Raw genomic sequence first — 56,060 nt, 5'->3', positions numbered from 1 at the left:
GCCTCGGGAAACACCATCAGGGTGTCCCAGCGGTAAGCCGGCTGATACACCGTCTGCGTGCTGGGGATCGCCGCAGCGGTGGTCAGCCCGTCGGCTGCGATCAGGTGCTGGGGCAGCGGGGCGCCCGTGCAATTTTGTTCGATGTAGGCATCGTGCTCGCTGGCGCGCAGCGCCTGTGCGCTGCGTGCGCCCGGCCGCAGCTTGCGGAATTCCAGGTTGATGGTGTCGCGCACGCCGCCATGGATGGTGCGCCAGCGCTCGATCTGCCCGGCCTTCGCGCCCTCGAAGGTGGGCAGCACCTCACCGTTGATGCTGGTGTAGCGCCCGGAGGCCGGCCAAGACCCGGGGCCGAACTGGTCCTTGTCCTCCTTGTCCACGGCCTTGTAGTGCTCGATGCCACCGACGTCGCCTTCGTTGCAGCGGTAGGTTCCGTCCGGGTTGAACTGGATGCGGTTGTTCTTGTCGCGGCAGGCGTACTGGATCTGCTGCAGCACCAGCACCCGTTCCTTGAACGATTGGCGGGCGGTGGGCCGCAGCAGGGTGTCCACATCGCCCGTCTGCGTGGGGGTGGGCGGCCGGTCGCCGCGGATGACGAGGGCACCCGCCATGCCGCTGGCCACCTGCAGCGCGGTGGAGCCATGGCGGTGCGTGTGGTACCAGAACGTGCCGGCGGGATGGTCCGAGGGAATGTTGTACTCGTACTCGAAGCTCACCGTTGGGTTGATGGAGATCAGCACGTTGTCGCCATTGCCTGCCGGGTTCACCCATAGGCCGTGGGTGTGCAGGTTGGTCCCGTTGAAGCAGTGCGGCGTATTGACCCCGTCGGTGAACGTGGTGCAGCTCGGGTCGGGCGGCAACTGGTTGTTCAGGCGGATGCGGATGGTGTCGCCGGGGCGGATCTCCAGCATGGGCGAGACGAAAGGCGCCTTGGGATCGACGCGGGTGCCCTGGTAGCTGCGCAGGCGCACCTTGTCGAAGCGCTGCTCGGCCGGGTTCCAGAGCTTGCCGTCGGTGTAGACGACGTTCAGGTCCAGCGAGGCTTCGTGGGACACCGCGCGCGTGGCCGGGCCCGCTGCGAGTTGGAGCCTGCGAGGCGCCTTGCGCTGCAGTTCCAGCAGGGGTGGGTTGGACACCCGCCGCGGAGTGTCTGACTGCGCCTGTGCGGGCAGTGCGACGGTGCACGCCAACGCCGTGGCAAAGGCGGCTGCAGACGCAGACGCGCACGCATTCCGAAACGCGAGTTCCATGGTTTTCCTCCCCCTCTTGCGGGTATTGCAAAGCCGAGGCGGCTGCTGGCTGCAGCTCTTGCCGTGTGATTGCTTTGTCCCAGTATGGCGGAGGCGCCTGGGGCGGGTCAACGCATTTCGACGGTGCTATTTTTGGCGCGGCACGCGGCCCATCAGGTAGAACTCGGGATTGGGCTGCATGCCCGCGAAGCTGGCCATGCGGTTCGACAGGCCGAAGAACGCGGTGATGGCCGCGATGTCCCAGATGTCCTCGTCGTCGAAGCCGTGGGCGTGCAGGGCGGGGAAATCCGTTTCCTCGATGGCATGCGACTGGTTGCACACCTTCATCGCGAAGTCGAGCATGGCCCGCTGGCGCGCGCTGATGTCGGCCTTGCGGTAATTGACCGCCACCTGGTCGGCCACCAGCGGCTTCTTTTCGTAGATGCGCAGGAGGGCACCGTGCGCGACCACGCAGTAGAGACACTGGTTGGCGGCGCTGGTCGTGGTGACGATCATCTCGCGTTCGCCCTTGGTCAGGCTGCCTTCCTCCTTGAGCATCAAGGCGTCGTGGTAGGCGAAAAACGCACGCCATTCGGCGGGTCGCCGCGCAAGTGCCAGGAACACGTTCGGCACGAAGCCGGCCTTTTCCTGCACTTCGAGAATGCGGGTGCGGATGTCGTCGGGCAGGGCGGCGAGGTCGGGGAAGGGGTAGCGGCTCAAGGGTTGTCTCCGTTGTGTTGTGGCTGGCGCGAATAGCCGCCTGCAACTTATCACGGATGCCACTGGGTCGCGCGCATCCCTGTGGAGGAGGGTGGCGCTGAACTGCCCGCCAGCGCATAGGACAGCCGTGTGGCCGCTGCAGTGACCGTCTTGGCCAGCGCCTGCAGACGGGCTTCGGGCAGGCGTGATTCCGGCCCCGATATGCACACCGAGCCCATCAGCCGCCAATGCATGCCGAACACGGGCGCAGAGACGGTGGCCACACCGTGCTCCCGCTCGCCGATGGACCAGTGGTAGCCACGCTGGCGGATGTCTTCGTAGTCCGCGCCGGGCTCGCCCGAGAACGCCAGGATCACGCGTCCCGGCGAGCCCTTGTCGAGCGGCAGGCCTTCACCCATGCGGGCATGGTGGCGCAGCGCCTGCGGACCCTCCACCCGCACGAGGCAGGTGCGCACATTGCCTTCACGCACATAGAACGCCGCGCTTTCGCCCGTGGCCTGGGTGAGCTCGCGCAAGGCAGGCTCCAGCACGTTCTGCACGTCGAACCCCGCCTGGTAGCGCGCCCCCAGCCAGCCCGCCGCCAGCCCGAGGCGCCAGTCGCCGTCCTCGCGCTGCACCATGAAGCCGGACTGCGCCAGCGTGCGCGCCAGGCGCAGCACCGTGGTCTTGTGCAACCCGCAGCGGCGGCTCAACTCTGCGAGCGGCAGATGCGATTCGCCCAGGGAGAACGCTTCCAGCAACTGGAGGGCGCGTGTCACGGCGATGACCCCGCCGGTTTCTTTGGCGGTGGCCGAAGAGGAGGACATTGGGGCGGCGGATACGGCATCGCCAGGCCCCTGCGGCGCTGCGGAAGAGGCCTTTGGCCTGCCGCTTGTTGCGTTGCTCATGGTGCAATATGTTTCGCTGTATGAAACTGTATTGTATGGGTTGAAACGTTTTCGTAAAGTCTTGGCAACGCCTGAGAACAAGGCGCGACAGGTCCATCACAACGGAGACAAACCATGCCAACTTTCTCGCTGACCCGGCGCGCCCTGGGCGCACCTTTGTCCATCGCCCTGCTGGGCATCGCGGCAGTGGCCTTTTCCGCCGGCACTGCGCAAGCGCAGTCCGGCTACCCGAACAAGCCGATCCGCCTGATCGTGCCGTTCCCGCACGGCGGCGGCACCGACATGATCGCGCGCACCGTGGCGCAGAAGCTGACCGAGCAGCACAAGTGGAACGTGGTGGTGGACAACCGCCCTGGGGCGGGCGGCAACCTGGGTGTGGATGCCGTGGCCAAGTCGGCCCCCGATGGCTACACGCTGGTGATGGGGCAGACCAGCAACCTGGCCATCAACCCCTCGCTGTATGCCAAGCTGCCCTACGACCCCTTGAAGGATCTGGTCCCGGTGGCGCTGGTGTCGTCGGCTCCCATCGTGATGGCCGCGCCCGCCAACTCGCCTTACAAGACGTTCGCCGATGTGGTCGCCGCCGCCAAGGCCAAGCCGGACGGCATCACGCTGGGTTACTCCGGCAACGGCACCGTCGCCCATCTGGCCGGTGAACTGGCAGAGAACGCCGCCGGCATCAAGTTGCGCCACGTGCCTTACAAGGGCGCGGCCCAGGCCATGACCGACCTGGTGGGCGGGCAGATCGACCTGTACATGTCGGCCGTGCCCACGCTGCTGGGGCAGGTGCGCAATGCCAAGCTGCGTGCGGTGGTGATCACGTCGCTCAAGCGATCCGACCAGTTGCCGCAGACGCCCACGCTGGCCGAGTCGGGCTACAAGGATTTCGAGGCTGCTTCCTGGTATGGCGTGCTGGCCCCGGCCGGCACGCCCGCCCCCATCGTGCAGCAGTTGAACAAGGCCATCAACCAGGCGCTGGCGCAGCCCGACGTGGCGGAAAAGCTCCGCTCCGAAGGCGGTGATGTGCTGGGCGGCACCCCCGAAAAGTTCGGCGCTCTGCTGAAGTCCGAAGTGCCCCGCTGGGCCAAGATCGTCAAGGATTCGGGCGCCAGCCTGGATTAATGCGGCGCCCTGCAAAGCCCCGTTTCCCACGCCCATCGAGCCCTCGCCATGCACCGCGAAAGCTTTGCCACGCCTGTGCGTTTCTCGGCCGGTAGCGCCGCGCCGCGCACGGTGCTGCCGAAAGACGCCTGCGACTGCCACGTCCATGTCTATGACGGCTGCTTTCCCGCGGCACCGGACGCCAGGCTGCTGCCGCCGGACGCCTCGGCGCAGGACTACCGCGCGCTCCAGCATCGCATCGGCACCGCGCGCTCCGTGCTGGTCACGCCCTCGACGTATGGCACCGACAACCGCTGCATGCTCGAAGGCCTGGCGGCGCTGGGCCCGCAGGCGCGCGGCGTGGCCGTGATCGACGGCCACGAGAGCGACGCCCAACTGCAGCGCCTGCATGACGCCGGCGTGCGCGGCGCACGCCTGAACCTGTCGCTCGGCGTGTCTGGCACCGTGCAATCGCTGACGCCGCTGGCCTGCCGCATCGCGCCGCTGGGCTGGCACCTGCAATTGCTGATGGCCCCGGATCTGCTGGCGGCGCAGGGCGAGGTGCTGCGCCGGCTGCCCGTTCCATTGGTCTTCGACCACTTCGGCCGCATTTCGCCGGCGCAGGCCGGGCAACACCCCGCACACGCGCTGCTGCAGGACCTGCTGCAGCGCGGACAGGCGTGGATCAAGCTGTCCGGCGGCTACATCGTGAGCGAGCGCCAATCGACCGAAGACCCCGCCCTCGATGCGCTGGCCGCGAGTTACCTGCGCTGCGCGCCCGAGCGCGTGGTCTGGGGCAGCGATTGGCCTCACGCCACCGCATCGTTCGGTGCGCACCCCATGCCGGACGACGCGCGACAGGTGGATCGGCTCGTGGACTGGGCCGGCCAGAGCGGCGATGCGGCCACCCTGCATCGCGTGCTGGTGGACAACCCCGCCGCGCTGTACGGCTTCACGCCGCCTTCCTCCTTTGCCTGACCAAACAAGAGACAAGCACATGACCACCTCGATCCCTTCCTCTCCGAAGACCCGCCTCGCACGCCGCAGCCTGCTGGCCGCTGCAGGCGCCGCGCTGCTCGGCCCGTTGCTCACCCGCCCCGCGCTGGCCCAGGGCGACTGGCCCGCCGGCAAGATCATCACCTGGGTGGTTCCGTACCCGCCGGGCGGCAGCACCGATGTGCTCGGCCGCAACGTGGCGCAGCGCGTCGGCGCGGCACTGGGCACGAACGTGATCGTGGACAACAAGGCCGGTGCCACGGGCACCATCGGCGCGGCGTTCGTCGCCAAGGCGCCGCCGGATGGCTACACCCTGCTGGGCACTTCCATCGGTCCCCAGGCCATTGCGCCGCACCTCATGGGGAGACTGCCCTATGACCCGATCGCCGGTTTCGAACCCGTGATCACCATCGGCACCATTCCGCACATCCTCGTGGTCGGCGCCAACCAGCCGTTCAAGACCGTGGCCGATCTCGTGGCTGCGGCCAAGGCGCAGCCGGGCAAGCTCGCCTTCGCCTCCGGCGGCAACGGCACCATCCTGCAGATGCAGGGGGAGTTGCTGCAGCAGCAGACGGGCGCGCGCTTCATCCACGTGCCGTACAAGGGCGACACCCCGGCGCTGCAGGACACGCTGGCCGAACAGGTGCAATTCATGTTCGCGCCTGCCGCCGCTGCATTGCCGCACGTGCAGGCGGGCAAGCTGCGTGCGCTGGCCGTCACGTCGGCGCAGCGCCTGAAGTCCCTGCCGACCGTGCCCACCATGGGCGAGGTCGGCATGAAGGACTTCGTCGTGGAGCAGTGGCAGGCCGTGTTTGCACCAGCCAAGACCCCCGCCGCCATCGTGCAGCGCCTGAATCAGGAGATCAGCAAGGCGCTGAAGGACCCGGGCGTGGCCGCGCTGGCCGACAAGCTGGGCGTGACGTTGGTCGGCGGCACGCCCCAGCAGCTGGGCGACCTACAGAAGGCCGACTCCGCCAAGTGGGCCAAGGTCATTCAGGACGGAAACATCAAGGCCGAGTGAGCTCGCTGCAGGCCAACGTTTTCTTCCGTTTTTCTTTTTCCTCCCAACTCACTGGAACCACCATGAGCCAACTCCCAGAAGTCATCCGTGACATTGAGCGCGTCAGCGCCGAGGTCGTCGCTAAGGCCGCGACCTTCCAGGCCGCCATCCTGGCCGATGTGGCCGGACGCCGCGGCACCCTGCATGCCCGCGTGGCGCCCGTCCACCAGGACATGAAGGTGGCCGGCCCAGCCTTCACGGTCGAAGTGCGCCCGGGCGACAACCTGATGATCCACGCGGCCATCGCGCTGGCGAAACCGGGCGACGTACTGGTCATCGACGGCAAAGGCGACCAGACCGCCGCGCTCATGGGCACGCTGATGCTCAGCGCCTGCAAGAAGATTGGCCTGGCCGGCGTGATCGTGGACGGTGCGATCCGCGACAAGCTGGAACTGCTGGAACTCGGTTTCCCGGTGTTCAGCGCCGGCTTCAATCCTGCCGGCCCCACCAAGTACGTGCCGGGCCGCATCAACCATCCCATCTCGGCCGGCGGCGCAGTGGTGAACCCGGGCGACCTGGTGGTGGGCGATGCCGATGGCGTGGTGGTCATCGAGCGTGCCAAGGCGCCCGCCATGATGGCGCTGGCCGACAAGAAGGTGGCCGATGAGGCCGCGCGCATCGAGGCGATTGCCCGTGGCGATACGGCCTCCAAATGGCTGCCCGCCGCGCTGCGCGCCGCCGGCGTGCTGAAGGAAGGGGAATCGCTGTGAGCGCCATCCTCGTGACCGGCGCCGATCTGGCGCAGCAGGCACTCGATCTGCTTCAGGATTTCGAGATCGTCTATGCCGGCAAGACACCCACCGAAGACGACCTGGTGGCGCTGTGTCGGCAGCATGACCCGGTGGCCATCATCGTGCGCTACGGCAAGGTGGGCGCCGCCGTGATGGACGCGGCGCCATCGCTCAAGGTGATCTCCAAGCACGGCAGCGGCACCGATACCATCGACAAGGTGGCCGCCAAGGCCCGTGGCGTAGAGGTCGTGGCCGCTGCAGGTGCCAACGCCGCGGCGGTGGCCGAGCAGGCGCTGGCCCTGTTGCTGGCCTGTGCCAAGTCGGTGGTGCAACTCGATGCCCGCATGCACGCCGGCCACTGGGACAAGGCCACGCACAAGAGCCTGGAACTGGGTGGGCGCACGGTGGGCCTCGTGGGCCTGGGCGCCATTGGCCTGCGCTTCGCCAGGATGGCCGATGCGCTGGGCATGCGCGTGATCGGCTTCGATCCCTTCGCCAAGGACCTGCCAGCCTTCGTGCAGAGCGTGGACCTGGCGACGATCTGGCGCGATTCCGACGCGATTTCGCTGCACTGCCCGCTGACCGACGAGAACCGCGGCACGCTGAATGCCGCCACGCTGGCACAGTGCAAGCGCGGCGTGATCGTGGTGAACACCGCGCGTGGCGGACTCGTCGACGAAGCTGCCCTGCTGGCTGCCGTGCGATCGGGCCAGGTGATGGCGGCGGGCCTGGACAGCTTCGCCGTGGAGCCCATGGTGGCCAACCACCCGTTCCAGGGCGAGCCACGCTTCATCCTGAGCCCACACATCGGCGGCGTGACGGGCGATGCCTACGTGAACATGGGCGTGGGGGCTGCCAAGAACCTGCTGGAGGTGTTGGCCCGCGCCCCGGCTGCCGTTGCCGCAGCCTCGTAACCAAGACCCGAGGCTGGGCACGCCAGCGTTGCGTGTCCGCTTTTCCCCGACCAGTGTGGGATGCCGGTTGCGCCAGAACAAGAAGCCGCCGCCAGTGCGGCCCCTGACAGGAGACATTCAATGAGCGAGAGTTTCGAAACCAGAAGGCTGGCAGCGCCGGTGCGCAAGGCGCTGGCGGTTGCGCTGTGCATGGTGTCCGCCACCTGTTTCGCGCAGGCCGGTGGCTATCCTTCCAAGCCCGTGAAGCTGGTGGTGGGATTTGCGGCAGGCGGCCCCACCGACGTGGTGGCCAGGGCGTTTGCTGACCACGCCAGCCGCGCGCTGGGCCAACCATTCATCATCGACAACAAGCCGGGCGCCAACACCATCCTGGCTGCACAGGCGGTGGCCAGCGCGCCGGCCGATGGCTACACGCTGCTGTTCGGTGCGACCAACCACACGATGATTCCCGGGCTGTACAGCAACCGGGTGAAGTTCGATGCGGTGCGCTCCTTCCGTCCGCTGTGCACGGTGGCGACCAGCCCGACGGTGCTGGTGGTCGGCCCGGGCCTGCCGATGAAGTCGCTGGCCGATTACATGGCCAAGGCCCGCAAGGAGCCCGGCCGCATCACTGCAGGAACGGCTGGCATCGGCAGCTCGGGCTACTTCGCGACCGAGATGTTCGCCCGCGCCAACGGCCTGCAGCTCAACCATGTGCCTTACAAAGGCGCCGCACCGGTGGTAACGGACCTGATGGGCGGCCAGCTCGACAGCTCTTTCGCCACGCTGGGCTCGGTCCTGCCGCAGATCCGCAGCGGCAAGCTGACGGCGTTGGCCGTGGCGTCGCCACAGCGTTCCGGCCTGCTGCCCGACGTCGCCACCTTCGCGGAATCGGGGGGCGGCAACTACTCGGCCGACGCGTGGTACGGCGTGCTGGCGCCCGCCGGCATTCCCGAGCCGGTCGCGCAGGCGCTGGAACGCGTGGCCGCTGACTTCGCCAAGAGCGAGGCCGCTGCCGAAAAACTGCGTGGCCTGGGATTGGACGCCGAGTCCACCTGTGGCGCTGCCTTCGTGGCGCGGGTCGGGCGTGAAGTGGCCACCTATACGCAGATTGCCCTCGACCTGAATCTCAAGGCCGACTGACCACCGGCGTGCCTTCCAACGCAACTGTCCAGGGCCCGGGCCGCGTGGCTCGCGGCGGGTTGCGGTTGCTTTTTCTCTGTCGCTTTGCCATTCGAACCAGGAGACCTCATGCGTGCTTTTGTCATCTCCCCCCTGATCGCCGCCTGCGCCCTTGCAGCCACCGTGGCACATGCCGCTTTCCCGGACCGCCCGATCACGATCGTCGTGCCCTACGCCCCGGGCGGTGCTGCCGATGCCGTGGCCCGTGTGCTGGCCACGCGCATGGGCGCCCGGTTGGGTGCCAGCGTGATCGTGGACAACAAGGCCGGCGCCAGCGGCACGATCGGCGCGAGCTATGTGGCCAAGGCCACTGCCGACGGCTACACCATGCTGTACGACGCCACGCCGTATTCCATCAATCCGCACCTGTTTCCCAAAATGCCTTATGCCAGCACGGCGTTGCAGCCGCTGTCCCTGGTGCTGCTGGCTCCGAACGCGCTGATCGTGAAGGCCGACTCGCCCTTCAAAAACGTGAACGACCTGATTGCCAAGGCGAAAGCCGAGCCTGGCAAGCTGAACTTCGCGTCGGGCGGCAGCGGCACCGTGCAGCGGCTGGCGGCGGAGCTGTTCCGCCAGAAGCTGCAACTGGACATGGTGCATGTGCCCTACAAGAGTGGTGGCCCCGCCATCGCCGATGTGATGGGCGGGCAGGTGGACTTCATGTTCGGCACCATCGCGGCCTCGTACCCGCTGGTGTCGGGCGGCAAACTGCGTGCACTGGCGGTATCGGCCCCCGAGCGGTCCAAGCGCCTGCCCGATGTGCCCACGGTGGCCGAGACCGTCATTCCCGGCTATGAGGCCTATGAATGGAACGGCGTGTTCCTGCCCGCGGGCACACCCGAGCCGGTGGCCGCCAAGCTGCAGCAGGCACTGATCGAGGTGCTGAAGGAAGACGAGGTGAAGCAGCGCCTCGCGGACCTGGGTGCCCAGGCGATCGGTTCCACGCCCACGGAGTTCGTCACCTTCCTCAAGAAGGAAGACGCCAAGTGGGGCGAGGTGGTGCGCAAGGGCGACATCAAACTGGACTGACGGCCACCATGCACCTGCCTGCGATTCCCGCACCAGTGCCTCATTCCGTGGGGGTGAGCCGCCCGTCGCGCTTGCTGCCCGCGATGGCATGCGACAGCCACATGCACATTTTCGATCCGCGCTTTGCACCGTCGGTGCACTGGAAGCGCTTGCCGCCCGATGCGCCGGTGGCGGCCTACCGGCGGCTGCAGCGGCGCCTGGGCACGGCGCGTTCGGTGGTGGTGACGCCTTCCACCTATGGCACGGACAACGCCTGCACGCTGGATGCCCTGGAGCAGCTCGGCGACACCGCGCGGGGCGTGGCGGTCGTGGGCGCGGGCGTGAGCAATGCCGAACTGGGACACCTGGCCGCGCGCCGCGTGTGCGGCCTGCGGGTGAACTTCGTATCGCCGCAGTCCTGGGGTGCGACCACGCCCGAGATGCTCACCACGCTGGCGAGCCGGGTCGCGCGCCATCCGCACTGTGGTGGCTGGCACATCCAGGTCTTCGCGGATGCGGAGCAGATCGTCGCACTGCGGCCGGTGCTGCAGGCGTTGCCCGTGCCGTTGGTGATCGACCATCTGGGCCGCATCGACCCGGCCGAAGGTCCGTCCGCCCAGGCCTACGGCGTGCTGCGCCGGCTGCTCGACGGGGGCAATACCTGGGTCAAGCTTTCCGGTGCCTACATGCGTTCCACGGCGCGAGGCCCGACCTATGCCGACACGCTGCCTCTGGGCCGCGCGCTGGTGCAGGCCGCGCCCGAGCGGCTGGTGTGGGGCAGCGACTGGCCCCACACCACCGAGCCGCCCGGCACGGTGAACGATGCCGATCTGGTGGATCTGCTGCACGCCTGGACAGGGTCGCAAGCCGCGGCGATGGACCGCATCCTGGTGGACAACCCTGCGCAGCTGTACGGGTTCGAAGCCGTCTGAAAATCGCATTCCGTTTCCCACCCTGGCCCAGCATTTCGCCGGGACGGGTCCTTCTTCAAAGAAAGCCGATCCCATGTTCTTGCTACAGGCCCCACAGGTCCGTGAACTGGAGCCGTTCACCTCGTTGCCCGATGCGTTCCGGCGCCCGGCGCGCAGCGCATGGGCCGATGCCAACCGCGGCGGCACCATCACCGATTCATTCCTCGAAGGCCCGGTGTTCGATACCGCCGGCCACCTGTACGTGACCGACATTCCATGGGGGCGCATCTTCCGCATCGACCCGCAGGGCGGTTGGAGCCTGGTCGCGGAGTACGACGGCGAGCCCAATGGCATGAAGTTCCTGGACGCCGGCACGTTGCTCATCACCGACTACAAGAACGGCCTGGTGCGACTGGATGTGGCGAGCGGCACCGTCACGCCTTACCTGGAGCGCCGCAACAGCGAGCGCTTCAAGGGCGTGAACGATCTGGTGTTCGATGCCGAAGGCAATCTTTACTTCACCGACCAGGGCCAGAGTGGCCTGCACGACGCGTCGGGCCGCCTGTACCGCCTGCGTCCGAACGGCCAGCTCGATCTGCTGCTGAACAACGTACCCAGTCCCAACGGCGTGGCGCTGTCGCCCGATGGCCGCGTGCTGTACCTGGCCGTGACGCGTGGCAATTGCGTGTGGCGCGTCCCGCTGTTGCCCGATGGGAGCGTGGCCAAGGTGAGCCAGTTCTTCACCTCCTACGGGCCGAGCGGCCCGGACGGCCTGGCGGTGGATGCGCAAGGCCGTTTACTGGTGGCCAATCCCGGCCTTGGCTGGGTCTGGGTGCTCAATGCCCGGGCCGAGCCGGTGCAGGTGCTGCGCGGTGTGGCGGGAAGCTCCACCACCAACGTGGCGTTCGGCGGTGCGGACCTGCGCACGCTGTATGTGACCGACTCCACCCATGGTCGTATTCTGCGTGCGGAAATGGAGGCATCGGGGCTGCCGCTGCACACCGGCGCAGCGCTCGACGGCTGATCCTGCCAGAGCAAGGAGCAGGGCGGGGAGAGCCATGCGACCGCCGCTTGCCGCGCGCTTGTTGGCGAGGGCTCGGGTGCGGCTGATCATTTCGAAAAACTATTCCAGGCATGTGATTAATTGCCTTTTCCGGCGGGAGCCTTTTCTCTAGCATTCACCCATCAATCAGCCGCAAGAGGAATGCCCCATGAGCCAAGAGACCAAGTGCCCGTTCCATGCCGCCGCCGTCAATGGTGGAACCCTCAACAAGGACTGGTGGCCCAACCAGTTGCGCGTGGATCTGCTGCACCAGCATTCGTCCAAGTCCGACCCCCTGGGCGGCAGCTTCAACTACGCCGAAGAGTTCAAGAAGCTCGACTACGAAGCCCTGAAGAAAGACCTGCGCGCGCTCATGACCGACTCGCAGGACTGGTGGCCGGCCGACTTCGGACACTATGGCCCGCAGTTCATCCGCATGGCGTGGCATGCCGCCGGCACCTACCGCACGGGCGACGGCCGTGGCGGTGCGGGCCGTGGGCAGCAGCGCTTCGCGCCGCTCAACAGCTGGCCCGATAACGTCAACATCGACAAGTCGCGCCGCCTGCTCTGGCCCATCAAGCAAAAGTACGGTCAAAAAATTTCCTGGGCCGACCTGCTGGTGCTGACCGGCAACGTCGCGCTGGAAACCATGGGCTTTCGGACCTTCGGTTTCGCCGGCGGCCGCGAAGACACCTGGGAACCCGACCTGGACGTGTATTGGGGCAGCGAGAAGACGTGGCTCGGTGGCGACGCTCGCTACGGCAAGGGGACGCCCGGCGACGGCACCTTGGTGGCCGACCCCGCCATGCACGGCCAGGAAACCGACCGCACGGACAGCCAGGGACGGAACCTGGAAAACCCCCTCGCAGCGGTCCAGATGGGCCTGATCTACGTAAACCCGGAAGGCCCCGAAGGCAATCCGGACCCGATCGCCGCTGCGCACGACATCCGCGAAACCTTCGGCCGCATGGCGATGGACGACGAGGAAACCGTGGCCCTGATCGCCGGCGGCCACACCTTCGGCAAGACCCATGGGGCCGGCGCGGCCGACCATGTGGGCGCCGAGCCCGAAGCCGCGGGCATCGAGCAGCAGGGCCTGGGCTGGGCCAGCAGCTTCGGCTCCGGCAAGGCCGGCGATGCGATCACCAGCGGCCTGGAGGTGACCTGGACCACCACGCCCGCGCAGTGGAGCAACAACTTCTTCGAGAACTTGTTCAAGTACGAATGGGAACTCACCAAGAGCCCGGCCGGGGCGCACCAATGGCAGGCCAAGAACGCCGAAGCCATCATCCCCGACGCGCACGACCCCGCCAAGAAGCGCCTGCCGACCATGCTGACCACCGACCTGTCACTGCGCATGGACCCGGCCTATGAAAAAATCTCGCGCCGGTTCCTGGACAACCCCCAGGCCTTTGCCGAAGCTTTCGCGCGGGCCTGGTTCAAGCTCACGCACCGTGACATGGGGCCGCGCGCGCGCTACCTCGGCCCCGAAGTGCCGAAGGAAGTGCTGATCTGGCAAGACCCCGTTCCCGCGGTGGACCATCCGCTGGTCGAGGCGTCCGATGTGGCGGCCCTCAAGGCGCAGGTGCTGGCCTCTGGCCTGTCGGTGTCCGAACTGGTGGGTACGGCCTGGGCTTCGGCATCCACCTTCCGCGGTTCGGACAAGCGCGGCGGGGCCAATGGCGCCCGCATCCGCCTGGCGCCGCAAAAGGACTGGGACGTCAACCAGCCGGCGCAACTGGCCCGGGTGCTCCAGGTGCTTGAAGGCATCCAGAGCGACTTCCATCGCGGCGCCGCAGGGGGCAAGCGCATCTCGCTGGCCGACCTGATCGTGCTGGCAGGTGCGGCGGGCGTGGAGCAGGCGGCCCAGAGCGCGGGCTTCGAGGTCACGGTGCCGTTTTCCCCCGGCCGTACCGACGCGCGGCAGGACCAGACCGATGTGGAATCGTTCGCCGTGCTCGAACCCGTGGCAGACGGTTTCCGCAACTACCAAAAGCGCCGCTACAGCGTGCCTGCCGAGGTATTGCTGATCGATAAGGCCCAGTTGATGACGTTGACTGCGCCCGAGTTGACGGTGTTGGTCGGCGGGCTGCGTGCGATCAACATCAATGCCAACGGAACCCGCCACGGTGTCCTGACCGCAACGCCCGGCGCGCTCACCAACGACTTCTTCGTCAACTTGCTGGATATGGGCACACAGTGGAAGGCCTCGGCCCAGGACCCAGGGGTGTTCGAAGGCCGCGACCGCAAGACTGGCGAGGTCAAGTGGACCGGCACGCGCGTGGACCTCGTGTTCGGCTCCAATGCGCTGCTGCGGGCGCAGGCCGAGGTGTATGCCGGGGCCGACGCCAAGCGCAAGTTCGTGGACGACTTCGTGGCGGCCTGGACCAAGGTCACTGAACTCGATCGCTTCGATCTGGCCTGACCTGCCGCGCCGGCTCTGCCGAGCCGGCGCGCTTTCTTCGGAAAAAGCCCGCGGCTTCGACCCCGTGGGCTTTTTTGCATCCGCGTGCGGCAAAGGAGTCCTTTTGGAAGCAGGGAACGCCCGCGCCCCCTAAACTTGCTGCATCGCACAAAAAGCGGGAGATGGAATGCATTTCGACATCGTGATCGTTGGCGGCGGCGCGGGCGGCCTGGAATTGGCGGCGCGCCTGGGCCGGGGCCTGGGCCCCCGGGTAGGGCGGGAGAAGGTGCTGCTGGTCGATCGCAGCCCATTCCATATCTGGAAGCCCACGCTGCACGAGGTGGCCGCCGGCACGCTGGATGCCCACCAGGAAGGGCTGTCTTACACCGTGCTGGCCCGGCGCAACCATTTCAGCTTTGCCATGGGCGAGATGGCGGCCCTCGACACCGAGCGCAAGGGCATCACCTTGTCCGAGATTCGCGATGCGCAAGGCGAAGCCGTGGTGCCCCGGCGCACCGTGAGCTACACGCGCCTGGTGCTGGCGATCGGCAGCGGCTCCAATGCCTTCGGCACGCCCGGCGTGGAGCACGCGTACCTGCTGGAGAACGTGCGCGATGCGCAGCGTTTCCATGCCGACTGGCTGGCCGCGTGCGCCCGCGCCTCGTTCTCCGAGAGCCGTGCGCTGGGCGTGGCCATCGTGGGCGGTGGGGCGACCGGGGTCGAGTTGTCGGCCGAACTGCTGGAGGCCCATGCCGAACTGCAGGAAAGCATGGGCGACGGCCAGCGCTTTCGGCTCGACATCACCTTGGTGGAAGGCGGCCCGCGCATCCTGGGCGGCTTGCCCGAAAAGATATCGGCCCAGGCCCGGCTGGCGCTGGAGCGCAAGCAGGTCAACGTGCGCACCGGCACGCGTGTGACCGAGGTGCGCCGTGGCGCGCTGGTCACCTCCGAAGGCAGCATTCCCGCCGAAATGATCGTCTGGGCCGCGGGCATCAAGGCCGCCGATGCCAACGCCCGCATGGGGCTGGCCGTGAACGGCCTGAACCAGTTCGTGGTGGACGACCGCCTGCGCACCTCGGTGCCCGGCGTCTATGCCTTCGGCGACTGCGCCGCCTGCCCGTGGGAGGGCGGCAAGACCGTGCCGGCGCGGGCCCAGGCCGCGCACCAGCAAGCCGACTACCTGGCCAAGGTGCTGGGCGCGATGCTGCGCGAGCGCGAGGTGACCGAGGCGTTCGTGTACCGCGACTTCGGATCGCTGGTGTCGCTGGGCGATAACAAGGGCGTGGGCAACCTCATGGGCGGCCTGATGGGACGCAACTTTTTCGTGGAAGGCCTCATCGCGAAGTGGATGTACATCTCCTTGCACTTGAACCACCACCGGGCCATCCTGGGCCTGGGCAAGACGGCCGTGCTCGCCCTGGCGCGGCTGCTGCAGCAGCGCGTGTCCGGACGGCTGAAACTCCACTGAGCGCGTGGGTTCAGCCGGGCGGGGCAGGCATGCCGGTTCCGAACCGGCCGCCCGCCACCGTTCTGCGGCCCTCCTGCGCGCCTTACTTGGGGGTATAGGTGATCTTCGTCACCTCGTAAGTCGAGGGCCTGCCGTTGGAGCTGGACGTGGCGATCTTAATCGTCCGGCCCTGGTAAGGGCCTTCTGCGACCACCCAGGTCTGGAAGTTGGCCACGGCGCGCCCGGTCGGTCCCACCGTGACGAAGTCGTTGTTGAATTTGCAGACGTTGAAGGTGCCCATGGCGGTCTGCAGCGACTCTCTGCCCACGTACGTGAACTGGTCTTCCACGGTTTCCGAATAGGAGCTGGGCGCCGAGCCCGCCTTGGGCACGATCGTGAACTGGTTCTTGTGGTCTCGCTGAACGGTCTGACCGGGCTGCATGTCCAAGGGCGTGGACACCGGTGGATCGTAGACCTGCGTCAGCACCTGGGTGGAGGTGTCGGAGACGACGCCGTACGCCAGTTCGCTGCTGGCCGTGCGGTCCCGAAACAGCCGGTTGTTGCCGAGGGAACCGGTGGACTGCGGCGTGAACATGACCGGTTTCGCGCCCGCGAAATCCTGCCGGCCTCCCGTCGTCGTCGTGCTGGTGGTGGTGAGGTCGGGTTGCCCGTCCATCTTCGTGAGTCCCTCTTCGACGAGCACGGTTCCCTCGTTGAAGTCCGCTGCGTTGTAGCAGGCGGCGGAGCTGCTGCTCGAAGGTGCGGGGGCTGGAGTGGGGGCCGGTGCCGGAGCGGGTGATGGTGCCGGCGATGGCGATGGCGATGGCGATGGCGATGGCGATGGGGCGGGTGCCGGCGTGGGTGCCGGCGCCGGGGTGCCGCCGGGCGGGGTGGTCACGTCGCCTCCGCCTCCGCCGCCGCCACACGCGGTCAGGGAGGCGGCGGTCAATGCGGCGAGGGCGGCGAAAGCGGCTACCGCGCGGAGCGAATGGGAACTGGTGGGCATGGTCTTGGAATGGGTTGCCCTCTGCGGCGCCGCGCACCATGCGCCGCACCGCTGACGGGCAGGTTGGGATGTGCAGACGGTATCCGCCACCCCTTTGCCGCGGTACCCCACCCAGGGAGCGCAGATGAAAGCAAGTGTTAGTAGGGGTATCCCTGATTGCCGGCCGTCATCCCGCCATCAGCTTCTGCACCAGGTCGGCCGCTGTGGAGGCTGCGTATTTGCGCATGAGGCGCGCGCGGTAGATCTCCACCGTGCGGTGGCTGATGTCGAGCGCGCGGCCGATCTCCTTGGAGGTCAGGCCGTCCAGTAGCCGCGCCGCCACCTCGCGCTCGCGGCCGGTCAGTTCGGCCTTGACGGACCGCTGCGAGCTGAGGTCTTCGAAACTCCAAATGCCCGATTCATGAGGGGCCTCGCGATTGAGCGCCCGGCCCGAGACATGGCACCAGAACACCTCGCCGCTGGCCCGCTTCATGATGCGGTTGTCGGCATAGTGGCCCCGCGCATTCAGGATGGGCTCCATGTGCTTGCCCAGGCGTTCGTATTCGTCCGCGCTGGGATAGAGAATCCGGAAGGACTGGCCGATCAGCACCTCGCGCGAGGCGCCGAACATCTCGCACACCTGGCGATTGCAATCGACCATGGTGCGGTTGCGCGAAATGACCAGACCCACTGGGGCCATTTCGAAAGCGAGGCGGTAATCGGCGACATCCATGGAAGTATTTAGGGAGAACTACGTAGCGGGGTACGTAGTATCGTAGCGGCCATCCAACCTGATGTTGAGGAGTCTCCAATGAACAAGCTTTTTCCCACCGCGGCCGAGGCGCTCAAGGGCGTCGTGGCCGGCGGCCAGATGCTGGCCGTCGGCGGCTTCGGGCTCTGCGGCATTCCTGAAGCGCTGATCGACGCCCTGCGCGACAGCGGTGTCAAGGACCTCACCGTCATCTCCAACAACGCCGGCGTGGACGGCTTCGGCCTCGGCAAGCTGCTGGAAACGCGCCAGATCAAGAAGATGATCTCTTCCTACGTGGGCGAGAACAAGGAGTTCGAGCGCCAATACCTCGCCGGCGAGCTGGAACTGGAATTCACGCCGCAGGGCACGCTGGCCGAGAAGCTGCGGGCGGGAGGTGCCGGCATTCCGGCCTTCTTCACCAAGACCGGCGTCGGCACCATGGTGGCCGAGGGCAAGGAACTGCGCGAATTCGACGGCGAAACCTATGTGATGGAGCGCTCGCTGGTACCCGATGTGTCGCTCGTCAAGGCCTGGCGCGCCGACAAGTCCGGCAACCTGCAGTTCCGCCTGACCGCGCGCAACTTCAACCCCGCGGCCGCCACGGCCGGCAAGGTCTGCATCGTCGAAGTGGAAGAGGTCGTGGAGACGGGCGACATCGCGCCGGACGATGTGCACCTGCCCGGCATCTACGTGCACCGCATCGTGCACAACCCCAACCCCGAAAAGCGCATCGAAAAGCGCACTGTGACCGCCGCGCCCGTCGATGCCGCCGCCGCCAAGGTCGAGGCCCAGGCCGTGATCGCGCAGGCCGCTGCCACCAGCGAAGCTATGCCCACGGTGACGGTGCCCGTCAACAAGAAAGAAGGAGCCTGAGATGCCCTGGACCCAAGACCAGATGGCCGCGCGCGCGGCACAAGAACTCGAAGACGGCTTCTACGTGAACCTGGGGATCGGCATCCCCACGCTGGTGGCCAATTTCACGGGCGACAAGGAAGTGTGGCTGCAGTCCGAGAACGGCATGCTGGGCATCGGCCCGTTCCCCACCGAAGACGCAGTGGACGCCGACCTCATCAATGCCGGCAAGCAGACCGTCACCACCATCAAGGGCTCTTCCATCTTCGGCAGCGACCAGTCGTTCGCCATGATCCGGGGCGGCAAGATCAACTTGTCGATCCTCGGCGCCATGCAGGTGAGCGAGAAGGGCGATCTGGCCAACTGGATGATCCCGGGCAAGATGGTCAAGGGCATGGGCGGTGCGATGGACCTGGTGGCCGGCGTCAAGCGCGTCATCGTGCTCATGGAGCATGTGGCGCGCAAGAAGGACGGCACCGAAGACCTCAAGATCCTGCCCCAGTGCACGCTGCCCCTCACCGGCGTGGGCGTGGTGGACCGCATCATCACCGACCTGGCCGTGATGGACGTCACGCCGAAGGGGCTGCAGGTGGTCGAACTCGCGCCGGGCGTGACTTTCGAAGCGCTGCAGGCCAAGACGGGCGTCACGTTGCTGCCGGCCTGAGGCCGTCCTGTCGGCACGCCGGACAGGGCCGGCAGCCGGCCCGGTTCTTGAAGGCCCCCGGGCTTCCCGCCGTCCCGCCGCAGGAAGCCGCCACCAGCGCTGCCCAAGCCCGAGGGCAGGCCGTTGCTAGCACAGCAATGGCCTTCTTTGAATAGGTGAAATCGGCTAAATGTCAGCACAAGTAACAGCGCGGCTGATATGCTGGCCCATTGCCGCGCGCGCCAGACGGTCGTCTGCGCGTGCTGAACCCTGATCTGTGAAGGACCTGCCATGCTGTCGACCCCCGCTTCCGCCTCTCCCCGCCATGCCACGGGTGCCGCCGCCAACGCAGCGGAGTACCTCACCTTCCGTCTGGGGCAGGAGGAATACGGCATCGACATCCTGCGCGTGCAGGAAATCCGCTCGTACGAGCAACCCACCCGCATGGCCCACGCGCCGGACTTCATCAAGGGCGTGATCGATCTGCGCGGCGTGATCGTCCCCATCGTCGATCTGCGGCTGAAGCTGCGTTGCGCGCAGGCCGAGTACACCGATTTCACGGTCGTCATCATCCTCAACGTGGGCGGCACGGTGATGGGCGCCGTCGTGGATGCGGTGGCCGACGTGGTTCCCCTTCAGGCCGAGGCCATCCGGCCCGCGCCGCAGTTCCAGGGCGAGGTGGACTCGGCCTTTGTGACCGGCATTGCCAGCGTCGGCGAGCGCATGCTCATCATGATGGACATCGAATCCCTGCTCAGCAGCGCCGAGATGGGGCTGGTGCGCTCGGCTGCCGTGGCGTAGCCCGCTGCCAAGGTCAGCAGCGTTTGCTATATTTTTTGTAGCGATATGCCCTAGTGGATATTGCGCTGGAGGGGCTTTTGGCTCCTGATCCCGGCGGGCTGTGCCGCCGCCACGGGCTCAGTTCTGGCCGGGTCGGGCGCCTGCGCTTTCACGCGCTTCGGGTCACCGGCCCGTCTTGAACGGGTTGCGCGACTGCAGCTCCTCCAGGTACTGCGCCACGCCTTCTCCCTCGCGTTCCAGGAACCGGTCCACGGCCTCGGCAAAAGCGGGATGGGCGAGCCAGTGGGCGCTCGTGGCCTGCACCGGCAGCAGGGCCCGCGCCATCTTGTGTTCGCCCTGAGCTCCGCCCTCGAAGCGCTGCACGCCGTGCGCGATGCACCACTGCAGCGGCTGGTAGTAGCACGCCTCGAAATGCAGGCAGTCCACCCGCTCCAGCGCCCCCCAGTAGCGGCCGAACGCCACCAGTTCCGGGTCTTTTGTGCCTTGTGCCCTAGTATCGTTTGCCCCGACTGCTATCAAACTGCTAGCAATGGGGTGGCCGCCGCGTTCGGCGATGAACAGCACCCAGGCCTCGGGCATGTCGGTGGCCATGCGGGCGAAGAATTCGCGCGTGAGGTAGGGCGGGTTGCCGTGCTCCAGGTAGGTGCGCTCGTAGCAGCGATAGAAGAAATCCCAGTCGGCTGTCGTGATGTCGGTGCCCCGCATCCAGCGAAACGCCACGCCCGCGTCAGCTACCCGGCGCCGCTCCTGCCGGATCTTCTTGCGCTTGTCCTGCGACAGACTCGCCAGGAAATGGTCGAAGGATTCGAACGGCCGTTCGCCGGCAGGCGAGGGCGCTTCGCCGCTCGCGTCGGCCATCCGCCCGGGCCCCTCGCTCCCGGACGGGGGCGCCGCGTTCGTCCAATGGAACTGCACCGTGTGCCGCAGCATCAGCCCCGCCGCCTGCGCGGCCTCGACGTCCTGCGGCGCGGTGAACAGCAGATGCAGCGACGACAGGCCCGCCTCGTCGCACCACTGCACCAGCGCCCGTACCAGCGCATGCCGCGCCGCCGCGTCCACGGCCAGCAGCCGCGCGCCGGGCACGGGGGTGAAGGGCACGGCCACGACGGCCTTGGGGTAGTAGTCCATGCCGTGGCGCGCATAGGCGCCCGCCCAGCCCTGGTCGAACACGTACTCGCCGTAGGAGTGCGGCTTGGCATACACCGCGCACGCGCCCTGCAGCACCTCCTCCCGCCAGAGCGTGCAGAACACGGGCGTCCAGCCGGTTTCCGGCACCGCGCTGCCGCTGCTGTGCAGCGCCGCAAGGTAGGCGTGGCGCATGAAGGGGGTGGCGTGGGGCTGGGCGGCCAGGAGCGCGTCCCAGGCATCGGCGTCCACGTCGTCGGGAGACGGATGCAGGCGCAGGACGTAGGCGGTATCGGCGGGTTGGGACAAGGCGGCGTGCGGTCGTTGGAAGGTGGCCGCCATCATGGCCCAAACCGGGCTGCGCCGCCGCGGGGCGGGTATGGCATCCACACCGGCCCGGGTGCCTAAAAAGAGGGCACGGGGACATTCCTTCAGCCCTGATAAGGACTTAGGCTCGCCTTACAGGGCAAGCCACGACTTATCCACAGAGTTTTCCAGTGCCCGCGGGGATAACGCAGGGCCTTGTGGCACCAGGTGCTGCCGTGCGTGACACGGGTGACATAATCGTCCGAGTCCTTTTTCCATCCCCGTATGCCATTCGTCATCAGCGTCGCCCAGCTCAATTTCGTGGTGGGCGATCTGCCGGGCAATGCCCGCAAGATCATCGCCTGCGCCCAGCAAGCCCATGCGGCCGGCGCGCGCCTGCTGCTCACGCCCGAGTTGTCGCTGTGCGGCTATGCCGCCGAAGACCTCTACCTTCGGCCCGCCTTCCTGTCGGGTTGCGAGGGTGCGCTGGCAACGGTGGCGCAAGAAACGGCGCGATTCGAGGGCTTGGCCATCGTGGTCGGCCATCCGCAGCGGGCCGAAGCGGATGGCGAAGGCCTTTGCTACAACGCGGCCAGCGTGCTGCGTAACGGGGTGGTCGAGCAGACCTACCTCAAGCAGGAACTGCCGAACTACGACGTGTTCGACGAGCGGCGCTACTTCTTGCCGGGCGACGGCTCTTGCATCTTCGACGTGGAGGGTGTGCGCGTCGGCCTGCTGATCTGCGAGGACGCCTGGTTCGAAGGCCCCGCCCGCCGGGCGGCGCAGGCGGGGGCGCAGTTGCTGGTCACCATCAACGCGTCGCCGTTCCACCTGGGCAAGAGCGCCGAGCGCGAGCAGATCATGCGCGAGCGGGTCACGGAGACCGGCCTGCCGTTGGTCTATGCCCACCTGGTCGGTGGCCAGGATGAGGTGCTCTTCGAAGGGCGCTCCTTCGCCCTGCAGTCCAACGGTTTCGTGGCCGCGCGTGCGCCGGGCTTCGAGGAAGCCTGCTTTCCGGTCCGCGTGGACGTCGCGCAGGGTGCGATCGAATTGAAGGCCGAGGTCGCGCCGCTGCCCGCGCTGGAGTCCGATCTGTGGAGCGCGCTGGTCATGGGCGTGCGCGACTATGTCGGAAAGAACAGCTTTCCCGGCGCGCTGCTGGGGCTGTCGGGTGGCATCGATTCCGCGCTGGTCCTGGCCATCGCCGTGGATGCGCTGGGCGCCGACAAGGTGCGCGCCGTGATGATGCCCTCGCCCTACACCGCGGACATCAGCTGGATTGACGCGCGCGACATGGCCGAGCGCCTGGGCGTTCGATACGACGAAATCTCGATCGCCCCGCAATTCGAGGCGTTCAAGGCCGCGCTGGCCCAGGAGTTCGCCGGCCTGCCCGAAGACACCACCGAGGAAAACCTGCAGGCGCGCATCCGCGGCACGTTGCTCATGGCGCTGTCCAACAAATTCGGTGCGGTGGTGCTCACCACCGGCAACAAGAGCGAGATGGCGACGGGCTACTGCACGCTCTATGGCGACATGGCAGGAGGCTTTGCCGTCATCAAGGACGTGGCCAAGACGGCCGTGTTCTCGCTGGCGCGCTGGCGCAATGCCAACGACCCCTTCGGAACCGGCGCGCAGCCCATTCCCGAACGGATCATCACGCGCCCGCCGAGCGCCGAGTTGCGCCCCGACCAGAAGGATCAGGACAGCCTGCCGCCCTACGAGGTGCTCGATGCGATCGTCGCCCGGTACATGGAGAACGACGAGCCCATCGATGCCATCGTGCAGGCCGGCTACGACCGGGCCGACGTGGAGCGCGTGACGCGCCTCATCCAGCTCAATGAATACAAGCGCCGCCAGGCGCCGGTGGGCATCCGCATCAGCCGCCGCAGCTTCGGCAAGGATTGGCGCTATCCCATCACCAACCGTTTCCGGGCGTGAGCGATCGACGACGACGCGGCCTTGAGCATCCCTCGCATTTCACCTTTCCAGGAGTTTCCGCCATGAAAATGATCACCGCCGTCATCAAGCCCTTCAAACTCGAAGAAGTCCGCGAAGCCCTGGCCGAGTGCGGCGTGACGGGCCTCACCGTCACCGAAGTGAAGGGTTTCGGCCGCCAGAAGGGCCACACCGAGTTGTACCGTGGCGCCGAGTACGTGGTGGATTTTTTGCCCAAGGTGAAGGTGGAAGTGGTCGTGAAGACCGACGACGTGGACCGTTGCGTGGACGCCATCGTCAACGTGGCGCGCACGGGCAAGATCGGCGACGGCAAGATCTTCGTCACCGCCGTGGAGCGCGTGGTGCGCATTCGCACGGGCGACCTGGACGAAGCCGCCGTCTGATGGTCGATGCCGCGCCTGGGTGGCAGCGCGGTCGTTGCCGGTAGGCCCGGCGAGATTCACCCCCGGCGCATCAGATCACCGTCCGCAGTGGAACCGGTTGCGCGGTCTGCGTGCCGGCGGCCTCGACCAGGGACTGCAGGAGGCTTTCGCGGTTGGAGGAAGCCGTCATCAGCCCCATCTGCCAGTCGCTCATGAGCCCGCTGGCCACGCTGGTTTGCAGAAATGCCAGCAGCCCGTCGTAGTAGCCATCGACATTCAGCAGGCCGATGGGCTTGTCGTGGTAGCCGAGTTGGCGCCACGTCCACACCTCGAACAGCTCTTCGAACGTTCCGATGCCGCCTGGAAGGGCCAGGAACGCGTTGCAGCGCTCGGCCATCATGGCCTTGCGCTCGTGCATCGTCTCGACGATGTGCAGTTCATCGCAATCCCGGTTGGCCAGTTCCTTGTCCACGAGCGCCCGGGGAATCACGCCCAGCACGCGACCACCCGCGCGCCGTGTGGCCTCGGCCACCGTACCCATCAGGCCGCTGCGACCGCCGCCGTAGACCAGCTGGCCGCCATGGCGGCCGATCCATTCGCCGACGGCGATGGCCGATTCGGTGAACAACGGGTTCTCGCCCGGGCGCGAACCCAGATAGACGCACAGGGAAAAAGACGGCTCAGCCATGGAAAAACCTCTGAAACAGGGCTGCAGCCCAGACGCCTGAGCACAGCAACACACTCAACAAGACGGCAGCGCTGCCCATGTCCTTGGCGCGCTTGGACAAATCGTGCAGCTCGGGACCGATGCGATCGATGGCGGATTCGATGCCGGAGTTGAGCAGTTCGGTGATCAGCACCAGAACCACCGTGCCGGCGAGCGCCGCAACCTCCAACCAGCCACGGCCCAGCCAGAATGCTGCGGGCAGCAGCACGAAGGCCATGCATGCCTCCAGCCGAAAAGCCTTCTCGCCCCAGCCGGCCTGAAGGCCCTGCAACGAATACTGTCCGGCATGCCACAGGCGATGCAGGCCGGTGCGGGCTTTGTGGGGGTGGGGTGTGAAGGGGGCAGACATAGGCCAGGCATTTTCGCCGGCCTGTGTGGCAGATATCGCATCCGGCAAAAGAAGTTGTCGGCTTACTTTTTGGCGTGTTCGAAATGCACGAGCCGCGTGCCGGCCCAGATGTCGTGCCAGAACTGCCGCTCCGGCTGAAAGCGGCTCAACAACGCCCAGACCGCCACCCATCCCAGCAGCATGACCGCCGACTCGCCACCAGACAGCTGGAACGGCGCCATGGCCGCCAGCGGCGGCAAAAACCACAGCCAGCTCAGCGCGTAACGCGCGAGGGCCCGGGTCTGCGTGATGGGCCGTCCCAGCCGGTCCACGACCCTGATGTGCCAAGTCTTCATGGCCAGCGTCTGTCCTCTGGCCCAGAACCAAACGAAATAGATGCCGAAGACAACGAAAAGAAATCCCTGGAGCGCATGGCGGTTGTCCAGCGCATTGCGTGTCTGGCTGAGCGTGCCGAAAAGATAGCCTGCAATGAACACCACTCCGAACATCAGCATGCCCTCGTAGAGCCAGCAAGCCATGCGACGGCGCAGCGAAGGGGTCGTGCCGTTCATCGCGGCGCGGGAAACGTCATGGCTGGCCATGGTGCTCTGAGACGGAGAAGCAGACATGGCGGTATCACTGAGGCGGGTGGAGCGGGGTGTTGTCCTGGGGCGGGGCGGCAGGGGGGGCTGCCTCGGCGGCCACCGGCTCTGCGCCGCTCAGTGGCGCCAGGGGCGAGGGAACAGCGATCGGCACCGAAATTGGGGCCGTTTCCACTGGGGGCGCCACACTGGCCGCGGGGACCGATACCGGCAATGCCTGGGTCGGATGGAACTCGCTCACCGGTGGAATCTTGGGGGGATTGGGCCGGTTCGCATTCGCCACCGCGGCGGCGGGAACTCGGGCCAGCTTGCGAGGGGCCACGGGCCGGATCGCCGTGGCTGCACCGGTGGGCCGAGGGGCCGCACGGGCCGCCAGTTGCTTTTTTTCCTCGGTGGGAAGGGCTTGGTACGCCTCCCACTGGGCCCACTTGTCATCCACGGCCAGTTTCTTGGTGGCGGCGTAGTTCAAGCGGGCCTGACTGCGCTGCTGAAGGCTGAGGTTGGCCCAGTCGGCCATGCGCCCCAGCATCTTTTCGCGCTCTTGCGGCGACAAGGTGGGAAAGCTCGCCGACAGCGTGATCCAGCGTCGTTTTTGCGCTTCGCTGAGCAGGTTCCAGCGGGAAGCGAGGGGGGCGAGCGCTTCCTTTTGCGCGGCCGTCAACGATTGCCATGCAGGCCCCGAGCCCGCGCTGTCAGGGTCCTGAACCCGAAGCTCCGGCCCGCGGGCTGTGTGTTTGCTGGCCAGCGCCTCGGCCGGCATGGGCGCCACCGGTGCCATTCCCACCTGTGTCCAGGCTTGCCAGCCGCCCGCGACGAGCGCGCCCAGCAAGACAAAAGCCAGCACGGCGGCTGGCATCAGGCGGGGGGCATCCAAAGGGCTGGTGGGCATGCAATCTGCAATAAGGTCAGTGGGTTGGGTTGGCGGACGTCTTGAGGAATTGAAGGAATCCCGGATCGGCATAAGCGGATGGCGGAAGATCGTCCGTGAGCAAGGCGGCGTCCACCTCTGCCACTTCGTTCACCCCTTTTTCGTCCTGCGAGACATTGATGACGACCAGCCCAACGAGCAAAGCGGTGATCGGAACGGCCGACACCAGTGCGCGCCACCAGCTGCCGCCCTCGCCACCCCAGCCCAGCACCGCGCTGTTGCCGGACGCCAACACGGCGGGAGCCGTCTGTCGCACCGGCGCCACCACCTTGCGTTTCGCAAGGGCCTGCACCCGTGCAGCACGGAGCCGTTCGGAAATATCGTAGGGAAGCTCGGCCGTGCCATCGGAGAGACGCGCCGTCACACGGCGTGCAAAACGCTCTGCGGCAATCTCCGCAGGATGGGGTGAGGACTGGTAATTCATAGTTCGATTCCTTTCGCCTTCAGTGCTTTGCTGAGGGTCTGGACGGCACGAAAACAGTGCGTTTTGACGCTGCCCTCCGAGCAGCCCATCGCAGCCGCCGTTTCTGCAACGTCCATCTCTTCCCAGTAACGCATCAAAAACGCCTCCCGTTGACGGGCCGGCAACTCTTGAATTTCCGCTTCGATGTCATGAAAAACCTGGGCACGCCTGACCAGATCTTCCGCGCTTTGGGCTGTCTCGCCTCCTTCGGGACCCGAATAGGCTTCCAGTAGATCGAAATCTGCACCGTCTTCTCCCGGGCCTTCGAAGTCGCTCATGCTGGAAAACAACGCATTGCGTGTCTTCTGGCGCCGAAACCAGTCCAGCGTGCAGTTGGACAGAATGCGCTGAAAGAGCATGGGCAACTCGGCCACCGGCTTGTCACCATAGTGCTCGGCCAGTTTGAGCATGCTGTCCTGAACGATGTCCAGTGCCGACTCCTCATTGCGTACGTGATAGAGCGAGCGTTTGTAGGCCCGCTTTTCTACGCTTTTGAGGAAGTTGGAGAGTTCTTGTTCGGTAGCCAAGACAAAGGTGCCCGCTGATCGGGGCTTGGGGTTCGTTGGCGACAAAGGCCAGCGCGTGGATTGCCGAGTTTATCGCATCGACTTCAAGTCTTTTGGGCCTGCCGTGCCCAGAATCCATGTTGCAGTGCCATAATCCGGCCTGCAATTCAAAAGGCAAACGGGTTTCGGTCCGGCGCAGCAATCATCTCGCCCATGTCCGAAGCCTCAAGTTCCAAGTCGGCTCCACAAGAGTCCGCACGAGGGGCACCCAAGGTTTTTCGTTAGAGAAATTCGCAAAGGTTGATCATGGAAATCTCCAAGGCCGAAATCACTTCGGCGGCCGCTGCCACGCAGGGCGCTTCGCATTCCCCGTCCCAGGACCTCATGGGGTCCGAAATCCTCATCAAGTCTTTGCAGGCCGAAGGCGTGCAATTCATCTGGGGCTATCCGGGCGGCGCGGTTCTCTACATCTACGACGCGCTCTACAAGCAAGAGACCATTCAGCACGTGCTCGTGCGCCACGAGCAGGCTGCAGTGCATGCTGCCGACGGCTACGCCCGTGCCACTGGTGAAGTGGGAGTCGCCCTCGTCACCTCCGGCCCCGGATTGACCAATGCAGTGACCGGAATCGCCACGGCCTACATGGATTCCATTCCCATGGTCATCATCTCCGGACAGGTGCCTACGGCCGCGATCGGGCTGGACGCCTTCCAGGAGTGCGATACCGTGGGCATCACGCGCCCCATCGTGAAGCACAATTTCCTCGTCAAGGATGCCCGCGATCTGGCCATGACGATGAAAAAGGCCTTCCACATCGCCCGCACCGGCCGGCCTGGTCCGGTGGTCGTCGATATCCCGAAAGACGTCTCCTTCAAGAAGGTGGCCTACAACGGGTATCCGCAGAGCGTCGAAATGCGCTCCTACAACCCTGTTCGCAAAGGACACGGCGGCCAGATCCGCAAGGCCTTGCAGTTGCTGCTGACCGCCAAGCGGCCATACATCTATACGGGTGGTGGCGTTTTGCTGGGCAATGCAACGCAAGAGTTGCGCACGCTGGTGGACATGCTGGGTTATCCGGTGACCAATACCCTGATGGGATTGGGCGCCTACCCCGCGAGCGATCGCAAGTTCCTCGGCATGCTGGGCATGCATGGCACGATCGAAGCCAACAACGCCATGCAGAACTGCGACGTGCTGCTGGCAGTTGGCGCACGGTTCGATGACCGCGTCATCGGCAACGTGAAGCACTTCGCGCAGAACGACCGCAAGATCATCCATATCGACATTGATCCTTCGAGCATTTCCAAGCGCGTCAAGGTCGATATTCCCATCGTTGGCGACGTCAAGGATGTGCTGACGGAGCTGATCACCATGGTCAGCGAATCGAGCACGCGGGCCGATGCCGGTGCCTTGGCTGCCTGGTGGGACACGATCGAAGGCTGGCGCAAGCGCGAATGCCTCAAATACGATCGCAGCAACAACGAGGTGATCAAGCCGCAGTACGTGGTCGAAACCCTCTGGAACATGACCAAGGACGCCGACACCTATGTGACCTCCGACGTGGGGCAGCATCAGATGTGGGCGGCTCAATACTACCGATTCGATGAGCCGCGCCGCTGGATCAACTCCGGGGGGCTTGGCACGATGGGCGTGGGTATTCCTTACGCCATGGGCATCAAGCTGGCCAAGCCGGACGCCGAAGTTTTCTGCATCACGGGCGAAGGCTCGGTGCAGATGAACATTCAGGAGTTGTCCACCTGCCTGCAATACAACACGCCCATCAAGATCTGCGCGTTGAACAACCGTTACCTGGGCATGGTGCGGCAATGGCAGGAAATCGAATATTCCGGCCGGTACAGCCACAGCTACATGGATGCGTTGCCCAACTTCGTGAAGCTGGCAGAGGCCTATGGCCACGTGGGTCTGTTGATCGAACGGCCGCAAGACGTGGAGCCCGCGTTGCGTGAGGCGCGCAAGCTCAAGGACCGCACGGTTTTCATGGACTTCCGCACTGATCCCACGGAGAACGTGTTCCCGATGGTTCAGTCTGGCAAGGGCATTACCGAAATGCTTTTGGGATCGGAAGATCTTTAAGCCTAATCGCTCTTCAGCGCTTTGCCATAAAGCGTTTCCAGCTATTCTTTGAATAGCAATATCTCCAACGACGAATCTATTGCCTGCCGAGCTTGGCGCTTACCAGCGCCAGGGGAGGGCAGCGAAAAGAGGAATCTGCACCCATGAAGCACATCATTGCCGTCCTGCTGGAAAACGAACCCGGCGCGCTGTCCCGCGTCGTCGGCCTGTTTTCCGCACGGGGCTACAACATTGAATCGCTGACCGTGGCTCCCACGGAGGACGCGTCGCTTTCGCGCATGACGATCCAGACCACGGGGTCCGATGACGTGATCGAGCAAATCACCAAGCATCTGAACCGCCTCATCGAAGTCGTGAAGGTGGTCGACCTGACCGAGGGCGCCTACACCGAGCGGGAGCTCATGATGGTGAAGGTGCGTGCCGTCGGCAAGGAGCGCGAAGAGATGAAACGCATGGCGGACATCTTCCGCGGCCGAATCATCGACGTCACCGAGAAGAGCTACACCGTCGAGCTGACGGGAGACCAGTCCAAGAACGATGCGTTTTTGCAAGCCATCGACCGCACCGCCATCCTGGAAACCGTGCGAACCGGCGCCAGCGGCATTGGCCGCGGTGAACGCATTCTGCGTGTCTGATCCATTCCGCTTATTTCCTCACCTTTTTTCAACACCCCCTCATCGATTCAACCTGGAGCCAACATGAAAGTTTTCTACGACAAAGACTGTGACCTGAGCCTGATCAAGGGCAAGACCGTGGCCATCATCGGCTATGGCTCGCAAGGGCATGCCCATGCGCAAAACCTGAACGACAGCGGCGTGAAGGTCGTGGTTGGCCTGCGCAAGGGCGGGGCCTCGTGGGACAAGGTCGGTAAGGCTGGCCTCAATGTGCTGGAAGTGAACGAAGCGGTGAAGGCTGCCGACGTCGTCATGATTCTGCTGCCCGACGAGCAGATCGCCGAGGTCTACACGAACAATGTGGCACCCAACATCAAGCAGGGCGCATCGCTGGCCTTCGCGCACGGGTTCAACGTGCATTACAACCAGGTCGTGCCCCGCGCTGACCTGGATGTCTGGATGGTGGCTCCCAAGGCTCCCGGCCACACCGTGCGCAACACCTACACCCAAGGCGGCGGCGTGCCCCATCTGGTGGCGGTGCATCAGGACAAGTCCGGCAAAGCCCGTGACCTGGCCCTGTCTTACGCCATGGCCAATGGTGGCGGCAAGGCCGGCATCATCGAGACCAACTTCAAGGAAGAGACCGAGACCGACCTGTTCGGTGAACAGGCCGTGTTGTGCGGTGGCGCGGTCGAGCTGATCAAGATGGGTTACGAAACCCTGGTCGAAGCCGGCTACGCTCCTGAGATGGCTTATTTCGAGTGCCTGCACGAGCTCAAGCTCATCGTGGACCTGATCTACGAAGGCGGCATTGCCAACATGAACTACTCGATCTCGAACAACGCCGAGTTCGGCGAGTACGTGACCGGCCCGGAAGTGATCAATGCCCAGTCGCGCGAAGCCATGCGCAACGCCCTGAAGCGCATCCAGAACGGCGATTACGCCAAGATGTTCATTCAGGAAGGCCGCCTGAACTATCCATCGATGACGGCTCGCCGCCGCAACACGGCCGACCACAGCATCGAAGTGGTGGGCAACAAGCTGCGCGCGATGATGCCCTGGATCGCCAAGAACAAGCTGGTGGACCAGACCCGCAACTGATCGCCGCCGCGTGCCTGCGGTCTCGGCCGTGGGCACCAAGATTGCAGAGAGGCCACTTCGGTGGCCTTTTTCTTTGGCTTCTCGTGGTGTGTGCAGGCACTACACTCCGCTGTCCGCCGATCGCAGGGATCCGGCAGAGGTACTCTAATTTTGATAGCTGTTTGCGCTGAAGGCGTGGGCGCTGGAGGTTCATTTGATGCACGAGGGCAATGATTTCGCCAATGACACGCCCCTGGTGGTGCGCAAGCGGCGAAAAGGCATCTACATACTGCCCAATCTGTTCACGTTGGCGGCGCTTTTCGGGGGGTTCTATGCCATCGTAATGGCCATGAATGGCCGCTTCGACCTTGCGGCCGTCGGTGTGTTCTGCGCCATGGTGCTCGACAGCTTGGACGGGCGCGTGGCCCGGATGACCAATACGCAGAGTGCCTTTGGCGAGCAGATGGACTCGCTCTCCGACATGGTGTCTTTCGGAGCAGCGCCAGCACTCATTGCCTATGAGTGGGCGCTGAAGGGGCTGGGACGCTGGGGATGGATCGCCGCTTTCGTTTATTGCGCCTGTGCGGCCCTGCGATTGGCCCGTTTCAATGTGAACACCGGTGTGGTGGACAAGCGGTACTTTCAAGGCTTGCCATCGCCCGCCGCCGCCGCATTGGTGGCCGGCTTCATCTGGTTGTTGACGGAACTGGGTGTGCGCCGCGGCGAAACGGGCTGGATGAGCTGGTCGCAGGTGACGTGGACCATGTTCGGCTTCACGCTGTATGCGGGCCTCACGATGGTGACCAATGTTCCGTTCTACAGCTTCAAAGACATCCAGATGAAAAAAAGCGTGCCGTTCGCCGTGATCGTTTTGATCGCGCTGGGCATCGCCATCATCAACATCCACCCACCCACCGTGCTGTTCAGCGTGTTCGTGCTGTATGGCCTGAGCGGATACTTCGTCTATGCATGGCGCAAGGCGAAAGGTCAGCACAGCAGCGTGATCAGCATGTCCACCGACGAGCCGGACGAACGGGGCCTGCACAAGTGACTGCGCCGCTGCGTGAGGCTGGTGTGCTACATTGCGCCGCATGAAAACGTTGGCACTGCCGCTGCTATCGCTATTCGCTTTCGGGCGGAGACGGTAGCGCACAGGCGCTCTTCTTGCAAAAAGGCCCGTATGCATCCGCAGCGGGCCTTTTTGCTTGGCGTGCCAGAATTTCAACGTTGCGGACCCCCACCATCTCTGGAGAAACACAATGGCAGACAAGCTGATCATTTTCGACACCACGTTGCGCGATGGCGAGCAGTCGCCCGGCGCATCCATGACCAAGGACGAGAAGCTGCGCATTGCGCGCCAACTGGAGCGTCTCAAGGTCGATGTGATCGAAGCGGGGTTTGCTGCCAGCTCCAACGGGGATTTCGAGGCGGTGCAGTCCATCGCACAAGCCATCAAGGATTCGACCATCTGCTCCCTGTCCCGAGCGAACGATCGCGATATTTCGCGTGCGGCGGAAGCGCTGAAGGGGGCCAACAGCGCGCGCATCCACACGTTCATTGCGACGAGCCCGCTGCACATGGAAAAGAAGCTGCGCATGACGCCTGAGCAGGTGCTGGAGCAGGCCAAACAGTCGGTCCGATTCGCCCGCAACCTGATCGGCGACATCGAGTTCAGCCCGGAAGACGGCTACCGCAGCGAGATGGATTTCCTGTGCCGCGTCCTGGAAGCCGTGATTGCAGAAGGAGCCACCACGATCAACGTGCCTGACACCGTCGGCTATGCGGTTCCCGAGCTGTATGGCAACTTCATCAAAACCCTGCGGGAGCGGATTCCCAACAGCGACAAGGCCATCTGGTCGGTGCATTGCCACAACGATCTGGGTATGGCGGTGGCCAACTCTCTGGCGGGCGTGAAGATCGGTGGTGCCCGCCAGGTCGAGTGCACGATCAACGGGCTGGGCGAGCGGGCAGGCAACTGCTCGCTGGAAGAGATCGTGATGGCCGTCAAGACGCGCAAGGACTACTTTGGACTGGAGCTGGGCATCGAGGCCCAGCACATCGTGGCGGCAAGCCGCATGGTCAGCCAGACCACGGGGTTCGTCGTGCAGCCGAACAAGGCCGTGGTGGGCGCCAACGCTTTCGCGCATGCCAGCGGCATCCACCAGGACGGCGTGCTGAAGGCCCGCGACACCTACGAAATCATGCGCGCCGAGGATGTGGGCTGGTCTGCCAACAAGATCGTGCTGGGCAAGCTGAGCGGCCGCAATGCCTTCAAGCAGCGTTTGCTTGAATTGGGCGTGCAGCTTGACAGTGAAACGGATGTCAATAGCGCCTTCGCCAAGTTCAAGGAACTGGCAGACCGCAAAAGCGAGATCTTCGACGAAGACATTCTGGCGCTGGTCAGCGGTGAAAGTGCTGCCAACGAGCAGGAGCAATACGGCTTCGTGTCGTTGTCGCAGCACAGCGAAACCGGCGAGCGCCCGCAGGCCACCATCGTCTTCACGGTGGGCGGCAAGGAGGTGCGGGGCCAGTCGGACGGCAATGGGCCCGTGGATGCTTCACTCAAGGCCATCGAGTCGCACGTCAAGAGCGGAGCCGAAATGGTGCTCTATTCGGTCAATGCCATCAGCGGTTCGACGGAGAGCCAGGGGGAGGTGACGGTGCGGCTGCAGAACAGCGGCAGGGTGGTGAACGGGGTGGGCGCAGACCCCGACATCGTGGTCGCGTCAGCCAAAGCCTACATCAGTGCGTTGAACAAATTACAAAGTAAAGCCGATCGAGTCGCCGCACAAGGCTGACCATCGAATTTATAATTCATTCACTTTATTGAAAGGTCGCGCAAGGTATTGATCTTGCGCGACTTTTTTCGATTCTGTACACTGACAAACACTATTTACCGCTTGGAGCATTCTGATGCACGTACGCCCTCGCGCTTCTTCTCGTTTTTTTCGCACCGTCGCATTCCTTGCGATGAGCATTGCGCTCACGGCCACCTCGGTGCACGCGGCAGAGCGAAAGAAGGTGCAGGTCAAGAAGCAGGCTGCATCCTCGACGGCCAAACAGCGTCCTGTGGCACGCTCTGCCACGGTGGTTTCTCGCAAAGCCGTGACCCGTGTCAAGGCCACCACCCGCGCATCCGCGCGCAGCGTCAAGGCCGCCACGCGCATGGTGGCCGTCCCTGAAAAACTGTCCTTCGGGCAAGTCGCAGGCCTGCATTCACTCACCGACCCCCTGGATTTGAAGTCCAGCGTGGCCTTGGTGATCGACCAGGAGACCAACGAAGTCCTGCTGAGCAAGAACGACCATGCCGTTCTGCCGATTGCATCGCTGACCAAATTGATGACCGGGCTGCTCGTATCGCAGGCCCACTTGCCGATGGATGAGCCCATCACCATCACGCAAGACGATGTGGATACCGAGAAGTTCAGCAGTTCCCGCTTGGCCGTGGGCACGACCCTCACGCGGGGCGAGATGATGCATCTGGCCCTCATGTCCAGCGAAAACCGGGCAGCCCATGCCCTGGGCCGCACCTTCCCCGGCGGGCTGGAGGCTTTCGTTGCGCAGATGAACGCGAAGGCGAAGCTGCTGGGCATGACGGATACCCGCTATGTGGAGCCCACGGGCCTGTCCAGCCATAACCAGTCCAGTGCCCGCGATCTGGCCACCTTGGTGAACATTGCCCATGGCGATCCCATGCTGCGCGAACTCACCACGTCTCCCAGCTATGAAGTGGCCGTGGGGCGCCGCACGCTGCAGTACAACAACACCAATCGACTCGTGAAAAGCCCGGCTTGGGACATCGGCCTTCAGAAGACGGGCTATATCTCCGAAGCGGGTCGTTGCTTGGTGATGCAGGCCCAGATATCGGGCCGCAAGCTGATCATGGTTTTCCTGGACTCGGCAGGCAAGTTCAGCCGCCTGGGTGATGCCGAGCGCGTGCGCAACTGGGTGGAAAAACTGCCTTCCATTGGCGGTGCGCCCACTCTGCACGCCATCGGCACGAAGCCTTGACGCTGCTGGCCTCGCCTGTTTTGAATGGCAGGGCTTGAGATTGGAGAGGCGAAAGACCAAGGCGATCCGACCCCTTTGAAAAACGCGCATTGCTTGCAATGCGCGTTTTTTCTTCGGGCTCGCTAGGGTGCAGCTGATTTGTCGCGCCGGTTGGTGGAATAGCCCAAGGCCTGGGAAATTTCGCTGGCAGTCGCCTGGAGCTTGGGCAGCCAGTTCTCATCCAGTCGATCCGCGGGCGCGGAGATCGAAAGGCCTGCGACCAGATGGGCCTGGTCGTCATACACGCCCGCTGCCATGCAGCGCACGCCGAGTTCGAGTTCCTCGTTGTCTCGCGCAATGCCGTATTGGCGGGCTTTGCCCAGTTCGCGCTCCAGGACCGGAAGCTGTGTGATGCTGTTGCGGGTGTGCCCCGACAGACCGGTGCGCATCGCATATGCCCTCACCCGTTGTGGATCGTCTGCGGCCAGAAACAGTTTCCCCGTCGACGTCAGGTGCAGCGGCGCTCGACCACCGATGGCCCGGACCACCTGCATGCCGGAGCGTTCACTGTAGGCACGCTCGACATACACGATCTCATCGCCCTGGCGCATGCTCAGATTGACGGGCTGCTGAATCAGCTTGTGCAGGTTGCGCATCGGGGTCAACGCCGCATCGCGCACGCTCAGGCGCGCTTTCACCAAGTTGCCCAATTCCAGCAAACGCATGCCGAGGCGGTAGCTGCCGGATTCCGGGCGGTCCACAAAACGGCCAATGGTCAGGTCGTTCAGGATGCGGTGGGCCGTGGAAGGGTGCAGTCCGGTCTTCTCGCTGATTTCCTTGAGGGAAATCGCTTCCTCGCGCGAGGTGAGCACGTCGATGAGTGCAAACATGCGCTCCAGCACCTGGACGCTGGGTTTGGCAGGCGCGCCGGCATCGTCTTTTTTCATGGTGATGTGTGTTGACGAGAAGCGCGCATTTTATCTTGTGAAATGCAGAGCGACCGTCTTCACCACCTCAGGGCGCGAGTCTCCATTCGCCATCGATCCGCAACTCGTGGGGCAGGAAGCGCGCCTTGTAGTTCATCTTCGGGCTCTCTTCGATCCAGTAGCCCAGGTAGACATAGGGCAGATCCAGGGTGCGCGCCTGCTCGATTTGCCAAAGCACGTTGTAGGTGCCGTAGCTGCAGCCGGGGTCGGGTTCGTAAAACGTGTACACGGCCGACAACCCGTCATCCAGCACGTCCAGGATCGATACCATCCGCAATGCACCGGGCGTACCGTCCACATCGGGTTCGCGGAACTCCACCAGCCGGGAGTTGACCCGGCTCTGCAGCAGGAACTGGGTGTACTGGTCGATGCTGTCGTGGTCCATGCCGCCACCGCAGTGGCGCAGGTTCTGGTAGCGCAGATAAAGCTGATAGTGCTCGGGCACGTAGCCCAGGCGCAGGACGCGTGCCTGCAGAGTGCCGTGCTTCGCCCACGCGCGGCGCTGGCTGCGATCGGGCTTGAAGGATTGGGTCAGCACGCGCAACGGCGTGCATGCCTGGCAGCCATCGCAGTAGGGGCGGTAGGTGAACATGCCGCTGCGGCGAAACCCCCGCGCCACCAAGTCCGAATACACGTCGTTCTGGATCAGGTGGCTGGGCGTGGCAACCTGCGAGCGCGCCTGCCGTGCAGGCAGGTAGCTGCATGGATAAGGCGCGGTGGCGTAGAACTGCAAGGTGTGCAGCGGCAGATCGTTGAGTTGCGTCATCCCGGGTTCCCGGTAGGGTGCATCAGCGCAGTCCAGTATACGGGCTCGAATTTCCAGGAAACCGGTGCTTCCTGGGAGGCCTTTGCCACGTGGTCGAGGAACCGGGCGCGGTCTATTTCATGGGCGCCGAAGGATGCCAGATGGGCCGTGTTCTGCTGGCAGTCTATGAGCGCCACGCCGTGGTGCCGGCACAAGCAGACGAAAGCTGAGAGCGCGACCTTGGATGCATCGGTGGCGTGGGCGAACATCGATTCGCCAAAAACAGCCTTGCCCAGCGCAATGAAGTACAGCCCGCCGACGAGCCTGCCGTCGACCCACGTTTCCACACTGTGCGCAAAGCCGGCGGCGTGGAATGCACGATAGGCGTTCACCATCTGCGGCACGATCCAGGTGCCGTTCTGGCCCGACCTTGGCGTGCCGGCACAGGCCTTGATGACCGCGCCGAAGTCATGGTCCACGCGGATTTCGCACTGGGGCGAGAGGCGGAATTTCTGCAAGGTGCGGCGCAGTGACCGGTGCAGCCGAAATTCCGCCATGGGCAGCACCATGCGGGGATCGGGGCTCCACCAGAGCACGGGTTGCCCAGGGCTGAACCACGGAAAAATGCCTCGCTGGTAGGCACTTTTCAACTGGGCGACGCTGAGATTCCCACCAGCGGCCAGCAGTCCCGGGGCCGCGGATTCGCTGCCCCAGCTGAGCGCCACGCTGGGAAATTTGTCGCCGGGTTGCAGCCAAGGCAAATGATCGTCAGCCATGCACAGGGAAGAATGGAGGAAGCAACGCATTGTCGCCGAGTGCGCAGGGCTGCGGGAGGCCTTCGGATCGGTTCGGCGGAGACTGCTTGTATGGAGTCGATCCGAGCTTGCCTTGAGCGGGCGATGGCAAAAAGGCCATCCCCGCGGATGGCCTTTCGCTGGGGCGAGTGGCGGCGCTCGGGCCCCAGCTTTATCCGATCAGGGAATCAGGCGAACCTGCTCCACCTCGAACTCCATTTTGCGAATGCCTTTGTCGACCTCTCCCACCAGTTCCACCCGCTGCTGGGCACTGATGGGTTGGCCTGCCGGAAAGCGTTTGTCCGAAATCTCGACGGGCATGCGGCCGCTGTCGTCTGCGAAGGTGTAGTTTTTGCCGCCGTCGTGGGACACGATGTGGCCTTGCAGGCGGACGTGCTGGTCGTCCGTGGCGGTGTCGAGCAGTTGCTTGACCGTCATCGTGGGCACCGAGGTGGGCCCGGTGTAGCCGCTGCCGGCTGCCGGTGCTGCAGCACGTTCGCCTGTGGTGGGGCCGGTGTACTGCGCCATGGCCGGTGCGGCGGCGCCCAGCAGGCCGAGGGTGAGAACGAGCGCGGTGGTGGTTTTCTGCATGGCTTCACTCCTTTGGGGTGGTTGAATGGCCTGCGGGTTGGGTGACCCGCGGCAAGGAACCACAGAGGATGCCGAAGCGGCAGAGGGCGGGGTGTAGGCGATGGCCGGACGGCCGATTCGGTTGATGTCGGCAATACTTGGCCAAAAAGTCACGGGACCGGCAGACAACAAAAAAGCCCGCTATCGATGAAATAGCGGGCTTTTGTACAGCCTGGAAGGCTGTCAATGGCTCCTCGACCTGGGCTCGAACCAGGGACCTACGGATTAACAGTCCGGCGCTCTACCGACTGAGCTATCGAGGAATATTCGGTATCTGACTAGCGATGTAAAAGGCCCTGCGTACACATGCAAGGCCTTGATGATCTTGGCTCCTCGACCTGGGCTCGAACCAGGGACCTACGGATTAACAGTCCGGCGCTCTACCGACTGAGCTATCGAGGAACAAGACTTAGATTATATACACAAAAAGTGAGCAAATTCGAAGAACTGCGGCTGCCTGATGGATCGGGTTGCAGGTTGCTTCCCATGGGCCCTCAACGGGCCGGCTCCGGCCGCTGCCACAGCCAGGCGAGCACGCACGCCATGCACAGCGAAGCGCTGATGGCAACCCAGCGGGGTGCGTGGCTGAAGATGAGCACGGTCGCCGCGAGCGCCATGAGGATGCTGGCGCTCCACTTGGCGCGGCGGCTCACCTGGCCGCCGTTGGCCCAGTCGCGCAGCATGGGGCCGAAAAGCGGATGGCGCCACAGCCACGCGTGCAGCCGGGGCGAACTGCGAGCCGCTGCCCAGCCGGCCATGAGGATGAACACCGTGGTCGGCAGGCCGGGCACGAAGATGCCGATGATGCCGGTCACCAGGCTCAGCACCGCAAAGCACAGCAGCAGCCAGCGCACCGGCAGGGGCAGCGGGGCAGGGCGGGGTGGCGGCGGTGGCAAAGGCGCTGGCGGGGGCGGCATGCCTGGATTGTGCCTGCGGCATGGGGTTGGTCGGCGAGCTATGCTGCGGGCACTTCGACGCTGACCGTCGGCCCTTCTTTTCATTCCCATGACCGTTCAAAACATTCTCAAGATGGGCGATCCGCGCCTGCTGCGCGTGGCCCAGCCCGTGACCGAGTTCGATACCGACGCGCTGCACCTGCTGGTGCGCGACATGCTGGACACCATGGAGGCCGTCAATGGCGCCGGCCTGGCCGCGCCGCAGATCGGCGTGGATCTGCAATTGGTGATCTTCGGCTCGGACCGCAAGAACCCCCGCTACCCCGACCGACCCCTGGTGCCGCGCACCGTGTTGCTCAACCCGCAGATCACTCCGCTGGGCGACGAGGAGGAAGAGGACTGGGAAGGGTGCCTGTCCGTTCCCGGCCTGCGCGGCAAGGTGCCGCGCTGGTCCCGCATCCGCTACCAGGGCCTGGACCCGTATGGCGACCCGATCGACCGCACGGCGGAGGGGTTCCATGCGCGCGTGGTGCAGCACGAATGCGACCACCTGATCGGCAAGCTCTACCCGATGCGGGTGCGCGATTTCTCCCAGTTCGGCTACACCGAGGTGCTGTTTCCCGAGCTCGCCGACGCGGAAGACGACTGACGGACCAGGCAAGCGTTGCCTCGGAAAAGATGAATGGAATTGGCCGCCAGCGCAAACAATACTAGGGCGTCGTGCTATCAAATAGGTAGCATCGGATGCGATGGATCCCGGTGGCCCTTCACTCGGACAACGCGTTCAGCAGTTCGGTCTCGATCTGTATCTGCCGTGCGTTGCTTTGCAGTTCCGGGCCGTGCACGAGGAAGGTGTCTTCCACCCGCTCGCCCAGGGTGCTGACCTTGGCCAGCTGCACGCTCAGGTGGTGGCGCGAAAGGATGCGCGCCACCAGGTAGAGCAGGCCCGCCCTGTCGCTGGCGGAGATGTTGATGAGCCAGCGCTGGGCTTTCTCGTCGGGGCGCAGCGTGACGCGCGGGGCCACGGGAAAGCTCTTCACGCGGCGCGAGACGCGCTTGCGCGCCGGCTCGGGCAGGCCCGCGGTTTCGTCCTCGATCGCGCGGGCCAGATCGCTCTCCACCATGTGCGTGAGTTCGCGGTAATGCCCGGCCTGCTCCGAGGCCACGACCTGGAACGTGTCGAGCGCGCAGCCATCGTGCGCGGTGTGCACCCGCGCATCGAGGATGCTGAAGCCCGCCCGGTCGAAATAGCCGCAGATGCAGGCGAAGAGGTCGGGCTGGTCGGGCGCGTACACCGCCACCTGCAGGCCTTCGCCCGCCAGCGACTGCCGCGCGCGGACCACCGTGCGGCCGGTGCCCACGTAGCGCGAGAGATGGCGCGTGTGCCAGGCGATGTCGGCGGCTTCGTGCCGCATGAAATAGCCCACGTCCAGCGTGTCCCACAGCTTCTTGTGCGCCTCGAACGGCTGGGCCTGCAGCGCCAGCATGACCATGGCTTCGCGCTTGCGGGCCTCGATTTCGGCGGCGGCATTGGGGGCGTGGCCGCCCAGGGCGCGCAGCGTGGCGCGGTACAGGTCTTCCAGCAGCTTGCCCTTCCACGCGTTCCAGACCTTGGGGCTGGTGCCGCGGATGTCCGCCACGGTGAGCAGGTACAGCGCGGTGAGGCGGCGCTCGCTGCCCACGCGCTGGGCGAAAGCGCCGATCACGTCCGGATCGGACAGGTCCTGCTTTTGCGCGACCTGGCTCATGGCCAGGTGCTCGCGCACCAGGAACTCGACCAGCGCCGCGTCTTCCTCGTCCACGCCGTGCTGGCGGCAGAAGTGGCGCACTTCCTCGGCGCCGATCTTGGAGTGGTCGCCGCCGCGGCCCTTGCCGATGTCGTGGAACAGCGCCGCCAGGTACAGCAGCCACGGCTTGTCCCAGCCGCCGGCCAGCTGCGAGCAGAACGGGTATTCATGCGCATGCTCGGCCATGAAGAAGCGGCGCACGTTGCGCAGCACCATCAGGATGTGCTGGTCCACGGTGTAGACGTGAAACAGGTCGTGCTGCATCTGGCCCACGATGCGGCGAAACGGCCAGAGGTAGCGGCCCAGCACCGAGGTCTGGTTCATGAGCCGCATCGCGTGCGTGATGCCCGAGGGCTGCCGCAGGATCTTCATGAAGGTCGCGCGGTTGACCGGGTCGCGGCGGAAGGCGCTGTCCATCGCCCCGCGGGCGTTGTAGAGCGCGCGCAGCGTGCGCACCGACAGGTCCTTCAGCCCCAGCGTGGTTTCGTAGAGCAGGAAGGTTTCCAGGATGGCGTGGGGGTTCTTCTCGTACAGGTCGTCGCTGGCCACTTCGACGAGGCCGGCCTTTTCGAAGAAGCGGTCGTTGATGCGGTGCAGCTCGTGCGTGGAGGGGCTCAGGCGCTCCTCGATGTTCAGCAGCAGGATCTGGCTGAGCTGTGACACGGCCTTGGCCGCCCAGTAATAGCGGCGCATGAGGGTTTCGCTCGCGCGCATGGCCAGGCGCTTGCCGTCGGGCGAGTGGGAGCGGTAGCCGAACGATTCGGCCACGGCGGTCTGCAGGTCGAACACCAGCCGGTCCTCGTGGCGGCCCGCCACGGTGTGGAGCCGCGCGCGGATGAGGAACAGCACGGCCTCGTTGCGCTCGATCTGGGCCACCTCGAACGGCGTGGCCATGCCGTTGGCGGCCAGTTCGCGCCAGTCGCGTCCCAGGCCGGCTGCGCGGGCGACCCACAGCACCGTCTGCAGGTCGCGCAGGCCGCCGGGTGATTCCTTGCAGTTGGGCTCCAGCGAGTAGGGCGTGTTCTCGTACTTGGTGTGGCGCTGGCGCATCTCCAGCGTCTTGGCGATGAGGAAGTCCTGCGCGTCCATCTGCGCGTCGTAGCGCTGCTGGAATGCGGCGAACAGCGGCGAGCTGCCGCAGACGCGGCGGGCTTCGAGCAGCGAGGTCTGCACGGTCACGTCGGCCGCGGATTCGGTCAGGCACTCGGCCACCGTGCGCACGCTGGAGCCGATCTCCAGGCCGGCGTCCCAGCAGCTGCCGATGAACGATTCGATGCACGTGGACAAGGCGCAGCCGGCCCCGGGCGTGGCGCCGTCCGGCAGCAGGACGAGCACATCGACGTCGGAATGGGGAAAGAGCTGCGCCCGGCCGTAGCCCCCCACGGCCACCAGCGCCAGGTCGTCCGGCATGCCGGCGCGCTGCCACAGCTGGCGCAGCAGGCGGTCCGCCAGGGTGGAGAGCTTGTGCAGCAGGGTGCGAACGCCGCGCGTGGAGGCGCCCGTGGATTGCAGCGACGCGAGCAGGGTGGCCTTGTCTTGGCGGTAGGCGTCGCGCAGGATTTGCAGGTCGGTCATGGACGGCGGCAGGGTGGCGGGTGCGGGTGGGGCAACGGAGCGGTGGGCAGGTTAGCACCAGACAAGCAAGAACCGTGCGCTCGGCCGCCGCGCGGCCGGCCCGCGCGCCGTGTTCCGGTCAGGTCTTCGTGGCGGTCACGAAGGCCGGCAGCGGTGGCGATCCGGCCGACAGGGTGAGGACTTCGTAGCCGGTCTCGGTCACCAGCACGGTATGCTCCCACTGCGCCGACAGGCTGCGATCCTTGGTCACGATGGTCCAGCCGTCGTTGCCGAATTCCTTCACCTCGCGGCGGCCGGCGTTCAGCATGGGCTCGATGGTGAAGGTCATGCCGGGCAGCAGCTCATCCAGCGTGCCGGGGTAGCCGTAGTGCAGCACCTGGGGCTCTTCGTGGAATTTCTGGCCGATGCCGTGGCCGCAGAACTCGCGCACCACCGACAGGCCGTGGCCCTCGGCGTACTTCTGGATGGCGTGGCCGATGTCCCCCAGGCGGGCGCCGGGCTTGACGCGCTGGATGCCGATCCACATGGCGTCGAAGGTGAGGCTGCACAGGCGCTTGGCGGCGATGGAGACGTCGCCGATCAGGTACATGCGGCTGTTGTCGCCGTACCAGCCGTCCTTGGTGATGACGGTGACGTCCACATTCATGATGTCGCCCTTCTTCAGGGGCTTGTCGTTCGGGATGCCGTGGCAGACCACGTTGTTGATCGACGTGCACAGCGACTTGGGGTAGGGCGGATAGCCCGGCGGCTGGTAGCCGATGGTGGCGGAGATGGTGCCCTGCTGCGCCATGCATTCGGCCGCGAGGCGGTCGATTTCGTTCGTGGTGATGCCAGGCTGGATGTGGGGCGCGATGTAGTCCAGCACTTCCGAAGCCAGTCGGCATGCCTCTCGCATGCCGGCGATGCCTTCGGCGTCTTTGATGGTGATGCTCATGGGGCCAATTATCCCATCCGCGCTTGGCCGATGCGGGCCACGCGGGCGAAGGCCTCGTCGGCGATGCGATCCGCCCCCGGTAAAATGCCGGGCTCAGCATTCTCCGCACCCTGCCCAGCCGGCCCCAGTCAGCGGCCGGCGGTCCAGGGTGGGGCCGCACCTTTTCCATCACCCAACAGGCCGCCGAAGTGATCTCGCCGACATCGTCCACGAAGCCCTCCTTGCACCTCAGCACGTTCGAAGGCGGCAACGCCCTCAGCGCCTTCCGCATGCGCCAGCTGCTGCCCGCGCTGCAGGCCATCCACGATCGCATCACGGGCATCGCCGCCCGCTTCGTGCACCTGGTGGCCACCGACGCGGCGCCCACCCCGGCCGAAAGCGGCCGCTTCGCCGCGCTGCTGACCTATGGGGACCCCTACGGCGGCCCGGCCGATGGCCCGGCCATCGTTGTCACGCCGCGCCTGGGCACGGTCTCGCCCTGGGCGTCGAAGGCGACCGACATCGCGCACAACTGCGGCCTGGCGCTGCGCCGCGTGGAGCGCATCACCGAGTACCGCCTCTCGCTCAAATCAGGCCTGCTGGGCGGCACGCCCACGCTGACCGACGCGCAGCGCGGCCAGATCGCCGCGCTGCTGCACGACCGCATGACCGAGTCGGTGGTGTGGGACCGCTCGGGCGCCGAGGCCCTGTTCACCGAGCTGCCGGCCGCGCCGATGGAATTCGTCGATGTGCTGGGCGGCGGGCGCGCGGCGGTCGAGGCGGCCAACGCCCAGTGGGGCCTGGCGCTGGCCGACGACGAGATCGACTACCTGGTCAATGCCTTCCAGGGCCTGGCGCGCAACCCCACCGACGTGGAACTGATGATGTTCGCGCAGGCCAACAGCGAGCACTGCCGCCACAAGATCTTCAACGCGCAGTTCACCATCGACGGCGAGAAGCAGGACAAGAGCCTGTTCGCCATGATCCGCAACACCCACCAGCTGGCGCCCCAGCACACGGTGGTGGCGTATTCGGACAACGCCTCGGTTATGGAAGGCACGCGTGTCGAGCGGTTTTTGGCAAAAATGCCCGCCAGTGCAAATTCCACTAGGGCAGTGTGCTATGAAAAGAGTAGCGTCACGAACCACATCCTGATGAAGGTGGAAACGCACAACCACCCCACGGCCATTTCGCCGTTCCCCGGCGCTTCCACCGGCGCGGGCGGTGAGATCCGCGACGAGGGCGCCACCGGCCGCGGCTCCAAGCCCAAGGCGGGCATGACCGGCTTCACGGTGTCCAAGCTCTGGGGCGGCGAGTTCGGCAAGCCCGAGCACATCGCCAGCCCGTTGCAGATCATGGTGGAAGGCCCCCTGGGCGGCGCGGCGTTCAACAACGAGTTCGGCCGGCCCAACCTGCTGGGCTATTTCCGCGAGTACGAGCAGTCGGTGGGCGGCGTGGACCGGGGCTACCACAAGCCCATCATGATCGCCGGCGGCCTGGGCACCATCGATGCGGGCCTCACGCAGAAGATCGAATTCCCGGCCGGCTCGCTCCTGATCCAGCTGGGCGGCCCGGGCATGCGCATCGGCATGGGCGGCAGCGCGGCCAGTTCCATGGCCACGGGCGCGAACGCGGCGGAACTCGATTTCGACTCCGTGCAGCGCGGCAACCCCGAGATCGAGCGCCGCGCGCAGGAGGTCATCAACCACTGCTGGGCGCAGGGTGCGGCCAACCCCATCCTGGCGATCCATGACGTGGGCGCGGGCGGGCTGTCCAATGCCTTTCCCGAGTTGACCAACGACGCCGGCCGGGGCGCGCACTTCGACCTGCGCGCGGTGCAGCTCGAAGAGTCGGGCCTGGCCCCGAAAGAGATCTGGTCCAACGAAAGCCAGGAGCGCTACGTGCTGGCGATCGCGCCGCAATCGCTGGAGCAGTTCCGCGCGTTCTGCGAGCGCGAGCGCTGCCCGTTCGCCGTGATCGGCACCGCCACCGAGCACCGCCAGCTGGTGCTGGAGGACACGGCCGCCACCGGCAATCAGAAGCTGCCGGTGGACATGCCCATGGAAGTGCTGCTGGGCAAGCCGCCCAAGATGCACCGCGACGTGAAGACGGTGCAGCGCGAATTCGCGCCCATCGACCTCACGGGCGTGGCGCTGCAAAAGGCGGTGATCGACGTGCTGGCGCACCCCACGGTGGCGAGCAAGCGCTTTCTCATCACCATCGGCGACCGCACGGTGGGCGGCTTGTCGCACCGCGACCAGATGGTGGGCCCCTGGCAGGTGCCGGTGGCCGACTGCGCCGTCACGCTGGCCGACTTCCAGGGCTTTGCCGGCGAGGCCATGAGCATGGGCGAGCGCACGCCGCTGGCCGCCATCGACGCGCCCGCCTCGGGCCGCATGGCCGTGGCCGAGGCCATCACCAATCTGCTGGCCGCGCCCATCGAACTGCCGCGCGTGAAGCTCTCCGCCAACTGGATGGCCGCCTGCGGCGAGCCCGGCGAGGATGCCGCGCTGTACGCCACCGTGAAGGCCGTGGGCATGGAGCTGTGCCCGGCGCTGGGCATTTCGATCCCGGTGGGCAAGGATTCGCTGTCCATGCGCACCCAGTGGAGGGATGAAAGCGGTGCGAAGAAGGTCACATCCCCCGTGAGCCTGATCGTCAGCGCCTTCGCCACGCTGGCCGACGTGCGCGGCACGCTGACGCCGCAACTGGACGCGGCGGAGGACGACACCACGCTGGTGCTGATCGACCTGGGCCATGGTAAGGCCCGCATGGGCGGCAGTATCCTGGGCCAGGTGCTGGGCCAGAGCGGCGACGTGGCGCCCGACCTGGACGACGCGCAGGACCTGGTGCGCCTGGTCGATGCCGTGAACGCGCTGCGCGCCAAGTGCCAGATCCTCGCCTATCACGACCGCAGCGACGGCGGCCTGCTGGCCGCGGTGGCCGAGATGGCCTTCGCCGGCCATGTGGGCGTGGCGCTGAACGTCGATCTGCTCGTGACCGAGGGCGACGGCATCAGCGACAGCCGCATGGAGACGGGCGACGCCAAGAACTGGGCCTCGCAGGTGAGCGCGCGCCGCGAGGAGCTGACGCTCAAGGCGCTGTTCAACGAGGAACTGGGCGTGGTGCTGCAGGTGCGCACCGCCGAGCGCAACGAGGTCATGCAGACCCTGCGCGAGCACGGCCTGTCCCGGTCCAGCCACTTCATCGGCAAGACGCGGCCTGCCTCGTCCACCATGGACGCCGGCAAGGGCGAGTTGCAGGTGTGGCGCGATGCCAAGAGCGTGTTCAGCGCCAGCCTGTCCGACCTGCACCAGGTGTGGGACGCGGTGAGCTGGAAGATCACGCAGCAGCGCGACAACCCGGCCACGGCCGATGCCGAGCATGCCGCCGCAGGCGTGCCCAATGATCCGGGCCTGCACGTGGCGCTCACGTTCGATCCGGCCGAGGACGTGGCCGCGCCGTTCCTGAACCTCGCGCGGCCGAAGGTCGCCATCCTGCGCGAGCAGGGGGTCAACTCGCACATCGAGATGGCCTACGCCTTCACCGAGGCGGGCTTTGAGGCCTACGACGTGCACATGACCGACCTGCAGACCGGCCGCGCGCAGCTGTCGGACTTCGCCGGCGTGGTGGCTTGCGGCGGCTTCAGCTACGGCGACACGCTGGGCGCGGGCATCGGCTGGGCGCGTTCGATCACGTTCAACCCGGTGCTGTCGGAGCAGTTCCAGGGCTTCTTCGGCCGCAAGGACACCTTCGGCCTGGGCGTGTGCAACGGCTGCCAGATGTTCGCCGAGCTGGCCGACATCATTCCCGGCGCCGAGGCCTGGCCGCGCTTCACCACCAACCAGAGCGAGCGCTTCGAGGCGCGGCTGTCGCTGGTGGAGGTGCTGGAATCGCCCAGCCTGTTCTTCGCCGGCATGGCGGGCAGCCGCCTGCCGATCGCCGTGGCGCACGGCGAGGGCTACGCCAACTTCAAGTACCGCGGCGACCCGGCCCAGGCCATCGCCGCCATGCGGTATGTGGACCACCATGGCGCGGCCACCGAGCAGTACCCGTTCAACCCCAACGGCAGCGCGGGCGGCCTCACGGCGGTGACCACGGCCGATGGGCGCTTCACGGCCATGATGCCGCACGCCGAACGCGTGTTCCGCAACGTGCAGATGAGCTGGACCAGCGGCGACCGCAACGCGCTGAGCCCGTGGATGCGCATCTGGCGCAATGCGCGCCGCTGGGTGGGCTGAGGAAGCCGAAGAGCCGGGAGCGCGTCCGGCGCGCTCCGGCGGCCGGTGCCCTCGGGCCGTCTTCGGCGTTCAGGTGCGGCGGTACACCAGCAGCCTGCCTTTGTAGGCGGGCGCATCGTCCAGCGCGGCGCGGTCCAGCCGCTCTTCGCGCAGGCCGAAGCCCTGCGCGGCCATCTGCTTGCTGAAGGCGGCGCGGTTGCCCCGGTCCGGGTCCACGATCCAGACCTGGGCCGCAGGGCCCGCGTGCAGGTCGATGAAATGCGCGAGGCTGGCGCGGGCGTCGCGTTCGTACAGCAGGTCGCTGCCCATGATGAGGTCGAACAGCCCGTGCACCGGGCCGCCGTGCGCCTGCGCGAGCGGACTCTCGTCCTGCTGCGGCGGGCCCAGCGCTTCGCCGCTGCCCCACTGGCCCTGGCGGTACTTCATGGTGCCCATGCCGTTCAGGCGCAGGTTCTCGCGCAGGAAGGTGCCGGCCAGCGGGTGGCAGTCGCTCGCGGTCACGTCGGCGCCTTGCCGGTGGCACACCAGGCTGGCCAGCGCCAGGCCGCAGCCCAGCTCCAGGATGCGCTCGCCCGCCTGCACGGGCCGCGCCGCCATGCGCGCGGCCAGTTGCGCGCCCGAGGGCCACAGCAGGCCGAAGAGGGGCCAGGCGGCGGAGGAGATGCCCAGGGTTTCGGCGTCGCCGAGGGGGTCGGAAAACTGCTGGCGGTCCAGCAGGGAGCGGATGACGAGGTCGTCGACGCCGGCGATGGCGATGTTTTCTTGCTTGGTCAGGTAGCCTGGCATGCTGCGGGAGCGAGAGCCCGCGTGCAGGACCCCGATATCGGTGGGAAGGCCGTCAGTATGCGCCTTGCACCGACACGGACCCATCGCAGGGCGTTGCTATAGTGGGCGCCGCCTGGGCGATGGGCGCCTGGTTTTTCGGCCGGCATGCCCGGCCCGCGTGGCGCTCCCGGGGCCTTGCCGCCTCTCGCGCCGTGGCCCACGGACCCGCTCCCTCCCTCGATTTTTTAAGGATTCCCATGGCCGGTGCCAGCCTTTTGACGCTGCTCGACGATATCGCCACCGTTCTGGACGACGTGGCCCTGATGACCAAGGTCGCTGCCAAGAAGAGTGCCGCCATGGCCGATGACGTGTCCGTCATGACCAAGGTGGCGGCGCAGAAAACGGCCGGCGTGCTGGGCGACGATCTGGCGCTCAATGCCCAGCAGGTCACGGGCGTGCGCGCCGAGCGCGAGATTCCGGTGGTCTGGGCGGTGGCCAAGGGCTCGCTCGTCAACAAGACCATCCTGGTGCCGGCCGCGCTGCTGATCAGCGCCTTCATCCCCTGGGCGGTGACGCCGCTGCTCATGGTGGGCGGCGCGTTCCTGTGCTTCGAGGGCGCGGAGAAGCTGGCGCACCGGTTCCTGCCCCACGGCGATGCCCCTAAGGAAGAGGCGGGCCGCGAGGCGCATGCCCTGGCCAACGCCAACCCGGCGGTGGACATCGCCGCCTTCGAGAAGGACAAGGTCAAGGGCGCGGTGCGCACCGACTTCATCTTGTCCGCCGAGATCATCGCCATCACGCTGGGCACGGTCGCCAGCGCCCCGTTCGGGCAGCAGGTGGCCGTGCTGGCCGGCATCGCGCTCATCATGACGGTGGGCGTGTACGGCCTGGTGGCCGGCATCGTCAAGCTGGACGACCTGGGCCTGTGGCTCACCCGCAAGACGGGGCGCGCCGCGCAGGCGCTGGGCCGCGGCATCGTGGCCGCCGCGCCCTGGTTGATGAAGGTGCTCTCGGTCGCCGGCACGGCCGCCATGTTCCTCGTGGGCGGCGGCATTCTGGTGCATGGCGTGCCCGTTGTCCACCACGCGGTCGAGGGCCTGGCCGCATCGGCGGCCCAGTGGCCGGCGGGCGGCCTGTGGCGCGTGCTGGTGCCCAACCTGCTCAATGCGGTGGTGGGCATCGTGGCCGGTGCCGCCGTGCTGGCTGTGGTCACGCTGGTGCAGCGCATGCGGGGCAAGGGCGCGCACTGAGAGCGGGGAGAAGAGGGCGCTTTCACGCCCTCGCGGCCCGCGGCACAACCTGCCGGCGGTTTGATCCATGGCAAGGCCGCCCGGGCCGTTTGCCGGCCCAATGCATGCACGGGGGTCGTCCCCGTTCAACGCATCGAGTTTCCGTATGAAAAAAAACCTGCTGGCCCTGGCCGTGCTGTGCGCATTGACCTCCGGCGCCGCCTTCGCGCAAACGGCGGAAGGCCCCTGGCTCGTTCGTGCGCGTGCCGTGAACCTGGATTCCTCCAACAAGGACAGCACCGGCCTGGGCCTGTCGATCAACGACAAGACGCTGCCTGAAGTCGACATCTCCTATTTCTTCAACCGCAACATCGCCGCCGAGCTGGTGCTGACCGTGCCCCAGAAGCAGCGGCTGTCCTCCAGCGCCCTGGACGCGCAGATCGGCACGCTCAAGCACCTGCCGCCTTCGCTGATGCTGCAGTACCACTTCGACACCGCGGGCTTTCGTCCCTACGTGGGCGCGGGCGTGAACTACACGCGGTTTTCCAGCGTGCGCCTGCCCGCCGGCGTGAGCATCGACAAGAGCAGCTGGGGCGGCGCCCTGCAGGTCGGCGTGGACATTCCCCTCACCAAGAACCTGGTGCTGAACTTCGACGTGAAGAAGGTCTACATCCAGACCGACGTGTTCGCAGCCGGTGCCAAGCTGGGCACCTTCAAGATCGATCCCGTGCTGGCCGGCGTGGGCCTGGGCTGGCGGTTCTGACCGCGGGCCGCGGGTGTGGCCACTGACAGACTGGTGGGGAAAGCCGGCGCGTGGCGCCGGCTTTTTTCATGGGGCCGTGCCGGCACCGAACGGCCCCGAGCCGCCCGCATGCCCCCACATGCGCCGCCACAGCGCGGCGAGGGCCGTGCCGATGTCCGGGCGCTGTCCGCGCAGCGCCACCTCGGGCTGGCCGGCATCCAGCTGCGCGGGCGTGCCGAGATCGAACTGGAAGCTGTAGTCGGGCTCCTGTCCCATGCGCAGATCGGTCACGAAGACGCGGCCGTCCCGCGAACGCATGCGATAAAAGCCGTGGCTGAAGCGCGCCACCCGCTGCACGTCCGGCACGGTCCCGTAGCGCTGGATCAGCGGGGCCCCGCGCTCGTGCACCGTCCATTGCATGGGCCTGTTGCCGTCGGCCAGGGCGTAGAAGCCTTCGGCATATTGGGTGGGCGTGACCGCCACCACCCGCCACAGCAGGGTGTTGAACGGGGTGGGCGTCACCAGCACCGTCTGCACCGGCAGGCCCTGCGTGCGCAGGGAGGCCATGGCCACGCCGGTGACATGCTGCTGCACGCCCACGCTCCACGCCAGGTAGAGCGTGCTGAGCGCCAGGCCCCAACGGTTCCAGCGGGCCCCGACCGGCGGGCCGCTCGCCAGCGCGGCGGCCACGCCGACGATCAGCGGCACGGTGTACAGCGGGTCGATGATGAAGATGCTGCCCACCCCGTACGGGTGGCTGGTGAACGGTTTCCACAGCTGGGTGCCGTACACCGTCATGCCATCCAGCAGCGGGTGGGTGATGAGCGCGAGCCACATCGCCAGCCACCACCTTCGCCAGCCGGCCTGCTCGCCATGCAGGCGGGCCACGAGCGCGCCCAGGGGCAGCGAGAAGAGGCTGAGGTACAGCAGGGCATGGCTTTCTGCCCGGTGCTCGACCATGTTGGCGATGGCATTGCCGTGGTCGATGAACGCGTCCAGGTCCGGCAGCGTGCCGGCCACCGCACCCCACAGCGCGGCTTTCCAGGGGGCGGTGCGCCGGCCCATCACGGCGAGCGAAACGGCGGAACCAAGGGCGATCTGGGTCAGGGAATCCATGGCAGCGAAGCAGGCCGTGGTAGCCGGCCGGTGGTGTCGACCGGCAGAGTTTGGCCCAGCCGCGCCTATGCGCCCCGGGGCCTTCGAAAAAACCGTGCGGTGGCGGGGACGATGGCGGTGCGTGTCCCAGAAAGCGCAGCCGATGTGCTGCCCGATGGCGCTGATGGATTTGCGGACGTGTCCTACATCCGGGTGGCGGGGCGTCTGTAATGCTCTGTTACATGGCCGTTTCAGGTTGCCGAAGAGCGATTGGAGACGGCCATGCGTTGCAGCCGCGCCTTCCCCGGTGCGCCGCGATCCGACAGACCCATCCCCCGAGCGACATGAACACACCGCACCACGACATCCTCCAGGGGTTGGCCCGCCGTCCCGCGTGCATTTCCCCCAAGTATTTCTACGACCAGCGGGGCTCCCAGCTGTTCGAGGAGATCACCCGATTGCCCGAGTACTACCCCACCCGCACCGAGCACGCGCTGATGCGGGCGCACGGCGACGACATCGCCCGCGCCGTGGGGCAGGGCGGCACCGTCATCGAACTGGGCGCCGGCAACTGCGAGAAGGCGCGCACGCTGTGCCGCCTGCTGCAGCCCGAGCGGTTCGTGGGCGTGGACATCTCGGCGGACTTCCTGCGCGAGGGCGTGGCCCGCCTGTGCAGCGACCTGCCCGCACTGCAGGCCCATGCGGTGGCGGGCGATCTGACCCGTCCCATCCAACTGCCGCCGGACATTCCCCGCGCACGCCGCGTGGTGTTCTACCCCGGCTCGTCGATCGGCAATTTCGACCCGCCCCAGGCGCTGGAACTGCTGTCGCGCATGCGTGCGCTGGTGGATGCCGACGGCGCGCTGCTGATCGGCATCGACCTGCCCAAGGACGTGGACGTGCTGCAGGCGGCCTACGACGATGCCGCCGGCGTCACGGCCGCGTTCAACCGCAACGTACTGGCCCATGTGAACCGGCTCATCGGCAGCGATTTCACGCCCGAGGCGTGGGAGCACCGGGCGTTCTTCAACGGGGAGCAGTCGCGCATTGAAATGCACCTGGAGGCCCGCGACGGTGCGCAGGTGCGCTGGCCCGGCGGAGGGCGCGACTTTGCCGCGGGCGAGCGCATCCACACCGAGAACAGCTACAAATACAGCCTCACGGCCTTCCAGGCGCTGCTGGCGCGCGCGGGTTTTTCGCGCGCGCAGGCCTGGACGGACGAGCGGGGCTGGTTCGCCGTGGTGCATGCCCAGCCATGAACTTCGCCACCCGCTCCCCCCATGCCGTGGCGCCCTGCACGCTGAGCGCCCGCTACGCCGAGGTGCGCCGCGCCTCCATGGCCCTGGCGCTGCCGCTGTCCGACGAGGATTGCTGCGCGCAATCCATGCCCGACGCCAGCCCGGTGAAATGGCACCTGGCGCACACCACCTGGTTCTTCGAGACCTTCATCCTGGAGCCGAACGAGCCCGGTTTCGCGCCGTTCCACCCCGCCTTCCGGGTGATCTTCAATTCCTACTACAACGGCGTGGGCGACAAGCACCCGCGGCCGCAGCGCGGCCTGCTCACCCGGCCCGCACTGCCGCAGGTGCTGGCCTACCGGGCCGACGTGGACGGCCGCATGTCGCGCCTGATGGCCGAGCGGCCGGACGACGCCGCGCTGGCGGCCCTGGTCGAACTGGGCCTGCAGCACGAGCAGCAGCACCAGGAACTGATCCTCACCGACGTCAAGCACCTGCTGTCGTGCAGTCCGCTGTGGCCGGCTTACCGCCTGCCGGGGCATGCGCAAGCGCAGTCGCAGCAGCAGGCCCAGCCCTCACCGGCCGGCGGCGTCCCGCTGGCCTGGCAGCCCTTTGCCGGTGGCGTGTGTGAGATCGGCCATCCGGGCGGGGACCGGGGCGGCTTCGCCTTCGACAACGAGGGGCCGCGCCATCGCGTGTACCTGCAGCCGTTCGAGCTGGCCAACCGGCCGGTGACCACCGCTGAATACCTGGCGTTCGTCGAGGACGGCGGCTACCAGGAGTCCGCCCACTGGCTGGCCGAGGGCTGGGACTGGGTGCGGGCGCAGCAGCTGTCGCACCCCATCTACTGGCAACGCCAGGGCGCGGCCTGGTACGAGTTCACCCTGGCCGGACCGCGCCCGCTCCAACCCCACGCACCCGCGGTGCACCTGTCGTATTACGAGGCCGACGCCTATGCGCGCTGGGCCGGCGCGCGCCTGCCCACCGAGGCCGAATGGGAGGTGGCGGCCACCTCCCAGGGCGTGCAGGGGGCGAACGCTGCCAGCGGCCACTTTGCCGACAGCGGCGCACTGCACCCGCGGCCGGCTTCGGATGCCGGCCGGGGTTTGGTGCAACTATTCGGCGACGTGTGGGAGTGGACTCAGTCCAGCTACGCCGCCTACCCCGGTTTCCGCGTGGCCGAGGGCGCGGTGGGCGAGTACAACGGCAAGTTCATGGTCAACCAATACGTGCTGCGCGGCGGCTCGTGCGCGACGCCCGCCGGGCATGTGCGGGCGACGTACCGCAACTTCTTTCCCGCCACCGCGCGCTGGCAGTTCTCGGGGCTGCGGCTGGCGCGGGATCTGTGACGGGATTGATTTGCTATTGAATTAATAGCGTAATGCCCTAGTGCTGATTGCTCTGGAGGCCAAAAAGACAATGAATCGCGTGGGGGCGGCCGCAGTCCGCCGCCCCGACCGTGCGGCGGTCACACCGCCTGCAACGCCTGCGCCAGGTCGGCCTGCAGGTCCTCGATGTGCTCGATCCCCACGGACAGCCGCACCATGCCTTCCGTGACGCCGGCCTTGGCCAGCTCGCCGGCATCGAGCTGGCGGTGCGTGGTCGACGCGGGGTGCGTGGCCAGCGAGCGGGCGTCGCCGATGTTCACCAGGCGCGTGAAGAGCTGCAGCGCATCCAGGAAGCGCGCACCCGCCGCACGCGGGTCCGTGCCTTCTTCCGAGCGCAGGCTGAACGACAGGATGCCCGACGCCCGCCCGCCCAGCTGGCGCTGCACCAGCGCGTGGTCCGGATGGTCCGGCAACCCGGCGTAGCGCACCCACTCCACCTTGGGATGGCCTTGCAGCGAGCGCGCAATGGCCAGCGTGTTCTCGCAGATGCGGTCCATGCGCAGCGCGAGCGTCTCGATGCCCTGCAGGATCAGGAACGCGTTCTGCGGGGCCAGGGCCGCGCCGGTGTTGCGCAGCGGCACTACGCGCGCGCGGCCGATGAAGGCCGCCTCGCCCAGTGCCTCGGTGTAGACCACGCCGTGGTAGCTCACATCGGGCTCGTTCAGGCGGGGAAAGCGCGCCTTGTGCTTCGCCCAGGGGAACTTGCCGCTGTCCACGATGGCGCCGCCCACGCTGTTGCCGTGGCCGCCCAGGTACTTGGTGAGCGAATGCACCACGATGTCGGCGCCGTGTTCGATGGGGCGCAGCAGGTAGGGGCTGGGCACCGTGTTGTCCACGATGAGCGGCACGCCATGGTCGTGCGCCACCCGGGCCAGGGCCGCGATGTCGGTCACGTTGCCCAGCGGGTTGCCGATGGATTCGATGAAGATGGCTTTGGTGCGCGCGTCGATGTGCTGCGCGAAGCTGGCCGGATCGCGTGGATCGGCGAACCGCGTGGTGATGCCCTGCTGCGGTAGCGTGTGGGCGAAGAGGTTGTAGGTGCCGCCGTAGAGCGTGCTGGCCGAGACGATGTTGTCGCCGGCTTCGGCGATGGTCTGGATCGCGTAGGTGATGGCTGCCATGCCCGAGGCCACGGCCAGCGCGGCGATGCCACCCTCCAGCGCCGCGACGCGCTTTTCCAGCACGTCGTTGGTCGGATTCATGATGCGCGTGTAGATGTTGCCCTGCACCTTGAGGTCGAACAGGTCGGCGCCGTGCTGGGCGCTGTCGAAGGCATAGGCCACCGTCTGGTAGATGGGCACGGCCACCGCCTTGGTGGTGGGGTCGGGCGACTGTCCGGCATGGACGGCGAGGGTTTCGATCCGCATGGGTTGTCTCTTTCTGGGGGTGACGGGAACAGAGTGCGTGAAGCGCAGGCAAGGCCTGCGCAACGCGGTGCGGGCCATTCTTGCACCGCGTGCCCGGCGTCCGAACAACGCATTGGCTATGTGCTTATTTCGGCCAACAAAAGGGTGTCAGCGTTCGCATGGCGGGCACAGTTTTGAGTTCGGGCAGCCACCGTGTGCGAAACGCGTCCGGTACTCTGGAATTATTTTCACCATAAGCATGGCAGGCAAAAACCGATTCCTGACGAAAGGTCGGCAAGGGGCCGATATGGGTAATGGTTTGGACTGTGTGATTATGCGGTTGACATTGGAGTCAATGCCAGATCAGCATGGTTGACCCTTGACATTCGGCGGTCGTTAATCCGATCAGATAACCTGAAAAAATTCATTTCATCTTGAAACAAAAAATACGCATAGAAAATACTTATTACCTCTTTTGAAAAGGCGATAGGTCGCCATCATCCGCGCCACTAAATCAAGAGAGGGAGCGGTCCAAAGACCGTCAGCCAATGACACGCCGCGTCACGATCCAAACGCCATTGGGAGAACAGCTGCAGTTTCGCCGCCTGCAGGGCAAGGAATCCTTGAGCGAGCTGTTTGCGTTGGATGTGGATCTGCTGAGCGAGAGCAAGGCCCTCGACCCCAAGGCGTTGCTGGGCAAGCACGCCACGGTGGAAGTGGAGACCGAAGGCGGCGGTCGGCGCTACCTGGACGGCATCGTCACCCGGTTCGGGCTGCAGGGCGAAGACCACCGGTATTACTCCTACCGGCTGCGCCTGCAGCCCTGGCTGTGGCTGGCCACGCGCAAGAGCGACTTCAAGATATTCCAGAACAAGACCGTTCCCGACATCATCGAAGAGGTGCTCGGCAAATACGGCCACCCCCTGCAAAAGCGGCTCACGCGGGCCTATCGCAGCTGGGACTACTGCG

Annotated in this window: 51 protein-coding genes and 2 tRNA genes (1 of these 53 running past the window's edge); 29 read left to right on the top strand and 24 right to left on the bottom strand. The window is 66.0% G+C overall.

The features are described from left to right. The 3 genes from AVKW3434_RS17680 to AVKW3434_RS17670 form a co-directional block, all read right to left on the bottom strand. Positions 1-1,133: the 5' portion of a multicopper oxidase family protein gene (locus AVKW3434_RS17680; RefSeq protein WP_284406884.1), read on the bottom strand. It extends 772 nt beyond the left edge of the window; the window shows 1,133 of its 1,905 coding nt (coding positions 1-1,133); the start codon lies at positions 1,131-1,133; its stop codon lies beyond the left edge, outside the window. A 240-nt stretch (positions 1,134-1,373) separates the two neighbouring features. Then, entirely contained in the window at positions 1,374-1,946 is a 573-nt protein-coding gene (locus AVKW3434_RS17675; RefSeq protein WP_284406883.1) for a peroxidase-related enzyme, read from the bottom strand. Positions 1,947-1,996: 50 nt separating this feature from the next. After that, positions 1,997-2,752, bottom strand: a complete 756-nt coding sequence (locus tag AVKW3434_RS17670) for an IclR family transcriptional regulator (RefSeq protein ID WP_284406882.1) — start codon at positions 2,750-2,752, stop codon at positions 1,997-1,999. 195 nt (positions 2,753-2,947) lie between these two features. Between AVKW3434_RS17670 and AVKW3434_RS17665 the strand changes: the two genes are divergently transcribed. From AVKW3434_RS17665 to AVKW3434_RS17615, 11 genes are all read left to right on the top strand, one after another. Then, positions 2,948-3,955 carry a Bug family tripartite tricarboxylate transporter substrate binding protein gene (locus AVKW3434_RS17665; protein WP_284406881.1) on the top strand — a complete coding sequence of 336 codons (1,008 nt, stop codon included), beginning with the start codon at positions 2,948-2,950 and terminating at the stop codon, positions 3,953-3,955. Positions 3,956-4,003: 48 nt separating this feature from the next. After that, on the top strand, positions 4,004-4,912 hold the full coding sequence (locus AVKW3434_RS17660) for an amidohydrolase family protein (RefSeq protein WP_284406880.1): 909 nt from the start codon (positions 4,004-4,006) through the stop codon (positions 4,910-4,912). 19 nt (positions 4,913-4,931) lie between these two features. Continuing rightward, positions 4,932-5,951 (top strand): Bug family tripartite tricarboxylate transporter substrate binding protein, encoded by a 1,020-nt coding sequence (locus AVKW3434_RS17655; protein ID WP_284406879.1) that lies wholly within the window; start codon positions 4,932-4,934, stop codon positions 5,949-5,951. A 62-nt stretch (positions 5,952-6,013) separates the two neighbouring features. Continuing rightward, positions 6,014-6,700: an RraA family protein gene (locus tag AVKW3434_RS17650; protein ID WP_284400217.1), complete on the top strand. Its 687-nt coding sequence runs from the start codon at positions 6,014-6,016 to the stop codon at positions 6,698-6,700. Then, entirely contained in the window at positions 6,697-7,635 is a 939-nt protein-coding gene (locus tag AVKW3434_RS17645) for an NAD(P)-dependent oxidoreductase (RefSeq protein WP_284406878.1), read from the top strand. Before AVKW3434_RS17650 ends, AVKW3434_RS17645 begins: the two co-directional genes overlap by 4 nt. 189 nt (positions 7,636-7,824) lie before the next feature. Continuing rightward, the gene (locus tag AVKW3434_RS17640) at positions 7,825-8,757 is read left to right on the top strand and encodes a Bug family tripartite tricarboxylate transporter substrate binding protein (protein WP_502869115.1); all 933 of its coding nucleotides are present in this window, start codon (positions 7,825-7,827) and stop codon (positions 8,755-8,757) included. Positions 8,758-8,865: 108 nt separating this feature from the next. Further along, positions 8,866-9,825: a Bug family tripartite tricarboxylate transporter substrate binding protein gene (locus tag AVKW3434_RS17635; RefSeq protein WP_284406876.1), complete on the top strand. Its 960-nt coding sequence runs from the start codon at positions 8,866-8,868 to the stop codon at positions 9,823-9,825. An 8-nt stretch (positions 9,826-9,833) separates the two neighbouring features. Further along, on the top strand, positions 9,834-10,736 hold the full coding sequence (locus AVKW3434_RS17630) for an amidohydrolase family protein (protein ID WP_284406875.1): 903 nt from the start codon (positions 9,834-9,836) through the stop codon (positions 10,734-10,736). Positions 10,737-10,809: 73 nt separating this feature from the next. Beyond that, complete coding sequence (locus AVKW3434_RS17625) at positions 10,810-11,739, top strand: SMP-30/gluconolactonase/LRE family protein (protein WP_284406874.1); 930 nt, start codon at positions 10,810-10,812, stop codon at positions 11,737-11,739. Positions 11,740-11,926: 187 nt separating this feature from the next. Continuing rightward, the gene (gene katG, locus AVKW3434_RS17620) at positions 11,927-14,182 is read left to right on the top strand and encodes a catalase/peroxidase HPI (RefSeq protein ID WP_284406873.1); all 2,256 of its coding nucleotides are present in this window, start codon (positions 11,927-11,929) and stop codon (positions 14,180-14,182) included. Between the two features lie 166 nt (positions 14,183-14,348). Then, positions 14,349-15,629 carry an NAD(P)/FAD-dependent oxidoreductase gene (locus AVKW3434_RS17615; RefSeq protein WP_272569444.1) on the top strand — a complete coding sequence of 427 codons (1,281 nt, stop codon included), beginning with the start codon at positions 14,349-14,351 and terminating at the stop codon, positions 15,627-15,629. 82 nt (positions 15,630-15,711) lie between these two features. Here the strand turns inward: AVKW3434_RS17615 and AVKW3434_RS17610 are convergent, their stop codons facing one another. Then, positions 15,712-16,614 (bottom strand): hypothetical protein, encoded by a 903-nt coding sequence (locus tag AVKW3434_RS17610; RefSeq protein ID WP_284406872.1) that lies wholly within the window; start codon positions 16,612-16,614, stop codon positions 15,712-15,714. Between the two features lie 166 nt (positions 16,615-16,780). Beyond that, a complete protein-coding gene (locus tag AVKW3434_RS17605; RefSeq protein ID WP_272569447.1) occupies positions 16,781-17,326 on the bottom strand; it encodes a PAS and helix-turn-helix domain-containing protein in 546 nt (181 codons plus the stop codon). 78 nt (positions 17,327-17,404) lie between these two features. On the opposite strand from AVKW3434_RS17605, the gene AVKW3434_RS17600 reads away from it, so the two are divergent. The 3 genes from AVKW3434_RS17600 (at position 17,405) to AVKW3434_RS17590 (ending at position 19,640) form a co-directional block, all read left to right on the top strand. Further along, positions 17,405-18,217, top strand: a complete 813-nt coding sequence (locus tag AVKW3434_RS17600; RefSeq protein ID WP_284406871.1) for a CoA transferase subunit A — start codon at positions 17,405-17,407, stop codon at positions 18,215-18,217. A 1-nt stretch (position 18,218) separates the two neighbouring features. Then, entirely contained in the window at positions 18,219-18,860 is a 642-nt protein-coding gene (locus AVKW3434_RS17595; RefSeq protein ID WP_284400194.1) for a 3-oxoacid CoA-transferase subunit B, read from the top strand. Positions 18,861-19,130: 270 nt separating this feature from the next. Continuing rightward, the gene (locus tag AVKW3434_RS17590; RefSeq protein WP_272569450.1) at positions 19,131-19,640 is read left to right on the top strand and encodes a chemotaxis protein CheW; all 510 of its coding nucleotides are present in this window, start codon (positions 19,131-19,133) and stop codon (positions 19,638-19,640) included. Between the two features lie 162 nt (positions 19,641-19,802). On the opposite strand, the gene AVKW3434_RS17585 is transcribed toward AVKW3434_RS17590, so the two are convergent. Next, entirely contained in the window at positions 19,803-21,107 is a 1,305-nt protein-coding gene (locus tag AVKW3434_RS17585) for a GNAT family N-acetyltransferase (RefSeq protein WP_502869114.1), read from the bottom strand. 249 nt (positions 21,108-21,356) lie between these two features. Here AVKW3434_RS17585 and AVKW3434_RS17580 point away from each other — a divergent pair, with 249 nt between their 5' ends. Beyond that, positions 21,357-23,009 (top strand): NAD+ synthase, encoded by a 1,653-nt coding sequence (locus AVKW3434_RS17580; protein ID WP_284406869.1) that lies wholly within the window; start codon positions 21,357-21,359, stop codon positions 23,007-23,009. Positions 23,010-23,071: 62 nt separating this feature from the next. Beyond that, the gene (locus tag AVKW3434_RS17575; protein ID WP_092743842.1) at positions 23,072-23,410 is read left to right on the top strand and encodes a P-II family nitrogen regulator; all 339 of its coding nucleotides are present in this window, start codon (positions 23,072-23,074) and stop codon (positions 23,408-23,410) included. A 70-nt stretch (positions 23,411-23,480) separates the two neighbouring features. On the opposite strand, the gene AVKW3434_RS17570 is transcribed toward AVKW3434_RS17575, so the two are convergent. From AVKW3434_RS17570 to AVKW3434_RS17545, 6 genes are all read right to left on the bottom strand, one after another. Beyond that, positions 23,481-24,077: an LOG family protein gene (locus tag AVKW3434_RS17570; RefSeq protein ID WP_284406868.1), complete on the bottom strand. Its 597-nt coding sequence runs from the start codon at positions 24,075-24,077 to the stop codon at positions 23,481-23,483. Beyond that, positions 24,070-24,465: a diacylglycerol kinase gene (locus tag AVKW3434_RS17565; protein WP_284406867.1), complete on the bottom strand. Its 396-nt coding sequence runs from the start codon at positions 24,463-24,465 to the stop codon at positions 24,070-24,072. Before AVKW3434_RS17565 ends, AVKW3434_RS17570 begins: the two co-directional genes overlap by 8 nt. A 62-nt stretch (positions 24,466-24,527) precedes the next feature. Beyond that, complete coding sequence (locus tag AVKW3434_RS17560) at positions 24,528-25,046, bottom strand: RDD family protein (protein WP_284406931.1); 519 nt, start codon at positions 25,044-25,046, stop codon at positions 24,528-24,530. A 34-nt stretch (positions 25,047-25,080) separates the two neighbouring features. Continuing rightward, positions 25,081-25,935, bottom strand: coding sequence for a DUF3106 domain-containing protein (locus tag AVKW3434_RS17555; protein WP_284406866.1), 855 nt, complete (start codon positions 25,933-25,935; stop codon positions 25,081-25,083). A 16-nt stretch (positions 25,936-25,951) separates the two neighbouring features. Continuing rightward, complete coding sequence (locus tag AVKW3434_RS17550) at positions 25,952-26,398, bottom strand: DUF3619 family protein (RefSeq protein WP_272569458.1); 447 nt, start codon at positions 26,396-26,398, stop codon at positions 25,952-25,954. Then, on the bottom strand, positions 26,395-26,964 hold the full coding sequence (locus AVKW3434_RS17545) for an RNA polymerase sigma factor (RefSeq protein ID WP_272569459.1): 570 nt from the start codon (positions 26,962-26,964) through the stop codon (positions 26,395-26,397). The genes AVKW3434_RS17550 and AVKW3434_RS17545 overlap by 4 nt, the downstream gene beginning before the upstream one ends. Before the next feature lie 285 nt (positions 26,965-27,249). Here AVKW3434_RS17545 and AVKW3434_RS17540 point away from each other — a divergent pair, with 285 nt between their 5' ends. The 6 genes from AVKW3434_RS17540 (at position 27,250) to AVKW3434_RS17515 (ending at position 34,742) form a co-directional block, all read left to right on the top strand. After that, positions 27,250-29,037, top strand: coding sequence for an acetolactate synthase 3 catalytic subunit (locus tag AVKW3434_RS17540; RefSeq protein WP_284400174.1), 1,788 nt, complete (start codon positions 27,250-27,252; stop codon positions 29,035-29,037). Between the two features lie 143 nt (positions 29,038-29,180). After that, positions 29,181-29,672: an acetolactate synthase small subunit gene (ilvN, locus tag AVKW3434_RS17535; protein WP_092743827.1), complete on the top strand. Its 492-nt coding sequence runs from the start codon at positions 29,181-29,183 to the stop codon at positions 29,670-29,672. Positions 29,673-29,735: 63 nt separating this feature from the next. After that, entirely contained in the window at positions 29,736-30,752 is a 1,017-nt protein-coding gene (gene ilvC, locus AVKW3434_RS17530) for a ketol-acid reductoisomerase (protein WP_272569461.1), read from the top strand. 196 nt (positions 30,753-30,948) lie between these two features. Next, positions 30,949-31,782 carry a CDP-diacylglycerol--serine O-phosphatidyltransferase gene (gene pssA, locus AVKW3434_RS17525; RefSeq protein WP_272569462.1) on the top strand — a complete coding sequence of 278 codons (834 nt, stop codon included), beginning with the start codon at positions 30,949-30,951 and terminating at the stop codon, positions 31,780-31,782. Positions 31,783-31,990: 208 nt separating this feature from the next. Then, entirely contained in the window at positions 31,991-33,529 is a 1,539-nt protein-coding gene (locus tag AVKW3434_RS17520; protein WP_284406930.1) for a 2-isopropylmalate synthase, read from the top strand. A 115-nt stretch (positions 33,530-33,644) separates the two neighbouring features. Then, a complete protein-coding gene (locus AVKW3434_RS17515) occupies positions 33,645-34,742 on the top strand; it encodes a serine hydrolase (protein WP_272569464.1) in 1,098 nt (365 codons plus the stop codon). A gap of 122 nt (positions 34,743-34,864) precedes the next feature. Here the strand turns inward: AVKW3434_RS17515 and AVKW3434_RS17510 are convergent, their stop codons facing one another. The 7 genes from AVKW3434_RS17510 to AVKW3434_RS17480 form a co-directional block, all read right to left on the bottom strand. After that, a complete protein-coding gene (locus AVKW3434_RS17510; protein WP_272569465.1) occupies positions 34,865-35,668 on the bottom strand; it encodes an IclR family transcriptional regulator in 804 nt (267 codons plus the stop codon). A gap of 67 nt (positions 35,669-35,735) precedes the next feature. Then, positions 35,736-36,473 (bottom strand): arginyltransferase, encoded by a 738-nt coding sequence (locus tag AVKW3434_RS17505; RefSeq protein ID WP_284406865.1) that lies wholly within the window; start codon positions 36,471-36,473, stop codon positions 35,736-35,738. Next, positions 36,470-37,228, bottom strand: a complete 759-nt coding sequence (gene aat / locus AVKW3434_RS17500) for a leucyl/phenylalanyl-tRNA--protein transferase (RefSeq protein WP_284406864.1) — start codon at positions 37,226-37,228, stop codon at positions 36,470-36,472. Before aat ends, AVKW3434_RS17505 begins: the two co-directional genes overlap by 4 nt. 198 nt (positions 37,229-37,426) lie before the next feature. Further along, positions 37,427-37,837, bottom strand: a complete 411-nt coding sequence (locus tag AVKW3434_RS17495) for a YgiW/YdeI family stress tolerance OB fold protein (RefSeq protein ID WP_284406863.1) — start codon at positions 37,835-37,837, stop codon at positions 37,427-37,429. A gap of 226 nt (positions 37,838-38,063) precedes the next feature. After that, a tRNA-Asn gene (locus AVKW3434_RS17490) sits at positions 38,064-38,139 on the bottom strand. 63 nt (positions 38,140-38,202) lie between these two features. Beyond that, positions 38,203-38,278, bottom strand: a tRNA-Asn gene (locus tag AVKW3434_RS17485). Between the two features lie 92 nt (positions 38,279-38,370). After that, positions 38,371-38,793 carry a YbaN family protein gene (locus AVKW3434_RS17480; RefSeq protein WP_284406862.1) on the bottom strand — a complete coding sequence of 141 codons (423 nt, stop codon included), beginning with the start codon at positions 38,791-38,793 and terminating at the stop codon, positions 38,371-38,373. Between the two features lie 88 nt (positions 38,794-38,881). Between AVKW3434_RS17480 and def the strand changes: the two genes are divergently transcribed. Further along, a complete protein-coding gene (def, locus tag AVKW3434_RS17475; protein WP_284406860.1) occupies positions 38,882-39,421 on the top strand; it encodes a peptide deformylase in 540 nt (179 codons plus the stop codon). Between the two features lie 118 nt (positions 39,422-39,539). Here the strand turns inward: def and AVKW3434_RS17470 are convergent, their stop codons facing one another. Next, positions 39,540-42,134, bottom strand: coding sequence for a [protein-PII] uridylyltransferase (locus tag AVKW3434_RS17470; RefSeq protein ID WP_284406859.1), 2,595 nt, complete (start codon positions 42,132-42,134; stop codon positions 39,540-39,542). 118 nt (positions 42,135-42,252) lie between these two features. After that, positions 42,253-43,068, bottom strand: a complete 816-nt coding sequence (map, locus tag AVKW3434_RS17465; protein WP_272569475.1) for a type I methionyl aminopeptidase — start codon at positions 43,066-43,068, stop codon at positions 42,253-42,255. Between the two features lie 221 nt (positions 43,069-43,289). Between map and purL the strand changes: the two genes are divergently transcribed. Next, positions 43,290-47,288 carry a phosphoribosylformylglycinamidine synthase gene (purL, locus tag AVKW3434_RS17460; protein ID WP_502869112.1) on the top strand — a complete coding sequence of 1,333 codons (3,999 nt, stop codon included), beginning with the start codon at positions 43,290-43,292 and terminating at the stop codon, positions 47,286-47,288. A 69-nt stretch (positions 47,289-47,357) separates the two neighbouring features. On the opposite strand, the gene AVKW3434_RS17455 is transcribed toward purL, so the two are convergent. Next, the gene (locus AVKW3434_RS17455; protein ID WP_272569477.1) at positions 47,358-48,074 is read right to left on the bottom strand and encodes a class I SAM-dependent methyltransferase; all 717 of its coding nucleotides are present in this window, start codon (positions 48,072-48,074) and stop codon (positions 47,358-47,360) included. 236 nt (positions 48,075-48,310) lie between these two features. On the opposite strand from AVKW3434_RS17455, the gene AVKW3434_RS17450 reads away from it, so the two are divergent. Then, the gene (locus tag AVKW3434_RS17450; protein ID WP_284406858.1) at positions 48,311-49,303 is read left to right on the top strand and encodes a DUF808 domain-containing protein; all 993 of its coding nucleotides are present in this window, start codon (positions 48,311-48,313) and stop codon (positions 49,301-49,303) included. Positions 49,304-49,448: 145 nt separating this feature from the next. Beyond that, on the top strand, positions 49,449-50,045 hold the full coding sequence (locus tag AVKW3434_RS17445; RefSeq protein ID WP_284406857.1) for an OmpW/AlkL family protein: 597 nt from the start codon (positions 49,449-49,451) through the stop codon (positions 50,043-50,045). 66 nt (positions 50,046-50,111) lie between these two features. Here AVKW3434_RS17445 and AVKW3434_RS17440 read toward each other — a convergent pair whose 3' ends face one another. Next, entirely contained in the window at positions 50,112-51,140 is a 1,029-nt protein-coding gene (locus tag AVKW3434_RS17440; RefSeq protein WP_284406856.1) for a metal-dependent hydrolase, read from the bottom strand. A gap of 323 nt (positions 51,141-51,463) precedes the next feature. On the opposite strand from AVKW3434_RS17440, the gene egtD reads away from it, so the two are divergent. Together egtD and egtB are read left to right on the top strand one after the other, a co-directional pair. Then, a complete protein-coding gene (gene egtD / locus AVKW3434_RS17435; protein WP_284406855.1) occupies positions 51,464-52,378 on the top strand; it encodes an L-histidine N(alpha)-methyltransferase in 915 nt (304 codons plus the stop codon). Beyond that, the gene (egtB, locus tag AVKW3434_RS17430; protein WP_284406854.1) at positions 52,375-53,706 is read left to right on the top strand and encodes an ergothioneine biosynthesis protein EgtB; all 1,332 of its coding nucleotides are present in this window, start codon (positions 52,375-52,377) and stop codon (positions 53,704-53,706) included. The genes egtD and egtB overlap by 4 nt, the downstream gene beginning before the upstream one ends. Before the next feature lie 119 nt (positions 53,707-53,825). Here egtB and AVKW3434_RS17425 read toward each other — a convergent pair whose 3' ends face one another. Further along, complete coding sequence (locus tag AVKW3434_RS17425; RefSeq protein ID WP_284406853.1) at positions 53,826-55,112, bottom strand: O-acetylhomoserine aminocarboxypropyltransferase/cysteine synthase family protein; 1,287 nt, start codon at positions 55,110-55,112, stop codon at positions 53,826-53,828. A gap of 527 nt (positions 55,113-55,639) precedes the next feature. Between AVKW3434_RS17425 and AVKW3434_RS17420 the strand changes: the two genes are divergently transcribed. Then, on the top strand, positions 55,640-56,060 hold a 421-nt coding region (locus AVKW3434_RS17420; RefSeq protein ID WP_284406852.1), incomplete at its 3' end, for a contractile injection system protein, VgrG/Pvc8 family.

The sequence above is a fragment of the Acidovorax sp. SUPP3434 genome (genome assembly GCF_030159015.1).
Taxonomy (GTDB): Bacteria; Pseudomonadota; Gammaproteobacteria; order Burkholderiales; family Burkholderiaceae_C; genus Paracidovorax.
This window is presented reverse-complemented; position numbering and strand designations above follow the sequence as displayed.

What these genes read in the sequence shown, in the direction of transcription:
- AVKW3434_RS17565 (WP_284406867.1), bottom strand. Translation starts at nt 24,465, where the DNA reads ATGTCTGCCCCCTTCACACCCCACCCCCACAAAGCCCGCACCGGCCTG.
- AVKW3434_RS17605 (WP_272569447.1), bottom strand. Translation starts at nt 17,326, where the DNA reads ATGGATGTCGCCGATTACCGCCTCGCTTTCGAAATGGCCCCAGTGGGT.
- AVKW3434_RS17425 (WP_284406853.1), bottom strand. Translation starts at nt 55,112, where the DNA reads ATGCGGATCGAAACCCTCGCCGTCCATGCCGGACAGTCGCCCGACCCC.
- AVKW3434_RS17630 (WP_284406875.1), top strand. Translation starts at nt 9,834, where the DNA reads ATGCACCTGCCTGCGATTCCCGCACCAGTGCCTCATTCCGTGGGGGTG.
- AVKW3434_RS17615 (WP_272569444.1), top strand. Translation starts at nt 14,349, where the DNA reads ATGCATTTCGACATCGTGATCGTTGGCGGCGGCGCGGGCGGCCTGGAA.
- AVKW3434_RS17635 (WP_284406876.1), top strand. Translation starts at nt 8,866, where the DNA reads ATGCGTGCTTTTGTCATCTCCCCCCTGATCGCCGCCTGCGCCCTTGCA.
- AVKW3434_RS17520 (WP_284406930.1), top strand. Translation starts at nt 31,991, where the DNA reads ATGGCAGACAAGCTGATCATTTTCGACACCACGTTGCGCGATGGCGAG.
- AVKW3434_RS17600 (WP_284406871.1), top strand. Translation starts at nt 17,405, where the DNA reads ATGAACAAGCTTTTTCCCACCGCGGCCGAGGCGCTCAAGGGCGTCGTG.
- AVKW3434_RS17655 (WP_284406879.1), top strand. Translation starts at nt 4,932, where the DNA reads ATGACCACCTCGATCCCTTCCTCTCCGAAGACCCGCCTCGCACGCCGC.
- AVKW3434_RS17495 (WP_284406863.1), bottom strand. Translation starts at nt 37,837, where the DNA reads ATGCAGAAAACCACCACCGCGCTCGTTCTCACCCTCGGCCTGCTGGGC.
- AVKW3434_RS17440 (WP_284406856.1), bottom strand. Translation starts at nt 51,140, where the DNA reads ATGGATTCCCTGACCCAGATCGCCCTTGGTTCCGCCGTTTCGCTCGCC.
- ilvN (WP_092743827.1), top strand. Translation starts at nt 29,181, where the DNA reads ATGAAGCACATCATTGCCGTCCTGCTGGAAAACGAACCCGGCGCGCTG.
- katG (WP_284406873.1), top strand. Translation starts at nt 11,927, where the DNA reads ATGAGCCAAGAGACCAAGTGCCCGTTCCATGCCGCCGCCGTCAATGGT.
- egtB (WP_284406854.1), top strand. Translation starts at nt 52,375, where the DNA reads ATGAACTTCGCCACCCGCTCCCCCCATGCCGTGGCGCCCTGCACGCTG.
- AVKW3434_RS17560 (WP_284406931.1), bottom strand. Translation starts at nt 25,046, where the DNA reads ATGGCCAGCCATGACGTTTCCCGCGCCGCGATGAACGGCACGACCCCT.
- egtD (WP_284406855.1), top strand. Translation starts at nt 51,464, where the DNA reads ATGAACACACCGCACCACGACATCCTCCAGGGGTTGGCCCGCCGTCCC.
- AVKW3434_RS17550 (WP_272569458.1), bottom strand. Translation starts at nt 26,398, where the DNA reads ATGAATTACCAGTCCTCACCCCATCCTGCGGAGATTGCCGCAGAGCGT.
- AVKW3434_RS17650 (WP_284400217.1), top strand. Translation starts at nt 6,014, where the DNA reads ATGAGCCAACTCCCAGAAGTCATCCGTGACATTGAGCGCGTCAGCGCC.
- AVKW3434_RS17575 (WP_092743842.1), top strand. Translation starts at nt 23,072, where the DNA reads ATGAAAATGATCACCGCCGTCATCAAGCCCTTCAAACTCGAAGAAGTC.
- AVKW3434_RS17555 (WP_284406866.1), bottom strand. Translation starts at nt 25,935, where the DNA reads ATGCCCACCAGCCCTTTGGATGCCCCCCGCCTGATGCCAGCCGCCGTG.
- AVKW3434_RS17640 (WP_502869115.1), top strand. Translation starts at nt 7,825, where the DNA reads ATGGTGTCCGCCACCTGTTTCGCGCAGGCCGGTGGCTATCCTTCCAAG.
- AVKW3434_RS17610 (WP_284406872.1), bottom strand. Translation starts at nt 16,614, where the DNA reads ATGCCCACCAGTTCCCATTCGCTCCGCGCGGTAGCCGCTTTCGCCGCC.
- AVKW3434_RS17515 (WP_272569464.1), top strand. Translation starts at nt 33,645, where the DNA reads ATGCACGTACGCCCTCGCGCTTCTTCTCGTTTTTTTCGCACCGTCGCA.
- AVKW3434_RS17540 (WP_284400174.1), top strand. Translation starts at nt 27,250, where the DNA reads ATGGAAATCTCCAAGGCCGAAATCACTTCGGCGGCCGCTGCCACGCAG.
- AVKW3434_RS17580 (WP_284406869.1), top strand. Translation starts at nt 21,357, where the DNA reads ATGCCATTCGTCATCAGCGTCGCCCAGCTCAATTTCGTGGTGGGCGAT.
- map (WP_272569475.1), bottom strand. Translation starts at nt 43,068, where the DNA reads ATGAGCATCACCATCAAAGACGCCGAAGGCATCGCCGGCATGCGAGAG.
- pssA (WP_272569462.1), top strand. Translation starts at nt 30,949, where the DNA reads ATGCACGAGGGCAATGATTTCGCCAATGACACGCCCCTGGTGGTGCGC.
- ilvC (WP_272569461.1), top strand. Translation starts at nt 29,736, where the DNA reads ATGAAAGTTTTCTACGACAAAGACTGTGACCTGAGCCTGATCAAGGGC.
- AVKW3434_RS17505 (WP_284406865.1), bottom strand. Translation starts at nt 36,473, where the DNA reads ATGACGCAACTCAACGATCTGCCGCTGCACACCTTGCAGTTCTACGCC.
- AVKW3434_RS17470 (WP_284406859.1), bottom strand. Translation starts at nt 42,134, where the DNA reads ATGACCGACCTGCAAATCCTGCGCGACGCCTACCGCCAAGACAAGGCC.
- AVKW3434_RS17585 (WP_502869114.1), bottom strand. Translation starts at nt 21,107, where the DNA reads ATGGCGGCCACCTTCCAACGACCGCACGCCGCCTTGTCCCAACCCGCC.
- AVKW3434_RS17480 (WP_284406862.1), bottom strand. Translation starts at nt 38,793, where the DNA reads ATGCCGCCCCCGCCAGCGCCTTTGCCACCGCCGCCACCCCGCCCTGCC.
- AVKW3434_RS17595 (WP_284400194.1), top strand. Translation starts at nt 18,219, where the DNA reads ATGCCCTGGACCCAAGACCAGATGGCCGCGCGCGCGGCACAAGAACTC.
- AVKW3434_RS17570 (WP_284406868.1), bottom strand. Translation starts at nt 24,077, where the DNA reads ATGGCTGAGCCGTCTTTTTCCCTGTGCGTCTATCTGGGTTCGCGCCCG.
- AVKW3434_RS17445 (WP_284406857.1), top strand. Translation starts at nt 49,449, where the DNA reads ATGAAAAAAAACCTGCTGGCCCTGGCCGTGCTGTGCGCATTGACCTCC.
- AVKW3434_RS17450 (WP_284406858.1), top strand. Translation starts at nt 48,311, where the DNA reads ATGGCCGGTGCCAGCCTTTTGACGCTGCTCGACGATATCGCCACCGTT.
- AVKW3434_RS17665 (WP_284406881.1), top strand. Translation starts at nt 2,948, where the DNA reads ATGCCAACTTTCTCGCTGACCCGGCGCGCCCTGGGCGCACCTTTGTCC.
- AVKW3434_RS17510 (WP_272569465.1), bottom strand. Translation starts at nt 35,668, where the DNA reads ATGAAAAAAGACGATGCCGGCGCGCCTGCCAAACCCAGCGTCCAGGTG.
- AVKW3434_RS17670 (WP_284406882.1), bottom strand. Translation starts at nt 2,752, where the DNA reads ATGTCCTCCTCTTCGGCCACCGCCAAAGAAACCGGCGGGGTCATCGCC.
- AVKW3434_RS17660 (WP_284406880.1), top strand. Translation starts at nt 4,004, where the DNA reads ATGCACCGCGAAAGCTTTGCCACGCCTGTGCGTTTCTCGGCCGGTAGC.
- AVKW3434_RS17455 (WP_272569477.1), bottom strand. Translation starts at nt 48,074, where the DNA reads ATGCCAGGCTACCTGACCAAGCAAGAAAACATCGCCATCGCCGGCGTC.
- aat (WP_284406864.1), bottom strand. Translation starts at nt 37,228, where the DNA reads ATGGCTGACGATCATTTGCCTTGGCTGCAACCCGGCGACAAATTTCCC.
- AVKW3434_RS17590 (WP_272569450.1), top strand. Translation starts at nt 19,131, where the DNA reads ATGCTGTCGACCCCCGCTTCCGCCTCTCCCCGCCATGCCACGGGTGCC.
- AVKW3434_RS17625 (WP_284406874.1), top strand. Translation starts at nt 10,810, where the DNA reads ATGTTCTTGCTACAGGCCCCACAGGTCCGTGAACTGGAGCCGTTCACC.
- def (WP_284406860.1), top strand. Translation starts at nt 38,882, where the DNA reads ATGACCGTTCAAAACATTCTCAAGATGGGCGATCCGCGCCTGCTGCGC.